General features: G+C 59.9%; 55 protein-coding genes and 5 pseudogenes (1 of these 60 running past the window's edge). 30 read left to right on the top strand and 30 right to left on the bottom strand.

Features of this window, described 5'->3' with window-relative positions; translation table 11 throughout:
* Together SD626R_RS12210 and SD626R_RS12215 are read left to right on the top strand one after the other, a co-directional pair.
* Positions 1-714: the 3' portion of a CbtA family protein gene (locus SD626R_RS12210; RefSeq protein WP_092566626.1), read on the top strand. Its footprint begins 30 nt before the window's first position; only the last 714 of its 744 coding nucleotides appear in the window; the start codon falls outside the window, past its left edge; its stop codon occupies positions 712-714.
* Positions 714-1,028: pseudogene (locus SD626R_RS12215) on the top strand ((2Fe-2S) ferredoxin domain-containing protein); the annotation flags it as partial. The gene SD626R_RS12210 and the pseudogene SD626R_RS12215, both read left to right, overlap by 1 nt.
* A 123-nt stretch (positions 1,029-1,151) precedes the next feature.
* Here SD626R_RS12215 and SD626R_RS12220 read toward each other — a convergent pair.
* Positions 1,152-1,955: a DUF7839 domain-containing protein gene (locus tag SD626R_RS12220; protein WP_092566627.1), complete on the bottom strand. Its 804-nt coding sequence runs from the start codon at positions 1,953-1,955 to the stop codon at positions 1,152-1,154.
* Positions 1,956-2,106: 151 nt separating this feature from the next.
* On the opposite strand from SD626R_RS12220, the gene cbiT reads away from it, so the two are divergent.
* From cbiT to SD626R_RS12270, 10 genes are read left to right on the top strand one after another with little or no spacing between them, the layout of a single operon-like run.
* On the top strand, positions 2,107-2,694 hold the full coding sequence (gene cbiT / locus SD626R_RS12225; RefSeq protein ID WP_092566628.1) for a precorrin-6Y C5,15-methyltransferase (decarboxylating) subunit CbiT: 588 nt from the start codon (positions 2,107-2,109) through the stop codon (positions 2,692-2,694).
* Positions 2,691-3,404 carry a cobalt-factor II C(20)-methyltransferase gene (locus tag SD626R_RS12230; RefSeq protein WP_092566629.1) on the top strand — a complete coding sequence of 238 codons (714 nt, stop codon included), beginning with the start codon at positions 2,691-2,693 and terminating at the stop codon, positions 3,402-3,404. Before cbiT ends, SD626R_RS12230 begins: the two co-directional genes overlap by 4 nt.
* Positions 3,397-4,344 carry a cobalt-precorrin-4/precorrin-4 C(11)-methyltransferase gene (locus SD626R_RS12235; RefSeq protein WP_092566630.1) on the top strand — a complete coding sequence of 316 codons (948 nt, stop codon included), beginning with the start codon at positions 3,397-3,399 and terminating at the stop codon, positions 4,342-4,344. Before SD626R_RS12230 ends, SD626R_RS12235 begins: the two co-directional genes overlap by 8 nt.
* Entirely contained in the window at positions 4,344-5,348 is a 1,005-nt protein-coding gene (cbiG, locus tag SD626R_RS12240) for a cobalt-precorrin 5A hydrolase (RefSeq protein WP_092566631.1), read from the top strand. Before SD626R_RS12235 ends, cbiG begins: the two co-directional genes overlap by 1 nt.
* Positions 5,349-5,376: 28 nt before the next feature.
* On the top strand, positions 5,377-6,354 hold the full coding sequence (locus SD626R_RS12245) for a precorrin-3B C(17)-methyltransferase (protein ID WP_092566632.1): 978 nt from the start codon (positions 5,377-5,379) through the stop codon (positions 6,352-6,354).
* A 2-nt stretch (positions 6,355-6,356) separates the two neighbouring features.
* Positions 6,357-7,385 carry a precorrin-3B C(17)-methyltransferase gene (gene cobJ / locus SD626R_RS12250; RefSeq protein ID WP_176697325.1) on the top strand — a complete coding sequence of 343 codons (1,029 nt, stop codon included), beginning with the start codon at positions 6,357-6,359 and terminating at the stop codon, positions 7,383-7,385.
* The gene (locus SD626R_RS12255; protein WP_092566634.1) at positions 7,375-7,674 is read left to right on the top strand and encodes a ferredoxin; all 300 of its coding nucleotides are present in this window, start codon (positions 7,375-7,377) and stop codon (positions 7,672-7,674) included. Before cobJ ends, SD626R_RS12255 begins: the two co-directional genes overlap by 11 nt.
* The gene (locus SD626R_RS12260; RefSeq protein WP_092566635.1) at positions 7,671-8,408 is read left to right on the top strand and encodes a cobalamin biosynthesis protein; all 738 of its coding nucleotides are present in this window, start codon (positions 7,671-7,673) and stop codon (positions 8,406-8,408) included. Before SD626R_RS12255 ends, SD626R_RS12260 begins: the two co-directional genes overlap by 4 nt.
* Positions 8,405-9,622, top strand: a complete 1,218-nt coding sequence (locus tag SD626R_RS12265; protein ID WP_092566636.1) for a CbiX/SirB N-terminal domain-containing protein — start codon at positions 8,405-8,407, stop codon at positions 9,620-9,622. The genes SD626R_RS12260 and SD626R_RS12265 overlap by 4 nt, the downstream gene beginning before the upstream one ends.
* 21 nt (positions 9,623-9,643) lie before the next feature.
* Positions 9,644-10,021, top strand: coding sequence for a DUF3209 family protein (locus SD626R_RS12270; RefSeq protein WP_092566637.1), 378 nt, complete (start codon positions 9,644-9,646; stop codon positions 10,019-10,021).
* A 422-nt stretch (positions 10,022-10,443) separates the two neighbouring features.
* Here the strand turns inward: SD626R_RS12270 and SD626R_RS12275 are convergent, their stop codons facing one another.
* Positions 10,444-11,355, bottom strand: coding sequence for an acetamidase/formamidase family protein (locus SD626R_RS12275; protein ID WP_092566638.1), 912 nt, complete (start codon positions 11,353-11,355; stop codon positions 10,444-10,446).
* A 148-nt stretch (positions 11,356-11,503) separates the two neighbouring features.
* Between SD626R_RS12275 and SD626R_RS12280 the strand changes: the two genes are divergently transcribed.
* Complete coding sequence (locus SD626R_RS12280; RefSeq protein ID WP_092566639.1) at positions 11,504-12,787, top strand: ABC transporter substrate-binding protein; 1,284 nt, start codon at positions 11,504-11,506, stop codon at positions 12,785-12,787.
* A gap of 14 nt (positions 12,788-12,801) precedes the next feature.
* Here the strand turns inward: SD626R_RS12280 and SD626R_RS12285 are convergent, their stop codons facing one another.
* The 6 genes from SD626R_RS12285 to SD626R_RS17310 all read right to left on the bottom strand — a co-directional run bounded on the left by SD626R_RS12285 (position 12,802) and on the right by SD626R_RS17310 (position 17,897).
* Positions 12,802-13,506, bottom strand: a complete 705-nt coding sequence (locus tag SD626R_RS12285; protein ID WP_092566640.1) for an ABC transporter ATP-binding protein — start codon at positions 13,504-13,506, stop codon at positions 12,802-12,804.
* Complete coding sequence (locus tag SD626R_RS12290) at positions 13,503-14,297, bottom strand: ABC transporter ATP-binding protein (protein ID WP_092566641.1); 795 nt, start codon at positions 14,295-14,297, stop codon at positions 13,503-13,505. Before SD626R_RS12290 ends, SD626R_RS12285 begins: the two co-directional genes overlap by 4 nt.
* Entirely contained in the window at positions 14,297-15,613 is a 1,317-nt protein-coding gene (locus tag SD626R_RS12295; RefSeq protein WP_092566642.1) for a branched-chain amino acid ABC transporter permease, read from the bottom strand. The genes SD626R_RS12290 and SD626R_RS12295 overlap by 1 nt, the downstream gene beginning before the upstream one ends.
* Positions 15,610-16,734 (bottom strand): branched-chain amino acid ABC transporter permease, encoded by a 1,125-nt coding sequence (locus SD626R_RS12300; protein ID WP_092566688.1) that lies wholly within the window; start codon positions 16,732-16,734, stop codon positions 15,610-15,612. The genes SD626R_RS12295 and SD626R_RS12300 overlap by 4 nt, the downstream gene beginning before the upstream one ends.
* Positions 16,735-17,236: 502 nt before the next feature.
* Positions 17,237-17,629, bottom strand: a complete 393-nt coding sequence (locus tag SD626R_RS12305; RefSeq protein ID WP_092566643.1) for a PD-(D/E)XK nuclease family protein — start codon at positions 17,627-17,629, stop codon at positions 17,237-17,239.
* A 46-nt stretch (positions 17,630-17,675) separates the two neighbouring features.
* Positions 17,676-17,897 carry a PALP domain-containing protein gene (locus SD626R_RS17310; protein WP_241996640.1) on the bottom strand — a complete coding sequence of 74 codons (222 nt, stop codon included), beginning with the start codon at positions 17,895-17,897 and terminating at the stop codon, positions 17,676-17,678.
* Between the two features lie 436 nt (positions 17,898-18,333).
* Between SD626R_RS17310 and trpB the strand changes: the two genes are divergently transcribed.
* The gene (gene trpB, locus SD626R_RS12315) at positions 18,334-19,497 is read left to right on the top strand and encodes a tryptophan synthase subunit beta (protein ID WP_092566644.1); all 1,164 of its coding nucleotides are present in this window, start codon (positions 18,334-18,336) and stop codon (positions 19,495-19,497) included.
* A gap of 38 nt (positions 19,498-19,535) precedes the next feature.
* On the opposite strand, the gene SD626R_RS12320 is transcribed toward trpB, so the two are convergent.
* Positions 19,536-20,111 (bottom strand): GNAT family N-acetyltransferase, encoded by a 576-nt coding sequence (locus tag SD626R_RS12320; RefSeq protein WP_092566645.1) that lies wholly within the window; start codon positions 20,109-20,111, stop codon positions 19,536-19,538.
* 310 nt (positions 20,112-20,421) lie between these two features.
* Between SD626R_RS12320 and SD626R_RS12325 the strand changes: the two genes are divergently transcribed.
* From SD626R_RS12325 to SD626R_RS12340, 5 genes are all read left to right on the top strand, one after another.
* On the top strand, positions 20,422-20,946 hold the full coding sequence (locus SD626R_RS12325; RefSeq protein ID WP_092566646.1) for a type IV pilin domain-containing protein: 525 nt from the start codon (positions 20,422-20,424) through the stop codon (positions 20,944-20,946).
* A gap of 173 nt (positions 20,947-21,119) precedes the next feature.
* Positions 21,120-21,971, top strand: coding sequence for a COG1361 family protein (locus SD626R_RS16500; protein ID WP_137782530.1), 852 nt, complete (start codon positions 21,120-21,122; stop codon positions 21,969-21,971).
* A gap of 133 nt (positions 21,972-22,104) precedes the next feature.
* Positions 22,105-24,156, top strand: a complete 2,052-nt coding sequence (locus SD626R_RS12330; protein WP_092566647.1) for a sensor histidine kinase — start codon at positions 22,105-22,107, stop codon at positions 24,154-24,156.
* A gap of 243 nt (positions 24,157-24,399) precedes the next feature.
* Positions 24,400-24,705 carry a hypothetical protein gene (locus SD626R_RS17520; RefSeq protein WP_092566648.1) on the top strand — a complete coding sequence of 102 codons (306 nt, stop codon included), beginning with the start codon at positions 24,400-24,402 and terminating at the stop codon, positions 24,703-24,705.
* Between the two features lie 112 nt (positions 24,706-24,817).
* Positions 24,818-25,189: a hypothetical protein gene (locus SD626R_RS12340; RefSeq protein WP_092566649.1), complete on the top strand. Its 372-nt coding sequence runs from the start codon at positions 24,818-24,820 to the stop codon at positions 25,187-25,189.
* 29 nt (positions 25,190-25,218) lie between these two features.
* Here SD626R_RS12340 and SD626R_RS12345 read toward each other — a convergent pair whose 3' ends face one another.
* On the bottom strand, positions 25,219-25,863 hold the full coding sequence (locus SD626R_RS12345) for a ribonuclease HI family protein (RefSeq protein WP_092566650.1): 645 nt from the start codon (positions 25,861-25,863) through the stop codon (positions 25,219-25,221).
* 430 nt (positions 25,864-26,293) lie between these two features.
* On the opposite strand from SD626R_RS12345, the gene SD626R_RS12350 reads away from it, so the two are divergent.
* On the top strand, positions 26,294-27,616 hold the full coding sequence (locus tag SD626R_RS12350; RefSeq protein ID WP_092566651.1) for a cytochrome P450: 1,323 nt from the start codon (positions 26,294-26,296) through the stop codon (positions 27,614-27,616).
* A gap of 948 nt (positions 27,617-28,564) precedes the next feature.
* Here the strand turns inward: SD626R_RS12350 and SD626R_RS12360 are convergent.
* The 3 genes from SD626R_RS12360 to SD626R_RS12370 form a co-directional block, all read right to left on the bottom strand.
* Positions 28,565-28,915: an alpha/beta fold hydrolase gene (locus SD626R_RS12360; protein WP_241996648.1), complete on the bottom strand. Its 351-nt coding sequence runs from the start codon at positions 28,913-28,915 to the stop codon at positions 28,565-28,567.
* Positions 28,916-29,031: 116 nt separating this feature from the next.
* A complete protein-coding gene (locus tag SD626R_RS12365; protein ID WP_092566653.1) occupies positions 29,032-30,009 on the bottom strand; it encodes a bile acid:sodium symporter family protein in 978 nt (325 codons plus the stop codon).
* 105 nt (positions 30,010-30,114) lie between these two features.
* Entirely contained in the window at positions 30,115-31,254 is a 1,140-nt protein-coding gene (locus SD626R_RS12370; protein WP_092566654.1) for a M28 family metallopeptidase, read from the bottom strand.
* A gap of 638 nt (positions 31,255-31,892) precedes the next feature.
* Here SD626R_RS12370 and SD626R_RS12375 point away from each other — a divergent pair.
* The 5 genes from SD626R_RS12375 to SD626R_RS12390 all read left to right on the top strand — a co-directional run bounded on the left by SD626R_RS12375 (position 31,893) and on the right by SD626R_RS12390 (position 36,183).
* On the top strand, positions 31,893-32,138 hold the full coding sequence (locus SD626R_RS12375) for a PRC-barrel domain-containing protein (protein WP_092566655.1): 246 nt from the start codon (positions 31,893-31,895) through the stop codon (positions 32,136-32,138).
* Positions 32,139-32,504: 366 nt separating this feature from the next.
* Entirely contained in the window at positions 32,505-33,641 is a 1,137-nt protein-coding gene (locus tag SD626R_RS16505) for a COG1361 family protein (protein ID WP_137782529.1), read from the top strand.
* A complete protein-coding gene (locus SD626R_RS12380) occupies positions 33,638-34,303 on the top strand; it encodes an ABC transporter ATP-binding protein (RefSeq protein WP_092566656.1) in 666 nt (221 codons plus the stop codon). Before SD626R_RS16505 ends, SD626R_RS12380 begins: the two co-directional genes overlap by 4 nt.
* Positions 34,300-35,448 carry an ABC transporter permease gene (locus SD626R_RS12385; RefSeq protein ID WP_092566657.1) on the top strand — a complete coding sequence of 383 codons (1,149 nt, stop codon included), beginning with the start codon at positions 34,300-34,302 and terminating at the stop codon, positions 35,446-35,448. The genes SD626R_RS12380 and SD626R_RS12385 overlap by 4 nt, the downstream gene beginning before the upstream one ends.
* A gap of 240 nt (positions 35,449-35,688) precedes the next feature.
* Positions 35,689-36,183 (top strand): DUF3592 domain-containing protein, encoded by a 495-nt coding sequence (locus SD626R_RS12390; protein WP_092566658.1) that lies wholly within the window; start codon positions 35,689-35,691, stop codon positions 36,181-36,183.
* Between the two features lie 123 nt (positions 36,184-36,306).
* Here the strand turns inward: SD626R_RS12390 and SD626R_RS12395 are convergent, their stop codons facing one another.
* The 11 genes and pseudogenes from SD626R_RS12395 to SD626R_RS17320 form a co-directional block, all read right to left on the bottom strand.
* Positions 36,307-36,744, bottom strand: a complete 438-nt coding sequence (locus SD626R_RS12395) for a DUF5518 domain-containing protein (RefSeq protein ID WP_092566659.1) — start codon at positions 36,742-36,744, stop codon at positions 36,307-36,309.
* Positions 36,745-36,825: 81 nt separating this feature from the next.
* Positions 36,826-38,226 carry a DUF6498-containing protein gene (locus SD626R_RS17315; protein ID WP_241996639.1) on the bottom strand — a complete coding sequence of 467 codons (1,401 nt, stop codon included), beginning with the start codon at positions 38,224-38,226 and terminating at the stop codon, positions 36,826-36,828.
* Between the two features lie 399 nt (positions 38,227-38,625).
* Positions 38,626-39,741 carry an FAD binding domain-containing protein gene (locus SD626R_RS12410; protein WP_092566690.1) on the bottom strand — a complete coding sequence of 372 codons (1,116 nt, stop codon included), beginning with the start codon at positions 39,739-39,741 and terminating at the stop codon, positions 38,626-38,628.
* 247 nt (positions 39,742-39,988) lie between these two features.
* Positions 39,989-40,567 (bottom strand): peptide-methionine (S)-S-oxide reductase MsrA, encoded by a 579-nt coding sequence (locus SD626R_RS12415; protein ID WP_092566661.1) that lies wholly within the window; start codon positions 40,565-40,567, stop codon positions 39,989-39,991.
* Positions 40,568-40,750: 183 nt separating this feature from the next.
* Positions 40,751-41,647 carry a UV DNA damage repair endonuclease UvsE gene (uvsE, locus tag SD626R_RS12420; protein WP_092566662.1) on the bottom strand — a complete coding sequence of 299 codons (897 nt, stop codon included), beginning with the start codon at positions 41,645-41,647 and terminating at the stop codon, positions 40,751-40,753.
* 92 nt (positions 41,648-41,739) lie between these two features.
* Positions 41,740-42,492 (bottom strand): SDR family oxidoreductase, encoded by a 753-nt coding sequence (locus tag SD626R_RS12425; protein ID WP_092566663.1) that lies wholly within the window; start codon positions 42,490-42,492, stop codon positions 41,740-41,742.
* 143 nt (positions 42,493-42,635) lie between these two features.
* A pseudogene (locus tag SD626R_RS16510) lies at positions 42,636-42,731 on the bottom strand (IS5/IS1182 family transposase); the annotation flags it as partial.
* A gap of 349 nt (positions 42,732-43,080) precedes the next feature.
* Positions 43,081-44,652, bottom strand: coding sequence for a methyl-accepting chemotaxis protein (locus tag SD626R_RS12430; RefSeq protein WP_092566664.1), 1,572 nt, complete (start codon positions 44,650-44,652; stop codon positions 43,081-43,083).
* A complete protein-coding gene (locus SD626R_RS12435; protein WP_092566665.1) occupies positions 44,649-45,407 on the bottom strand; it encodes a bacteriorhodopsin in 759 nt (252 codons plus the stop codon). Before SD626R_RS12435 ends, SD626R_RS12430 begins: the two co-directional genes overlap by 4 nt.
* 342 nt (positions 45,408-45,749) lie before the next feature.
* Positions 45,750-46,207 (bottom strand): annotated as a pseudogene (locus SD626R_RS12440) (IS6 family transposase); the annotation flags it as partial.
* Positions 46,206-46,454, bottom strand: coding sequence for a hypothetical protein (locus SD626R_RS17320; RefSeq protein WP_241996637.1), 249 nt, complete (start codon positions 46,452-46,454; stop codon positions 46,206-46,208). The pseudogene SD626R_RS12440 and the gene SD626R_RS17320, both read right to left, overlap by 2 nt.
* A gap of 360 nt (positions 46,455-46,814) precedes the next feature.
* On the opposite strand from SD626R_RS17320, the gene SD626R_RS12450 reads away from it, so the two are divergent.
* Positions 46,815-47,135, top strand: a complete 321-nt coding sequence (locus tag SD626R_RS12450) for a hypothetical protein (protein WP_092566666.1) — start codon at positions 46,815-46,817, stop codon at positions 47,133-47,135.
* Positions 47,136-47,170: 35 nt separating this feature from the next.
* Here the strand turns inward: SD626R_RS12450 and SD626R_RS12455 are convergent, their stop codons facing one another.
* From SD626R_RS12455 to SD626R_RS12465, 3 genes are all read right to left on the bottom strand, one after another.
* Entirely contained in the window at positions 47,171-47,572 is a 402-nt protein-coding gene (locus SD626R_RS12455; protein ID WP_092566667.1) for a DUF4864 domain-containing protein, read from the bottom strand.
* Between the two features lie 623 nt (positions 47,573-48,195).
* The gene (locus SD626R_RS12460; RefSeq protein WP_092566668.1) at positions 48,196-48,519 is read right to left on the bottom strand and encodes a hypothetical protein; all 324 of its coding nucleotides are present in this window, start codon (positions 48,517-48,519) and stop codon (positions 48,196-48,198) included.
* A gap of 749 nt (positions 48,520-49,268) precedes the next feature.
* Positions 49,269-50,153, bottom strand: a complete 885-nt coding sequence (locus SD626R_RS12465; protein WP_092566691.1) for an NAD(P)H-binding protein — start codon at positions 50,151-50,153, stop codon at positions 49,269-49,271.
* A 441-nt stretch (positions 50,154-50,594) separates the two neighbouring features.
* Between SD626R_RS12465 and SD626R_RS16900 the strand changes: the two genes are divergently transcribed.
* Together SD626R_RS16900 and SD626R_RS17325 are read left to right on the top strand one after the other, a co-directional pair.
* On the top strand, positions 50,595-50,732 hold the full coding sequence (locus tag SD626R_RS16900) for a hypothetical protein (RefSeq protein WP_158298336.1): 138 nt from the start codon (positions 50,595-50,597) through the stop codon (positions 50,730-50,732).
* A 148-nt stretch (positions 50,733-50,880) separates the two neighbouring features.
* On the top strand, positions 50,881-51,177 hold the full coding sequence (locus tag SD626R_RS17325) for a PUA domain-containing protein (RefSeq protein WP_394324702.1): 297 nt from the start codon (positions 50,881-50,883) through the stop codon (positions 51,175-51,177).
* A gap of 76 nt (positions 51,178-51,253) precedes the next feature.
* Here the strand turns inward: SD626R_RS17325 and SD626R_RS12475 are convergent, their stop codons facing one another.
* The 3 genes and pseudogenes from SD626R_RS12475 to SD626R_RS12485 form a co-directional block, all read right to left on the bottom strand.
* Positions 51,254-52,735: an acetyl-CoA hydrolase/transferase C-terminal domain-containing protein gene (locus SD626R_RS12475; protein ID WP_092566669.1), complete on the bottom strand. Its 1,482-nt coding sequence runs from the start codon at positions 52,733-52,735 to the stop codon at positions 51,254-51,256.
* Positions 52,736-52,772: 37 nt separating this feature from the next.
* Positions 52,773-53,063 (bottom strand): annotated as a pseudogene (locus tag SD626R_RS12480) (MaoC family dehydratase); the annotation flags it as partial.
* 464 nt (positions 53,064-53,527) lie between these two features.
* Positions 53,528-55,432, bottom strand: coding sequence for an ABC transporter ATP-binding protein (locus tag SD626R_RS12485; RefSeq protein WP_092566670.1), 1,905 nt, complete (start codon positions 55,430-55,432; stop codon positions 53,528-53,530).
* A 969-nt stretch (positions 55,433-56,401) separates the two neighbouring features.
* Here SD626R_RS12485 and SD626R_RS17525 point away from each other — a divergent pair.
* Both SD626R_RS17525 and SD626R_RS17530 read left to right on the top strand, forming a co-directional pair.
* A pseudogene (locus SD626R_RS17525) lies at positions 56,402-56,773 on the top strand (phosphoglucosamine mutase); the annotation flags it as partial.
* 3 nt (positions 56,774-56,776) lie between these two features.
* Positions 56,777-57,058, top strand: coding sequence for a sensor histidine kinase (locus tag SD626R_RS17530; RefSeq protein WP_394324704.1), 282 nt, complete (start codon positions 56,777-56,779; stop codon positions 57,056-57,058).
* Positions 57,059-57,209: the final 151 nt, after the last annotated feature.

The following is a 57,209-nucleotide window of genomic DNA, read 5'->3' on the forward strand; positions in this document are numbered from 1 at the left end:
GCCGGGGCCGTCGCCGGAGCGGCGTACGGGCTGTTCACGTGGCTGGTGCTCTCGCCCGCCGTCGGCTACCTGGAGCACGCCGCGTCCCACGAGGCCGGTCACGGGCACGGCGGCCACGGCCACGCGCAGGAGGCCGCTCACGCGGTGAGCGAGGCGACGACGGCGCTCGTCAGCGCCGGCGGCGGCGTCCTGTGGGGGGTCCTCCTCGGCGCGGCGTTCGGCGCCGCGTACTACCTGTTCGAGCCCGCGCTGCCCGGCGGCGAGGCGAAGGCGTACGTCCTCGCCGGGGCCGGCTTCCTCGCCGTCTCGGTCGCGCCGTGGACCGTCCTCCCGCCCGTCGTCCCGGGCATGGAGCAGCTGTACGGCCCGGGCGTCCGCGTCCCGCTGTACCTCGGGCTGATCGGGGTCGGCGCGCTGGTCGCGGCGACGAGCGTGCTCGCGTACGACCGCGCGAGCGCCGCCCGCGGCCGACGCGCCGGCGCGGTCGCCGCCGCCCTCCCGCTGGTCGCGCTCGCGCTGCTCTCGGCGCTCGCGCCGCCGACGCTGGCCGGCGGGGAGGCGCCCGCCGAACTGGCGGTCGCCTTCCGGTGGCTCGTCGCCCTCTCGCAGGCCGGGCTCTGGGCGCTGATCGCCGTCGGCTTCCGCCGGTTCGAGCGGGACGGCGACCGGCCCGCCGCGGACTCGCCGGCGGCGACCCCGACGGGGACCGACTGATGGAGCGCCGGACCGAGCGGATGCGCGAGCGCGGCCTCGCCGCGACCGTGCTGGTCTGCACGAACGAGCGCGCCGAGCACGCCGCCTGCGCCGCCGCCGACGGCGTCGCCGTCGCCGACGCGGTCCGCGACTGGCTCCGCGAGCGGGACCGCTACTGGTCGGAGATTGCCGTCGCGGAGACCTCCTGTCTCGGGCTGTGCAGCGAGGCGGGCGCCGCCGTCGTCGTCCACCCGCGCGACGAGTGGTTCGCGGAAGTGACGCCGGACGACGTCCCGGCCCTCATGGCGGAACTGTTCAAGTCCGGCGCGGACGACGGTGACGCGGACGACGAGGACACGGAGAACGCCGCCGCAGAAGAGACGGTCCCGGACGACGGCACCGCCGCCGACGGCGACGCCACCGACCCGGCGACGATCGGCTGAGCCGCCCGGTCTCTCCTAGAACGCGTCCGAGTCGAGGACCTGGTGCGGCACGTTCCCGTCGCGGAGCTTCGAGGTGTGTCGCGGGATCTCGTCGGTCACGGCCACCAGCAGCACGTCGAGGCCGAGCGTCCCCGCCTCGGCGACGGCCTCGGCGGTCCCGAACCGGATGTCGGAGGACGTGTCGCTCCGGGAGACGAGCGCGTACGCCTCCGTCCCGGCGACCGCGACGAGCCCGTCGTCGGGGGTGTGCGTCGCGATCACCGCCGGGTCGGGCGGGGCCTCGTCGGTGACGGTGGGGACGGGGAGCACGGTGACGGTCCCGGTCTCGTAGTCGACGACGCCCTCGAAGTCGGCGACGCCGACGGCCGCGCCGCGTTCCGCGCTCGTGACCGTGACCGCGGTCGCGGTCCCGCCGGCGGGGTTGGCGTGGAGGACGCCGTCGCGCATCACCAGCCCGACCTCGCTCCCCTCGGCCACGTCGTCGAGCGCGATCGCGGCGTCGACCTCGACGCTGCCGAGGACGTCGGAGTTGACGCGTTCGAGGTACGTCTCCAGGTCGTCGGTCCGAGAGATGAGCCAGTCGACCCCTTCCTTCGTCACCTCGTACCGGCCGCGGCCGCCCTTCTCCACGTACCCCGACTCGACGAGGTCCCGGACGTAGTCGCTGACCGCCTGCGAGGTCACGCCGATCGTCTCCGCGATCTCGCCCTGGCTCACGGCCGGCTGGCGAGCCGCGATCTCGACGAGCACCTGATACCGCGTCGCGCTCCGCTTGTTCTCCAAGACGTCCGGCGAGCCCCCGTCCGCTGAGTCAGCCATCGTTGTTCCTTCTGCTGCCATAAATAAAGTCTTGTTGTCTATTTTCCGGAGAAGTCGGGCTGAACGGGGCTCTCAGCGTACCCTCTGTAAAGTAGAGTTTTCTTAATACAACCAAAATTGTTTTGTGGTGCGGCACGCTTGTATATCGAGAATGCAGGCGACACGACTCCCGAACGACGCGAAGGCCGGCCCGACCAAGCCCGAGGTCCGGGCGGTGCTGGCGCGCAAGCTCGCGCTCGGTCCCGACGATCACTTCGTCGAGGTCGGCTCCTGTACCGGCGCGGTAACGATCGAGGCCGCCCGCCGCGCGGGGCGGGTGACGGCGCTCGAACGGAAGGCGAACCGGCTCGAAACCACCCGGGCGAACCTCGACGCGAACGAGCACGGCGCGGAGGTGCGGCTCGTGAACGCCGAGGCGCCGGAGCGGCTCCCGACCGACGGCGACGTGCTGTTCCTCGGCGGCTCCCGGAACTACGAGCGCGTCCTCGACGAGGCGCTCGCGGCCGGCTACGACCGGATCGTGATGAACGTCTCTCGGTTGGAGGTCGCCGGGGAGGCCGCCCGGGCCTTCCGCGACCGCGACGTGCTCGACGAGGTCCTGTGCCTCCAGATGGCGACCGGGTACGACCTCGCGGGCGCGACGAGCTTCGACGCCGACAACCCGGTGTACATGCTCGTCGGCGAGCCCGGGGCCGGCGACGGGTCGGCGCCCGACGAGGGGTCGGGAGGCGACGCATGACCCTCTACGGCGTCGGGCTCGGGCCGGGCGATCCGGACTTGATCTCCGTCCGCGGGAGGGAGACCCTCGATTCGGTCGACGTGGTGTACTCTCCCGGGCGGCTCTCGCGGCGGGTCGCGACCGAGCACGTCCCGGACGAGCGGATCGGCGACCTCGACTTCCCGATGACGAGCGACGAGGAGCGGCTCCGCGAGGCGTGGAAGGCGGCCGCGGCCGAGATCGCTCCCGAAGCGCGCGCCGGCGACGTCGCCTTCGTCACCCTCGGCGACCCGAACGTCTACTCCACGTTCGGCCACCTCAGGCGGACGCTCGACGCGTTCCACCCTGACGTGGACGTGGAGATCGTCCCCGGAATCAGCGCGATGACGGCGTTCGCGACCCCCCTCGACGTCGAGGTCGAGGCCGGCGCCGGGCTCGCGCTCCGCGAGGCCGCCGGCGGGAGCGCGCCGACCGGCCCGGACAGGATGGTCCTGTTCAAGGTGACGGACGCCCCGGAGACGGCTCGGAAGCTCGACGAGGCGGGCTACGACGTGCGGTTCGGGCGGCGGCTGTTCATGGGGGCGGACGAGACGACCGTCACCGCCGACGCCGACGCGGTCGCGGACCGCGACTACTACACGCTCGCGTACGCCGAGCGCCGCGGCCTCGAAACGTCGAGCGCGACGGACGAGTTCGCGGTCGACGCGGAGGCGGAGGTCGCCGATGACTGACGAGTCGACCGACTCCGGTGCTTCGGTCGCCGGCGCCGGCGACCGGCCGGAAGAGGGGCTCGACCCCCGGGTCCGCGAGTACACCGCCGGCGAGGAGCAGGAGGGGATCCCCTTTATCGGCGCCGGCCCGGGCGACCCCGGACTGCTCACCCTGCGCGGCAAGGAGCTGGTCGACGAGGCCGACCTCGTCGTCCACGCCGGCTCGCTGGTCTCCAGCGCGCTCTTGGAGGAGCACTGCGCGGACGCGGAGCTGGTGAACTCGGTCGGCAAGGACCTCGAAGAGCTGATCCCGCTGATGCGGGACGCCCACGAGGAAGGGCGCACGGTCGTCCGGCTCCACAGCGGCGACCCCGCGGTGTACGGCGCCGCCCTCGAACAGATCGACGCGCTCGAACGCGAGGGCGTCCCGGCGTACGTCGTCCCCGGCGTCACGTCGTCGTTCGCGGCGGCGGCGACGCTGCGCACCCAGCTCACGCTGAACGGCGTCGCGAACCACGTCGCGTTCACCCGCCCGCGGGGGAAGACGCTCGACGCCGCGGACGACCACATCGGCGAGTTCGTCGAGATGGGCGACGTGACGACCTGCATCTACCTCGGCACCCACGCGGTGAGCGACGCGATGGACCGCCTGCTCGACCGGGAGGGCGTCGACCCAGAGACGCCGGTCGCGGTCGTCTACCACGCCTCGTGGGACGACGAGGACGTGATCACCGGCACGATCGCCGACATCGGCGAGAAGGTGGAGGACGCGGGGTACCGCGCGTCCGCGATGGTCCTCATCGGCGAGGCCGCGACGGGCGCCGGCTACGAGCGCTCGTACCTCTACGGCGACTGGGCGAACGGCGGGAGCGCGGACGCGGCGGGCGACGGATCGAACGGCGCCGGAGACGGCGCGGAAACGACCGGCGCGGAGACGACCGAAACGGAGGCCGACGACTGATGAGCACCGACAGCGACGACGGAACGAACGCGAGTGGTACCGATTCGACGGACGATTCCGGTGGCGGCCACTGTTCGACGGCGGACTCGGACGGCGAGACGGCCGAGGAGATCGCGATAATCAGCTTCGAGCGGAAGCTCGACACCGCCGACGAGATCGTCGAGGGGATCGGCGACCGCTACGAGTCGATCGACGTGATCGAGTACCACGGCGACGTGTTCGCCGAGCACTGGGGCGAGTACGACTGCTTCGTCGGGCTGATGGCCTCGGGGATCGCGATGCGGAAGACCGCGCCGCTGCTCGACGACAAGTGGGACGACCCCGCGATCGTCGTCGTCGACGAGGAGCTCACGTGGGCGATCCCGATCACGGGCGGCCACCACGGCGCCAACCAGGTGGCCGACGACCTCGCGACGCTCGGGGCCGTCCCGGCGATGACCACCGCCTCGGAGGCGGCCGACAAGCAGGGCGTCGAGAAGCGGGCGAAGGCGCTGTCCGCCCACGTCGTCAACGGCGACTCCACGGTCGCGACGAACCTCGCCGTCCTCGACGACGAGCTCGGCCCGATCGAGCGGCTCGACGGGCCGCGGGCGGTGCTGGTCGACGACGACGTGACGGTGCTCAAACGCAACGTCGACGACGGCGTCGTGCTCGGCACGGGCTCCGTCTCCGGCGCGGACGAGGAGCGGTTCCTGGAGGCCTGGGACCGCGCGCTCGACGAGCTCGACCGCGACTGGACCGACGTCGAGTTCGTCGCCACCGCGACGCGGAAGGCCGAGGAGGAGGGCCTCCTTGCCGCGGCCGCGACGCGCGACGTCGGGGTCGTCGCCTTCGACAAGGAGACCCTGCTGGAGTTCGAGGGCCCGACGCCGTCGAAGGCGAAGGCGCTCATCGGCTGGCCGGGTGTCGCCGAGGCGAGCGCCATCGCCGGCGGCGCCGACCACGAGCTCGTCGCGGAGAAGACCAGCCACGAGAGCGAAGTGACCGTGGCGGTGGGCCGATGACCCGGCGCGCCGACGCGGGGGGGCGCCGATGACCGGGAACGGCGCGGCGCCCGGCGGCGCGGACGACGCGCCGGACGAGCTGGGAACGCTGTACGTCGTCGGCATCGGTCCGGGGCTCCCGCACGCGATGACCCAGCGGGCCCGCGACGTGATCCGCCACGCTGACTGCGTCATCGCGTCGAACCTCTACCAGGAGTTCCTGCGGCGGGACGGCACGATCCCGCCCGAGTCCCGGACTGAGGACGCCGCCGCGGCCGACGGCGGGACCGCCCCGGACGGCGGCGCTGCGGCGGACCCGTCCGGGAGCGCAGCCGATGTCGTCGACGCCGACTGGACGCCCGGCAACGTCGGCACCCACCCGGACGGCCAGACCGTCGAGATCGTGCGCTCGTCGATGGGCCAGCAGATCGAGCTCGCCCGCGAGGCGTTCGCGCGCGTTCGGGCCGGACAGGACGTGGCGCACGTCTCCGGCGGTGACCCCAACGTGTACGGGAAGTCCGACCTGGTCTACCTGATGGCCGACGAGGACGACGCCGACGACGTCCCGATCGAGATCGTGCCCGGCGTGACGGCCGCGCTCGGCGGCGCGGCGATGGTCGGCGCGCCGCTCTCGAACGACTTCTGTACGATCTCGCTGTCCGACAAGTGGCGCGGCTGGGAGGAGATCGCGGAGAAACTCCGCGCCGCGGCGGTCGCGGATTTCTCGATCGTCCTCTACAACTGCTGGCGCGACTACGAGCGCGCGATCGAGGTCCTCCGTGAACACCGCACCGACGACGCCCCGGTGGCGATCGTCAACGACGCCGGCCGGGGCGAGGCCGGGCGCAACCTCGACGACGAGACGTACACGCTGACGACGCTGGGCGAGGCGACCGAACACGACGACGAGGTCGGCGGCATGGGCACGTCCCTGATCGTCGGCACCCACGAGACGGAGGTCTGGGAGAACGATTACGACCGGTTCCTCGTCACCCCGCGTGGCGGGCGAGACGTCGACGACTTCTGACAATGAGTGACACCACCTGCGGATCGACGGACGAATCGAGCGGGAACTGCGGCGGAAGCGGTGCCGACGCGGCGACGGACGCCGACGCGGCGACGGACGGCGGCACGGCGACCGAGGCGACCGGCGGGTCGTCGTCGGCCTGCGGCGCGAGCGGGTCCGGCGACGCCGGCGGCTCCGACGGCTCGTCGGCCTGCGGCGCCTCGAAGTCCGCGGCGACCGACGAGAAGGTCGGGTCGACGGCCGACGACTTCGACGCCGACCCCGGGCGGCTCGTCGCCGTCGGGCTCGGTCCCGGCCAGCCCGAGGGGATGACGGGGCGCGCCCGGGCGAGGCTGCTGGAAGCGGACCACATCGTCGGCTACACGACCTACATGGAGCTGATCCCGGACGAGATCACCGAGGCGGCCGACGAGCTGTACGACACGCCGATGTGCGGCGAGGTCTCGCGGACCGAGGAGGCGGTCGACCGCGCGCTCGCGGGCAACGACGTCGCCATCGTCGGCTCCGGCGACCCGAACGTGTACGCGCTCGGCGGGCTCGCGCTGGAGATCGTCGAGTCGAAGGGCGCGACGGCGTCGGCGGTCGACTTCGAGGTCGTCCCCGGCGTCCCGGCCGCGCAGTCCTGCGCGGCCCGCGTCGGCGCGCCGCTCGTCAACGACTCGGTGTCGATATCGCTGTCGGACCACCTCACCCCGATGGCGGAGATCGAGTCGCGGCTCGACGCGGTCGCGGCCGAGGGGTTCACGATCGCGATCTACAACCCGTGGAGCCGGAAGCGCCGCGAGAACTTCGAGACGGCCTGCGAGATCCTCCTCGAACACCGACCGGCCGACACGCCCGTCGGCGTCGTCCACGGCGCCGGACGCGACGACGAGCGCGTCGAGATCGTCGAGCTCGGCGAGCTGGAGTCGCTCGGCGAGACCGACCTGATCGACATGACGACGACGCTGCTCGTCGGCAACGAGGAGACGTACGTCTGGGACGGCCGGATGATCACTCCCCGCGGCTACGAGAGCAAGTATGACTACTGACGGGGTCGCCGACGGAGAGACCGGAAACGCCGAGGTGACGTACCGCGTCGCCGTCGACCTGAACGCCTGCGACGGCGTCTTCGCCTGTCTCGTCCGCGACGACCGGTTCGTCGAGGCCGACGGGGGGCTCGTCGGGTTCGACCCCGCCGAGGCGGCGGGACCGGTCGAGCGGACCGCCGACGAGGTCGCGGCGACGTTCTCGGACGGGCGTATCGACGAGGCGCGGACGGCCGCGGCGGCGTGCCCGCTCGACGCGATCGCCGTCGAGGAACGCGGAGGAGAGTCATGAGCGCCGCCGAGTCGACGCCGGACGACATGCTCGCCCGCCACCCGGAGACGGCCTACTTCTGGGGGCACGTCGCGGGCGGGGGTCGGGTGACCGAACACGGTATCGAGATCGAGGTCGCCGACGAGGACGCGGCCCGCCGCCTGTCGGCCATCGCCGGCGGGGGCACCGTGGACCACCGGATCGCCGAGCGCGACTTCGCGCACGACACGGCGGTCACCCGGCGGACCGACGAGTACACCGTGCAGGTCGTCGACCCGACGCTGGCCGCGAACGCCGCGGCGGCGCTCGGCCTGCCGGTCGGCTCCGACCCAGGCGGCTACCGGTTCGACGCGCTCCGCGACCACCGCCGGGAGCTGCTCCGCGGGCTGCTGGAGTCGTGCGGCGTCGTCTGCTTCCGCGAGTCGAGCGCCGCGGTCGGGATCTCGTTCGTCCACGACGACGCCCGGCTGTTAGCGCGTATCCGGACGCTCCTCGACGCGGCGGGGTTCGACGCCGACGAGCCGCAGCCGTCCTCGTCGGGCGGGCACTGGTTCGGCGTCGCCGACGGCGACACGGCCGCGTTCGCCGAGTGGGTGTACGAGGGCTCCGGCGAGACCGGACTGTTCGCGACGAGCCGCCGCCGCAAGACGCTCCGCAGCGTCGAGCGGGCGGCGGGCCTCGACGTCGGGACCCTCGTCGAGCCGGCCGACTCGACGGGGATAGAATCGACTGACGCAGCGGGGGCAGACCCGTGAGCCGCGCGGCCGACGCCGTCGGGATCGGCGACGACGAGACCGCGCTGCTCGTCGGCCACGGCTCGCGTCGGGACAAGTCGAACGAGGCGGTGCGCGAGCTCGCGGCCGGGCTCGAAGACCGGATCGGCGTCTCGACCGACGCCGCGTTCCTCGAGCTCGCGGAGCCGTCGATCCCCGAGGCGATCGAGACGCTCGCGCACGGCTCCGGCCGGATCACGATGGTTCCGCTGTCGCTGTTCGCGGCCAGCCACGTGAAGAACGACCTCCCGCTCGCCGTCAAGCGAGCGCGGAGCGACCACCCGAACGTCAGGTTCCACGCGGGCGCCCACCTCGGGATCCACCCGGCGATACTCGACCTCCTCGACGACCGGGCGCGGGCCGTGGAGGCGGAGCTGGGCGTCGACCGCGAGGCCGACGACGTCGCAGTCGTGGTCTGTGCCCGCGGCTCCTCGGACCCGGACTCGAACGCGGACGTACACAAGCTCGCGAGGCTCCTGTACGAGGGCCGCGAGTTCGACCGGGTGGAGGCCGGCTTCATCGGCGTCACCGAGCCCCTCCTCGACGAGGTGCTCCACGACGTCGCGAAGACCCGGCCGGACGCGGTCGTCGTGCTGCCGTACATGCTCGGCGACGGCGTGTTGACCGGGCGGATCCGCGACGGGGCCGCGGACTTCGACGCGGAGTACCCGTACGTCGACGCCGCGGCCGGCGACCCGCTCGGGACCGACACGCGGCTGCTCGACGTCCTCGCCGACCGGTGGCAGGAGGCGCGCACCGACTCGGTCGACATGTCGTGTGACACCTGCAAGTACAAGGTCGAACTCGACGGGTACGAGGAGGACGAGGGCGGTGCGCGTGCGATGCTCCGCGCGCTGACCCACCAGCAGGCGCACGAGGACCGCGACGACGTCGCCGACGAGCCCCACGCCCACGACGCGCCGGAGACCCACCTGGCCGTCTGCACGAACCAGACCTGCGCGGCGGGCGGTTCGCCCGCGGTCTTGGAGAACCTCCGACAGGCGGCCCGGGACGCCGACGCCGACGTGCACGTGACCCGATCGTCGTGCTTCGACCAGTGCGGCGACGGGCCCATCGTCGCGCAGTACCCCGACGGCGTCTGGTACGGGGCCTGCGACGACGCGGACGCCGACCGGATCGTCTCCGCCGTCGAGCGGGACCGAATCGTCAGCGACCTGGTTCACCAGACGCTGTGAGCGACCACCCACCTGATCACAATGAGCTGTGACGAAATCGAAGCCCTACGACTCGGCCTGATGAACTGCCTCGGAACCACGGACGACGCCGTCCGCCGCCACGCGGAAGGGGAGCTCGGCGACGCCCTCGAGGGCGACACGCCGATCGCCGCCCTCGCGGCCGCCGACTCCCTCGCGGAGCTTCGACGCCACCTCGACGCCGCGCTCGTCGACTTAGAGGAGGAGGTCGCGGCCCTCGACGCGGACGACCCGGAGTACGGGTACGCCCGCGGCCGCCTCGTGGCCGTCCGGGACGCCGAGCGCTCGGTGGCCCGACTCGCCGACGCCGGCGGGTCGCTCCTCGACGACCTCGGCGACTCGCACCACACGCTCCACGAGGTGTTCCCCGTCGAGGAGTGAACGGGTCCGGAGCGCCGCCTCGCGAAAGCGACCGTGGCGGTACCGAGGACGCGACGCGGTCAACACCGTCGTATCCCTGCAGGTGCCACGACGGATGTCGCGACTGCTCGCCGAGAGCGCAGGACAACTCAGCCGATAGGTGACGCGCTCCGGACTCGCGATTCTCTCTTTCGCAGACATCTCTTCAAGAGTTCGGGTAATGGCGACCGCAGCCCCCCACGGCGCGAACGCAACGCGTCGTTGCAAAACCCCTTGATCGTCCCGTGTTCCCTTCGAGTTCCAGCAGATCGTGTCGCTCATTCGGTAGCCGTGCCGCGTCGCTTCGGTTCCGGGCACGGAACATATTTTCGCGACTTGCCGTGTCTCACGAGTGCTCGGTCCACAAGATCTTCATACCGTCATCGAGCCATTTCCGGACCGGCTTACAACGGATCCGAGAGATATTCGTTGGGAATCGAGTTACGCACGGTGACGAGCGGGTCGACGACCTGGCTGATCTCGAGGCCACCGACGAGACTCGAAAAGAGGTAGGCGTCGGTCAGCGTATATCCGTGTTCGACAGCGAGCAACTTGATCAGATCCTCGTTCGCCATTTTGACGGCCTCTTCCAGCGTCTCGGCGCTCGCGATCGTCTTCCATGCGTCACCGGTGTCGACGAGCGGTCGCTCGAGATCAACAGTCGCGTCCGAAATCACCGAGACGGTGACGTCGATGTCGGTTCCGATCTCGGAACCGGTGCCACACATTTCACCGTCTGCCATCGCGGCCTTCGAATCACCCATCGCTAGCATTGCACCTTCCTGGAACACCGGAAAGTAGGCCGTCGTTCCAGCGCTCATATCCGTGGTGTCGAGGTTTCCGCCGTGATCGTGCGGCGTAAGGGTCGTAATCGTTTCCTCGGACGTCGCGACACCGATCGTGCCGATAACGGGTTCGACCGGGACCTCGATATCGTTGAAAGAGAGCGATTCGCCGTCGTTCGTTATCTCCGTCACGCGCGTCGCCGGGTGTTCGATCTCCTCGTGGTCCTGGAGTAACCCGAATCCCGGTGCCGTAATTACGCGACCCTTGTCCTCGTTGACTCGCACGTCCTCGATCTCGACTTTGAGGATATCACCGGGCGTGGCTCCCTCGACGGCGACCGGCCCCGTCGCCGCGTTCACTTCCTCGGGAATAGCATCCATCAGATCAGCGTCTGACTGGACGGCCTTGTTGAGGCTATCAATAGTTTCGAATGTGATTGATTCCCCGTCTTCGGCCGTATACAACGGCTCCATCTCAGGGGCGAACTCGTAAACGTGACCGTCTTTGTATGATATGACACTCCGTGTCATCCCGTGATTTTATTCAAAGCTATCACTTATAAATCTGTCCGGATACGACCCTCCCACCGAATTCACGTAAAAGAACATATTATAATAATATCTCTTGATAGAAGACAACAAGTATATTTAATTGATAGTGGGTTCGGCATGCTATCGCATGCTAGACGAACCGACAAGCGTGTCGCGACGGAAGTTTCTGGCCGCATCAGGAAGTCTTGGCGCAACCGCTCTTGCAGGATGTTCTGGCGGCGGTGGCGGTGGTTCCGGGTCTGAAGGTCGAACGATTAACCAGGGATACCTGCTCCCGCTAACCGGTGACCTCGGGTCGCTCGGGACAGCGATGCGAGATGCCGGAATGATGGCAACGGCGCAGGTGCAGGACGCGGATATCGGAATCAGTGTCGAAACGCAGGAGGAAGACACCCAGACGGAGGTCCCGGCCGCCATCGACGGTGCGAACGCGCTGGTGAACTCCGACTTCCCGATGATGGTCGGATCGGCAACGTCAAACATCGAAATCGGAAACCGCGTGTTCGTTCCGAACGGGATGCTGGCGTGTTCTCCGTCGAACACGCTCCCGACGCTAAGCACCTTCGAGGACGACGATCTGTTCTTCCGGACGACGCCCGGCGATCAGTACCAGGGATTCGCGATGGCACAGGCCGCCGGTGAGCGACTCGATAACGTCGAAACCGTCGCGACGACGTATATTAACGACGACTACGGACAGCTGCTCTCACAGTGGTTCACCGACCACTTCGAACAGGGATACGGTGGGACCGTCCAGGAGCAAGTCGTCCACGATCCGGTGCAGTCATCGTACAGCTCGAAGCTTCAGACGGCACTTTCGGGGGATCCTGACCTCTTCGTCGTTATTACGTACCCCCAAAGCGGTGTCCAGCTGTTCAACGACTACTACGCTGAGTTCGACACCGATCGACCGATAATGCTCACCGACGGCGCCAAGGATCCGACCCTCCCGCAGGAAGTCGGCAACTCAATGGAATCGGTCATCGGAACGATGCCCGCCGCTGCGGGGCCGAACTACGACAGCTTCACGACCGCCTACGAGGAGGAGTACGGGAATTCGGCGATCGCGTTCACCGCCCAGACGTACGATGCATCCGCCATCACCCTCCTCGCGAACGCCGCAGCGGGTGAGAACGACGGCGCAGCGATCTCCGAGCAGATGGCAAACGTCGCGAATCCCGGCGGAACCGCCGTTAGCATCGATAATCTTGCGGAGGGCGTCGAGATGGCCGCGAACGGCGAAGAGATCCATTACGAGGGCGCGGCGAGCGCCGTTGACTTCGACGAGAACGGCGACCTGCAGTCCGGGTCCTACGAGATCTGGGAGTTCGCGTCCGACACCGACGCGGGGATCAACCGCCTCGACGTGGTCGATATCTCTCAGGAACAGGCTCTGAACCCCGGGAACTAATCCGCGACAGCGGCTTAGCCGCCCAGGAACTCGCGGCGGATCTGCTCGTCGCCCAGTAACGTTTCACCGTCATCGCTGTACCGATTTTCCCCGTTAACCAGCACGTACCCGCGATCGCAGCGACTGAGTGCTTCTTTCGCGTTCTGTTCGACCATCAGCACGGCCGTCCCCGATTCGACGATACGGTCGATGTTGTCGAACATCTCGTCGACGAGATCCGGTGCAAGCCCCGCCGACGGTTCGTCCAACAGAATAAGTGCGGGATCAAGCATAAGCGCACGACCCATCGCAAGCATCTGCCGCTGCCCTCCCGACATCGATCCCGCCTTCTGCTGTTGACGCTCTTCGAGTATCGGAAATCGGTCGAACACCGACTGGAGCGCGTCCTCGGGTACCTCGTCAAGGATATACGCCCCCATTTCGAGATTCTCACGTACCGACAGCGGTGGGAAAACATTGTCCGACTGCGGGACATACGCCAACCCTTCGTGGACGTTCTCTTCCGGGTCGTTCGCCTCGATATTGGTCCCTCGATACACGATTGACCCGTCCATGTGGTGAGTTAACCCGAAGATGGATTTCATCACGGTCGACTTGCCGGCGCCGTTCGGACCGACAATCGTCACGTACTCTCCGGCATCGACGTGGAGGTCGACGTCGAAGAGCACCTGTAAATCACCGTACCCGGCGTCCAAACTCGTAACGTCCAGAATGCTCATACGCCGCTCCCCCCGAGGTACGCCTCGACGACACGCTCCTCCGACTGCACTTCCTCGGGCGTGCCCGTGAGCAGCGTGTCTCCTTGATGCATGACGATGACACGCTCGCAGTGGTCCATAATCATATCCATATCGTGTTCAACGAGCAGGAACGTGTGTCCCTCGTCTCGTAGCGTCTCGACCCTGTCGATAAGCGTCTTCTCTAGCGTCGGGTTGACGCCCGCGAACGGTTCATCCAGCAGGAGCAGCTCCGGATCGAGCATGAGAGCCCGCGCCAGCTCCAGAAGCTTTCGCTGTCCGCCGGACAACGCTCCGGCATTTTCGAGTGCGAGATGATCGATATCGAACAGCTCGAGCATCTCCCACGCTCGCTCGAATATCCGTTCCTCCTGCTCACTGACGTCCTCGCGTAGTCCGGGTGTAACCGACTGAAGCGCCGACTCCCCGCGCTGGTTGGTCGGAGCGATCATCATATTTTCGATAACCGTCATATTCCGGAACTCGCGGGATATCTGGAACGTCCGAACGAGTCCCTTCCCCGCAATACGGTCCGGTGACTCTCCCGTTATCTCTTCGCCGCTGAACCGGATCGTGCCCGAATCCGGCTGCAATATCCCACCGATCGCGTTGAACGTCGTCGATTTGCCGGCTCCGTTCGGCCCGATCAACCCCGTGAGCGTTCCCGACTTCACCTCGAAGGTGACACCGTCGAGAGCCGTGATGCCACCGAACGACTTGTGTAACGACTCCACTTCGAGCAGCGGTCGCTGACCCGACGTTGGTTCGGACATTACTCTTCACCTCCGGTCGTCGCATCACTCGACTGTCGGTCCCGTACGCGTGACTCCACGTCGATACTGGACGCCATCTCGCGCCGGTTACCGAACAGCCCGTCTGGACGGCGCTTCAGCAGCCAAATGAGCAGGACGCCAGTGAGAACGACGCGTAACGCACTCGTCTGATCCAGCGTGTACAACAGAATCCCGCTCACGTCGCCTCCGGCAAGCGCTGCAAGCGCGTCCGGAAACGTCGCGGCCCGACCGGAGAGGGAAACGAACTCCTCGATGAGTCGACGGACGTAGCCCGGACCGAGGTAAATCGTCCCGACGAACAGTATCGAGCCGATAATCGAGCCGGTGTTCGACCCAGCGCCGCCGATGATGACTGCGATCCAGATGAAGAAGGTCAACTGTGGGACGAAGAGGCCGGGGCTGATGTACCCCTGACTTCCCTGCCAGATGATCCCGAGGAACCCGAGTATCCCGCTGCCGATGATAAACGCGCGAATTTTGAACGAGTTCGTATCTTTCGCGAGGGCGGTCGTCGCTTCCTCGTCGTCGCGAATGCCCTTCAACACGCGACCGAACGGTGACCCGGCAAGTCGGACGATCATCCAGAGCACACAGACCAAGACACCGGTCAGGACGAGCACGAACGCCCACCCGGCAACGAGGGATCCGTCAACCGTACCGCTGACCGCATCAACGACGGGCGCACCGGTGCCCTCGAAGAACTGGTTAACGGGGTTCGGGAACGTCCGAATACCGCGGCCGCCGCCCGTCCCGAGCGTCGTTCCGAAGACGGTGAACTCCTGTAATTCGGATGCTTTGGCCGTGATACGGATGATTTCGGCGAAAGCCAGCGTGACTATCGCGAAGTAATCGTCACGAAGCCGCAGGGAGGGAAGCGCAGCGACGTACCCGACGAGCGCCGCTGCCAGAACTCCCCCGACAATCGCAATCGGAAGCGGTAGCCCGAGTCCCGGCAGCGTTCCGGTCGGAGTCTGTCCCGCAACCGGCCGCGTGAGTATGGTCGTCGTGTAGACACCGACGGCCATGAAGCCGACGACACCGATGTTGAACAGCCCACTGTACCCCCAATGGAGATTCACTACCAGCGCTCCGATCGAGTACAGCACGATAAGGAACGTGAGCCGTCGCAGCGAATTGAGCTGGCCAGAAAGACCGTATCCTAGGAGGAATCCGGCCACCACGTAGAGGAGGTAGACCGCGGCGAGGGTCGCTCCGATCTTCACCACATCGCTCTCCCAGTAGACGGCAAGCGAATCGGGAAGCCGATCCGCGACGGGATCTTCTGGTACACTCACGTCGCATCACCTCCGAAGATACCGGCCGGCCGAGTGAGAAGGATAAGAATCATCACGGCAAAGCCAGTCGCCTCGGTGAAACTCGCTGGAATCCAAATCAGTGAGACGCGGGTAATAAGACCGACGAGGATCCCTCCGACGATCGCACCGTACACGGATCCGATCCCGCCCATGATGACCCCGGCGAACACCAGCAACAACAGCGTCCAGCCGATCTGGTAGTTAATCGTTCCCTGTAGAAGCGCGATCATGAATCCGGCAATCCCAGCGAGTGCCCCGCCGATGAGCCACGTTCGTCTGACGATCTTCTCGGAGGGGATTCCGGTCACGCGCGCGAGCTGTTGATTCGCCCCCATCGCGCGCATCGCCTTCCCGAGTTTAGTCCGTGTTAACAGTAGATGGATAGCGATCATCATGACAAGCGCGACGATAATGAGCAGGAGCGACGCGGACGTGATCCTCACCGCCCCGCCCGGAAGGCCGATCTCATAGCTCCAGCTATCAGCCGTTAGCCCGAACGTCTGCTGGGTGAACAGGAACACCGCCGCATAGCGAAGGACGAACGCGACACCGACGGACGCGATGAGCAGCGTGATATTTCCCGCGCCACGCATCGACTTGTATACCGCCGAGTCGAGCGCGACGGCGAGTAAGGCACCAACCAGCGCCGCGATAATCAGTCCGACGAGAATTGCAACGGGGGCAGCCGTCACGCTGATCCCGACATCCTGTGGGTACACTGTCCCGCCAACCCCGAGGAACAACAGCGACCCCGGGCTGAACTGCCCGAATCCGGCCACCAGATACGCCACACCCCAGCCGACGAACGCGGAGATCGTGATATAATCCCCGTGTGCGAAGTTTGCAAAGTCCAAGAGATCGTAGGTGAGCGAGAGGCCGACTCCGGCGAGTCCAATAACGAGACCGTACGCCAACCCTCTCCAGAGGTAGCTCGCGATGAGTGCGACTGTTAACTCACCGGTCGTTAGCTGTCGAATCATATCGAGGAGAACGACCAACCCGAAGATTGTGGCTGTAACTTTTATCGCGTGTTCCGCAAACGGGAGGCGTTCTCGTATTGTGTCACTAATTCCCAGAGCCACGTGTGGTTCCGTCTTCATGATGGCCCCGTATATAATTATCTGAACGAATTGGGGCCAAAAACGCAGTAAGACGGAAGTATATCGCATATCTTTCCCCTTTTATAATATTAATAGACAGGAGAGCGTACCCGCAACCCCGGCTCCGGTAGCAGCCTAAATTGTCAATATAGTCATCAACTCAAAAACCGAGCCGAGTTGGAATTTGATGTCTATCCGTCAGCAGAAGTACGAAGAAAATCGAATGTATACCAGAGCTCAACAATGACGGTCGTGACCAGCTGATGATGGGACAATCGGTCACGGACCAGCAGGGACTGGGTCACCAAGAACCCTCCCATCACATCCCGCGAGGGCGACCACCCCAGATGAGAGGGACGGTGATTTACCATGACGATTCCGTGATCGCAGCCGACGGTGGTTGGGATATAACGCTACGCGACTCCGCCGAGACAGCCTGCTTGTCAACCAGTCATAGACAAGCAGGTACACCTGCGTTATCAAAAATTAAGAAGGAAACGCGTCACGCGTCGTGTGCCTTGACCATCTCTCTGAGCTCGGACCTACTGAGCGGGTTGATCTCGCGACGGTCACCCTCGTCGGTGTAGAAGATCAAAGCGGAGACCGATCGGTCCGGGTATCGGTCGGCGACGACGTGGTAGTATATACTGAGCTGTTTCCTGTACTCGTCTTCAGCGTGGGTCGTGCGATCGGTCTTGTAGTCGATGACCTCGACACAGTCAGACGTGATATGAAGCAAGTCGATGATCCCACCGATCGTCACTTCCTCGTCGTCGACGGTAAGCGGAAGGAACGCGTCGACCTCAGCTTTCTTTTCTCCTTCGAGCGAATCGAGGAGCCGCTTCACATTCTCCTTATCAGGGTTGTCGTCGGCGCCGGCAGCCTCGTCGAGCACATGCCGCTCCGCGAACCCGGAAACAGATGCGGGTCGTGCTGGCCGATCATCGCGAGGCGTGAATCGGGGTATCTTCAGCGACGAGGACTACCGCTTCCCGATCCAGTGCCCCCAAATCCGCGGCAACGCTCAGCGCCACATTCCCGTGCGAGACGGTCCCGATCGGGTCGCCGAGACGAGTGATACCCACGGCCGTCCTTCGGTCTCTGAAACTCCCGGTCGGATTGGCGGCCTCAAGCTTCAGATGAATTCGTGGACCGTCTGCCATCTCAATCGACGGTGTTCGCAACAGCGGCGTCACGCCGGCCGTGGCGGCCAATCCGCTCGGCTCCGTCGCAGGGAGCACCGCTTCGTAGCGCCACGGACTGCGGTGTCCTTCCGAGACAGTATCGTTGTTCTGGCCGCTTGCGTCGGGCCAAGAAAACGCGGACGTGTCTGTCTCGAATCATGACGGCTCACCACAGGCACACCCCGCGGCTTCTCTGAATGCGTAGGTGTCACCACAGTCGTAGCAAACCAACTGGTCCATAAACTACTGTTTCAGGCGGTGTACAAAGCCCGGACCATGGATCGATCCTGACCTTGCCAATGTGAGGATCGGCACTCACTGAACACCAGCGTCAGAGTCGCCACCGCCCCACAGATATGCCCCCGGATGTTGCTTCCTCGTGTACTTTTTTGAGAAGCGAGTACGCAGTTATTCCATGGCGACGCCAGACGAGTTTGGCGAGTTCGGTGGGAGACACGTTCCAGAACCACTCGAAGAACCCTTAGCAGAATTAGCAGCTGCGTACGAGGAAGCTATCGCGGATGAGGGATTCATGGATGAATTCCGTCACCTGTTGAAACACTTTGCTGGACGTCCAACACCGGTCTTCTATGCGGAAACACTAAGCGAGCGATACGGGGCAGATATCTATCTCAAGCATGAGGATCTCCTCCATGGTGGGGCACACAAACTCAACAATACGCTGGGCCAGGCGCTGTTGGCAAAGCGGGCAGGGAAAGACCGCTTGATCGCAGAGACGGGTGCTGGACAACACGGGACCGCGACGGCGATGGTTGGCGCGCTGTTGGATCTTGATACGACCGTGTATATGGGGCGCCACGACATGCAACGGCAAGAGATGAACGTCTTCCGAATGCGCCTCATGGGTGCCGATGTCGAGCCGGTCGATCGAGGCAACGAGGGGCTCGCGGAGGCGGTCGATGCCGCATTGGAAGATTTCGCTGCAAACGTCGAATCTACGCATTATCTCGTTGGGAGCGTCGTCGGTCCGGATCCGTTCCCGCGGATGGTCCGTGAGTTCCAGTCCGTCATCGGGACGGAGGCTCGCGAACAAATTCAGGAACTCCACGGCGACCTTCCTGACGCGTGTGTCGCCTGTGTTGGCGGCGGATCGAACTCAATCGGCCTTTGGCACGCATTCAAAGATGACGACGTGATGTTCTACGGCGCCGAACCGGGTGGGACCGACGATGCGAATCACTCTGCACCACTCTCGAAGACGAAACAGGAGGAACCACAGATCTTCCAGGGGATGAAAACGAAGACGATTGGAGACGACACCGAGAACCACTCGATTTCAGCTGGGCTTGATTATCCGGCGATTGGGCCGGAACACGCTGCGCTCCAAGAGATGGGGCGGGCGGAGTATCATGCGATTTCTGACGATGAAGCCTTAGCCGCGTTCCGCGAACTGAGTGAGGCAGAGGGGATTATCCCCGCGTTAGAGCCAGCTCATGCCCTTGCGTTGGCCGCTAAATTGGCTGAAGAGGACCAACATGACACCCTGTTAGTCAACCTCTGTGGTCGCGGCGATAAGGACATGCAGACGGCTGCCGAACACTTCGACCTCTCAGACTGAGTCGCTCTCTCCGGAGGCACCCTCTGCCGGACCGACCACTACAGTTCCTTTTCAAAGTGGACGAGTTCGTAGGTCCCAGCAGTGGATGTCGCTGTTTGGTCGTACCCTTGGTCGTGATAGAATTCGAGTGCTGCTGTCTGGCGGGTTGATGTCGTTGCAAGGAGCGTCTCATACCCGCCGCCAGCTGCCCGGCGCTCAAGTTCATTGAGAAGTTGTCGGCCGTATCCACGCCGCTGGTGTGTCGGTGCGACACGCATCCGATGGAGTTCCGCGGCTCCGGGCCGGTTGCGTTCGTCGCTACGGCCGACTTGGGTCGGGATGAACCCACCCATTGCGACCAGGATTCCGTCGTGGGTGGTCAGCTTGGCTACCTGCTGTGGTGATGCATCAAAATTCTCTGTCTGATCGGTCCGTGGGTGGTCAGCGTCGACAATGCCGACGACGAACGCGCCTCCGGTCTCAAGATACGAGGTCGCTATCGTTCGTAGATCGTCTGTTCCGGGGATGTCCGATGGATCGACCCCTGTCTCCTGTATTGCCCATTGATGAAGCGCCCAGACAGCAGTGTCGTCCCGCGGATCGTATGGTCGGAGCGACAATCCGTTCGAGTCCACACTGGCGGATAGTACCGATCCGGCTTAAAAAATGGATTATGATAACCGTCATCTCTTATCAGCCTCACCAAGCGGAGGTTCGAACATATTTATCATGTGACAGGAATCTCTTGAAACCCGCCGTAAGTGATCTGTTCCGCTCCAGTTGCGGTCGATACAGGGGACTCACGAATCGCTCAGTACAATGGACTCACATAGCGCTCAACCCCCAGAGTTAGTTGGTTCCTATCAGGAGCGCCGTGCGAGATACAGAGGGTGAGTTTAGCAGGGAATCCGAGGCTATTTACTCCAGTAGGGAGTAATAAATATAATGAGTCGACGGCATCGCGCTGTAACTCCTGTAGTTTCAACTATTCTCATGGTCGCAGTTGTGGTGGTTTTAGCCGCAACGGTCTCTGTATTTTTTCTCGATGTCACAGAGGATATTAACGAGCCTGCGCCAGTCGTTGGCCAGACGAGTGGAGAGTTTGAGCCAGGACCCCAACGTGTACGTATTACGCACATAGCTGGGGAGAGTATTCCCGCTGAAGAATTGGAAGTTGTCGTTCGGGCGTCTGGCCCTGATGTGGATGCTGAAGCACGACTAGTTAATCTTCCCGAGTTTGATGAAGAGAAAGATCCTGAGAACATAATATCATTTTTTCATAAAGAAATCGAGAGTAACGATCCAAATACGTGGGGCGTTGGTGACACAATCCAGTTTGAGATAAACGTAACAGGTGCTGACTTTCGTGAACCGCCAAAAAATGATAATCCTGATGCTGACGAACTCACTGTCCTAATTGTTCATACGCCTTCGGAGGCGGTCATTGTTAGAAAGACGTTTACACCGTAGTGTGAGATACGCAATCTTCAGTGACCGCCCGTTTCAGGCAAGAATACGTCTGAAGAATAGGATCTCAACAGAGCCTCTATGTCACAAGGACGTTTCTGGAATAACATTAAGTCATGTGGTCAGGTAATCACCTTGTGAACCGCCGTACGTACCTTTCTATAGCCAGCGTGAGTGTGACGGCAGTTCTCTCTGGTTGCGGTGGGAACAGCAGTTCTGACGACGGTCCAGAGAGTAATCTCTCAGAAGGTACCCAAGCAACTAACCAGGATCATAGGGACAGCGATATAGAGAACAATACATCAGAAAACACCCAGACAGCCCAAAACAGCGGCGACGATGCCGAGCTACATGGTGTGGCTGAATTTGAGATAATCAGACTTGATGTCCCTAATGAAATAACCCAGCCAGATACAGTAGATGTCAAACTCACAGTTGAGAACACTGGCGATGCTCGGGGAACATTCCGTGGTGAGATTGACATCGATGTTGACGGGGTTTTCTTGCCGACATCGATACAGTATGATGCGGAGATTAGTGCTGGTGAGCGTGCGACTCTCACAGAAACCCTTGATCCGGATCGCTCAGGGTTTGTGACGTTCCGTATTGAGGGTATTGAGCACGAATTGATGATAATCCCCGAGCATACAGGACCACAGATACAGGGTGTTAAACTTGTCAGAGAATGGACTGAACACGGGGACGTATACCAAAATGCAATTGACTCCGCACCGGCTGGTAGCTTGATTGTAATAGCCGTGCGGTACTGGTACTGGTATGGAGACTCTGGTGTGTTAGATATCTCTGCCGAATACGAAACAAACGGAAAAGAGATGTCTCAACGAGATGTTATACAAGACCGGTCTAAACGTATCGTAAGGCAGCGCGGTTGGGAGCCACAAGAAGATTACATCAAAATATCAACATATGGATGGGATCCAGGAGTATACACTACAAAAGTACAGCTGCGGGACGAGCGTAACGGAGACTTATCGACAACCAAAGAAGTAAGATACACGCTTGAGTGAGTAGCAGCCTAGGTTCATAATAATGGAATCGTCAGCGAGTAATAAGCCGACTGCCACAAGGTAGTTTTGGAGAATCTGTTTTTGTTTAACGAACCACCATTTATTAGCGTTACAGAAGAGAGTGCCACACCTGATGATAAATCATCTTGGCATTGTCGGACAGATCTACGTTGGCGTTTTCGCACTCAGTGGTCTCATCTGTCTTGCCGCCATCAGCCGGGCACAGCAGTTTCAGGACCCCGATGTCCGCCGAGGACTGGTCTGGTTACTTGCCACTGCCGGCGGATGGGCGCTCCTCAGAGCTGCTGGGTTCCTGCTTCCTGATCCATTCCGTGTGCCGGCATACATCATTGGGCTCGCCATCGGCTTCGCTACCGTCTGGGCATGGCTCTACTTTTGTTCCGCCTACTCTGGACGAACCTACCACCGCAACACGCCGCTACGACGAGCGAGTGCGGGCATCTTTCTTTCCGTAATCGCGATCAAAGCAACGAACCCGATTCACGGCGCGTACTTTACCGCACAGGAGGTATCGACGCCGTTTGCCCATCTGGCTGTCGAACACAACGTGCTCCACTGGACGGCAACAGGCTTGTCATACGTGCTGTCAGCGGTGGGCCTATTCATGATTTTTCAGCTGTTCTTCGAATCTGGGTACGATACTCGATCCCTCAGCGTGCTATCGGCTCTAATTGGACTCCCGGTCGTTTTCGACATCGTCGCTCAGTTTACGCCGTTGCTTATCAATATCATCTACGCCCCTATCGGAGTAGCAGTATTCGCAGTCGGTGTACTGTTCGTCTTTGAACGTCGCTTCCTCGCGGTACAGCGGGCATCAATCGATGATGACCTCTCTATCTACCTCGATGAACGGGGTCGGATCCGCGACTATTCGGCAACTGTCAGAGAGGTGTTACCGGAACTCGATGGAGCGACGGGAGATCAGCTCTCCGAGACTGTTCCGTCAGTCGTTGAGGCGCTCGAGAGCAACGATCAGATACTCGAACGCGATCAGTCCGGTGACAAGCGGTATTATTTTGTCTCGACGAGTACCACTATGCTCGGTGAGGCCGGCGCACAAATTATACTGCTATCGGACGTAACTCAGGTGGAGTGCCAGCGTCGCGAACTCGCCGATCGTGAGGCTGAGCTTAACGCGCAGAACGAACTGTACCGAGGCGTCATCGATGCCAGTTTCGGCGTCGTCTTTCGAATCAACGAGCAAGGGCAGTGCACCTTTGCCTCTCCGTCTGTTGAGAAATTTCTCGGCTACTCGCCGGCGGAACTCGAAGGCAACCCGCTCTCGGTTAGCCTGCCGAACGAGGCAACGGTCGAACGGGCGTGGGACGAAATCGAGCCGATATTCAACGGCGAACGGAACATGGTGCGAGACTTTCCCCTGAAGAAAAAATCGGGGACCACCGTGTTCACGGACATACGTGGTGTCCCTATTTATGAGGGTAGCGTTCCTGCCGACGAGCGAACGACCGACCACATCATTGGCATTCAGTTGATGGTGCGTGATGCGACAAAACGGCGGGAGCGGGAGGGACTTATCAGTGTTATCAACCGCGTGCTGCGTCACAATATGCGAAACAAAATGGGCGTTATTACCGGCTACGCGGAGATGCTTGAGAACCGACTCAGCGGCGAGGACGCAAAAAAGGCATCGCAGATCAGAGACACGGCCAACCAGCTGTTTGAGTTGACCGAGTCAGCCCAACGGCTTGAGGAATATCGGGACCTGTCACCTGATCTTGAACCAATCGACATCACCCCGATGCTCGAAGAAACTGTCACAGAACTACAGATGCAGTACCCCGAGGCTTCCGTGACGATTAACGCTCCTGACACCGTTGTAGCGGATACCCATGAGCGTCTCAAAACGGCGCTATGGGAGGTTGTCGAAAACGCTGCGAAACACGGCGGTAATCCACCGAATATCGAGATCGACGTGACAGACACCGAGACAGGGGTGACGATTGCTGTCAGGGATAATGGACCGGGACTCCCCGAGATAGAACAGGAAGTTCTCGAGTCGAATGAGGAGACGCCACTGATTCACGGTGAAGGTCTCGGCCTGTGGCTTATTCACTGGATTGTTACCAGCCTTGACGGCGAACTCGAAACGACGGCGGGAAATGAGGGCACAGTGGTTACGATTTGCCTCCCGAAAGTGGAGTAAGCCGTATCTGTTACTCAGCTGTCGGTGATTCTACAGTAAATACGGATCCCTCTGGGTGGTTGTCTTCAACCCGGACATTACCGCCATTAATTGGCGAACGAGTACGCAACTACTTGCCGTGGCGTGAGAGAGATTGGGGCACGGACCAAATGGGAAGCGAAGTACATCGACCATAGTTTTCAACAGAGCCGTTGATAGCGATACTAAGCTAGAAATTATATTGCCGGGGGTTTATCGGAAAACATGGCGACGACTTGTGCACTCTGTCGCCGTGTCGTTCCTGACGAACGAATTGACGATTCTCAGGTCGTTCAGGAGCATCATCTGCGGCCGGAAGAACGCGCCACCAGTCCCACGGTGATGCTTTGTCGACCCTGCCATGACCAAATTCACGCACAGTTCGCTAACACCGAGTTACGAGACAAGTACGACACCATTGAGTCGCTCAGGTCGGCCGACCGACTCACCGGGTACATTAACTGGATTCGAGGAACAAACAAACTCGATATTAGTGTCGCCACAAGCGACCACGTTCGCGAACGCTCCTGATTGTATTTAAATGGTATGCCTGGCGTTCACAATTTGCCCGCTGGAACCAATACCTAGGAATAATCAATGGGGCAGAACTGATTTGTCTGCGATTCCCCGAATAACGAACGAAATGTCCACCCGCGATGCTGAGTTGATGATCGAGACCTGGCGTATCCGCGAGCGGGACCTTCCCCGCGTTCCACCCGGGGGTTGGGAGACTGTGGACCGACTCCGCGAAGCCGTGTGTCTGGTCGTGGGATGTAGCGTCGACGGTGTCGAACGCGTCGAACCATTCTCGGGGCCGGCTACCGAGCGCGAACGGTTCCATGCGGAGGTGACGACCGACGCGATCGGTGACGAACACGTTCACATACGGGACGCTATCTCAACGGACTCGTCGTCAAGTGACTCTGGCGCATCGACTGCGGTCAACGAGCGTGAGGATGCGTTCGATGAAACAACCGAGCAGTTTGATCTCGACGAGGCACTCGACCGACTGTAGTGACGCTTCAGTTACCGAGCACGTAGCCCTCACGGTCCGAGCGCTGCGATGTCAGCCCCGACTGCTGCCCGGGCGTCTGCGGGGTTGGGATCGCTGTCAGCGAGATGAGTCCACTCGCACGAGGGAAGCGACGCAATTCGCTCTGTGATGTCGTTTTTGTACGGCGCCGCAGACGGGATGCCGTCGCTTTGCCCCCAGATATCGTCAATGACGGTTGTCGAATCGATACGCACCTCTACAGTCGCCGGGACGCAGCAGGCGACCAGCACTTCGAGCCCAAGATGCAGCGCAGCATACTCTGCGGTGTTGTTTTCGGTGTTTGAGCCGACCGGCCGTCCGAGACAAGCAATTGTCGTGGCGTCGGTCTGAAGCACGGCGCCAGCTCCCGCCGGTCCCGGGTTTCCCCGAGAGCTCCCATCGACGTAGAGGACGATATTACTGCTGACGTCATTCAACGGGCCCTCGGCTACCGTCGACGGATCAGTAGTGAGTACCTCCCCGATTGCGGTTCTGATCTCGTCGTCCGTCGTCCCCGGATCGAACAGTCCTCCGTACCCGGCGACGGCGGCATCGATGGCGTCGATAGCTGACTGTATCTCGTAATCATACAGTGCGAGGACGTCATCGACTCGGCTCGCAAGCGGCGATAGCGTCGCCGTGGGCAACCGATCCATGGCTATAGCCTACGCGCCAGTTGTGTGTCCAGTGAATCCATTGTCCGTGCTTGGCGGAGAGCGGACAAAAACACGACGCCATTGAGGGGCCTCCCTGATCGAGTCACCAGAGGAACCACGGCGAGTGCCCTGTGGTCTGATCCGGAAGCGGTTCACGCCGAACGAACGGAACAGGACAGATATCCGATACGGCGTCGGTATTCCAGACTCTATGACGAGTTGTGCCCCCAGTTCGCGCCGAGGACTGTCGCCCACGACGGACGTGCCGTCACTCGATGTTCTTCCCCGCAACGCACCCACCAGTCGGTGGTTGGTGAAAGCAAGTGTCGGCTTCCTCTCCACCTCCGGTGGGACGGAAAATCCGCCTCGCCCCCTCGTTTGAAACGGGGTTAGCGAACACAATTATGCAGTTTGGCCCGTACATCCACATATGAGTGATTCCGTTCACACCCCGCCTGCGCCGCCGTTGATCGGAAACGTCTCCCGATTTGCCGATGACCCGTTGCGGTTTCTCACCGGTGTTCAAGAGGCGTACGGCGGGCAGTATCCCGTCGTTCGTCTCGATCCCTCGGTCGGCCCGCGGTTCAATGTCATTCTTGACTCGGCCCTCGTTCACGACGTTCTCGCCGACAGAGACCGGTTTCGACGGCCGGCGGTAGGACCCGAAGAGCAGCAACGACAGGGACTCCTTTCGAGCGACGGGATTCTCTGGGAGCAACAGCGGTCCGTGCTCCAACCATCATTCGTTGGCGGAAAACTGGCCGAATACGCCGCTATCTCCAGTGAGACGGTCGACGCAATGATCGCTGAGTGGCCGGCGGAAGGCACCGTCGATCTTCACGAGGAGCTCTCAGTCCTGACCCTCCGCGTTATTACACAGTCGTTGTTCAGTCGGGACACTGACGGCGACCGTGCCAGAGCGGTCCACGACGCGATGGCTACGCTGAGCGCGGAAGTTGAGCCGAGTCTCGCCGATTTCGTCTTGCCCGAACAGTTCCAGTCAGGGCCCTCAGACGCATTCGAAGCCGCCGATCGGACTATCGAGGGGGTTGCACAGGAGTTCGTTGATTGGCATCGATCACAGGCCGACCCCCCAGATGATATGATCACCGCACTCATCGAAGCCAAGTCGGATCCGTCCGTCGAGTTATCTGACAACGAGCTCATCGACGAGGCTGTGCTGTTCATGACCGGTGGGCAAGAAACAACAGCGCTGACAATCACATACGCGTTCTATTGGCTCTCACAACATCCTGAGATGCGTGAGCGTGTTGCCGCCGAAGCACAATCAGTCCTCGACGGTGACCTACCCACTTGGGACGATTTATCAGAGTTTACCTACACGGAGCGTGTCGTTCGTGAAACGCTTCGTTTGACCCCAGCCGTCTGGAATATCGCACGGGAAGTTCGTCATGATACAACTCTCGCCGGGGCGGATTTTGAGAGCGATGAGGCGTTGCTCATGTCGCCGTATGCGCATCATCGCGATAGCCGAACGTGGACCGATCCGCTGTCGTTCCGTCCGGACCGGTGGGCTGGTGATGTCTCGCGCGGTCACGACTCGTATTTCCCGTTTGGAAGCGGACCGCGGATGTGTATCGGCAAGCAGATCGCGTTGACCGAAGCACAATTTACCCTCGCCCACGTCCTCCAGGAGTTCGACGTCGTCGTCGATCAAGCCGAGTTATCGCTTCAGCCGAGCGTCACCCTCCGACCGAGGAGTACAGTCCGAGCATCTGTGACGGCCCGTTGACTGGGCTGCCGGTGCACGCGTTGACATTACGAATTCGAGGCGCCAGCCGACTCTTCGACGGTCCGACGGACGCGCTGTAATTCCCGTTCGACAGTTCGGACCGCGGTATCAATCGAGTCAAACCGATCGCTTCCTGCGTCGGTGCATCCACGTTTCCGTGTGAGACGGACCGCTGCGTCGCTCAGTATCTCCGGACGCACGGCCAGTTTTGCTGCTGTACAAGGGGAGACGTCGCTGGGGAGTCGATACTCAACGATTCCGCCGGACTCGTCGCTCCGCTCCCAGCGTCCCGGTGCCGTGGGCAACCGCTCGATTAACACATCCGGATCGACCGCTGTCTCAGTGTGTTCACTCGCCATAGTGTGTGTTTAGTGGGCTCACCCAAACGGATTTTGCCGTTGCTGATCACACACCGTCCACATACTGTATCCTCGGAGTTTCAATTCCGTACCGGGAGGTCACGCGGCCGTCGTCACACGATGTCAGTGAAAAACAGTGCCGCGACGACGACTGTCACCACGGGGATCAGCACCAGAGACGCCCGTCGTTGCCACAACTGTATCGGGGCCTGAAACCGGCCCGCTTCACGAACCGCCGCTGGATTCGTTGCCACCGCGATATCACCTCCGGAGAGTGTAGCCCAATACGTGACTACCGGGAACAATACCATCGTAAGCGGTGAGTCAGCAGACAGGATTGTTCCTAATACAGCCGCGATAGCAAGGAACAACGGCAACGGCGCTAGTGCACATATTCGGATCACAGCTGGCGGCGTTGACCCCGTCACACTAGCGTCGAATTGGCCTAACGGGGTGCTCCATCCCACGTTGGAAGGATGGCTATTTTTCTGGTGTCGTTGACGGTCGAAGCGTCAATCTACCCAAGTTTGTGAACGTCGAAGCAGGGTATCAGGGCTCAGATACAGCAGCCGAAAACGCGTACGAATGTCTACTTGGGTTTCTCAGAGTCGATCAACGACCACGCCAGCTCGTGTGGCTTCGTCTGTGCGAGCTCCATGAGGCCACGGAGTTCGTCAAAGTCAAACACACCGTGATCGTACCCCTCTTGTTCAAGATCGAGTGGCTGTTGTTCGACACTTACGAACCCCTGGAATCGGTCCGTTCCAAACTGGCGGACGTATTCCCACGCCACAAGCGATCCCATCGACCATCCGACAAGAACAACATCAGAAAGGTCCTGTGCGTCAAGGAACGCATCCAAGTCACGGGCGTACTGTGGGAGTGTATGCCCGGTTTCAGTCTTTTCAGAGCGACCATGGCCTCGGAGATCGAGTGTGATTACTCGATTCGTAGTACAGGTCGGCCCCGTTGACGGATTTAGTTGGCATACCTAAGAATATGTATGATTGCTGTTAGTTGCTGTGCCGGACTCCGGTAGCGTCGCTTTCCGTTTGTTCAGTCCGCCGCCACAGGGCCACTCGCAGCTCGGTCGTCGCTCCACGTGAAGTAGCTCGCGAGTGCGGGGCCGCTGACATTGTGCCAGACACTGAATAGCGCAGGAATAAGAGCGGCTGCCGGGTCAAACAGCGACGCTGCAAGCGCCACTGCAAGCCCACTGTTCTGGAGGCCGACCTCGAACGTGGTCGTCCGCACGCGGTCTTTGGTCATGCCGAACGCACGACCGACGCCGTAGCCCGCGCCAAGGCCGATGCCGTTGTGGAGTACGACTGCGGCCAGCACAAGCGCGCCTGCCGTGAGGATGTTGTCGACGTTCGCCCCAACGACGCCCGCGACGATGGCAACGATGGCGGCAACGCTGATTACGGGGAAGACGTCGACACCGATCTCCGCGGCCGTCGGCGAGTACCGGTCGAGGGTGTAGCGAATCCCGAACCCGAGCACGACCGGGATAATGACGATCTGGACGATGCTGGTGAACATCTCCATGAATGTCACATCGATGGCCTCCCCGAGAATGAACAGCGTCCATGCGGGCATCACGATGGGGGCCGCGAGCGTCGTCACCGTCGTGATAGCCACGGAGAGAGCGACATCGCCACGGCCGAGGTACGTCATCACGTTCGACGCCGTGCCGCCGGGCGCTGCGCCGACAAGAATCAGCCCAACGCCGACCGCGTCCGGCAGATCAAAGAGCAGGTAGAGTGCGTACGCCGCCAGCGGCATCACAAGCCACTGCGTGATTGCGCCGATACCAACATCAACGGGTCGGTCGACGAGCCGCTGGAAGTCCGCGGGCTGGAGGGTCAGCCCCATCCCGAGCATAATGATACCGAGCAGGGGGTTGACGTAGTCGAGCACCGGAACGAACGTCGTCGGGTAGACGAGCGCGAGCCCCGCTGCCGCAATCACCCAGACAACGAAGTACTTGCTCGCGACCTGTGCCGTCCGCGAAATTCCATCAGCAATACCCATACGACCACGGCATCAGTCCGTGGAAAGAAAGCTTCGCTTTCTGGCAGTATTGCGGGTATCTTTCCTTAGTGCAACCAATAGAATCTAGCAGTGACGTATCGTCCGTTAGTGTTCTACTCCGGCGAACTCGGGGGATCTATCCAAGTTGTCGACAATAGCCTTCACGATCGCTGTCGTATCCTCGATATCGCTCGTGGAGACCTGATCGAGATCGTCAGATGGCTGATGGTATTGGTCGTACGGCCAGAAAATCAGCATTGCGACTGGAATTCCTTCCTGATAAAACGGCCAGTGGTCCGAGCCACTAATCACTCCTTGGTAGTGCCGGTCTTCGTCGTCGTCAAGAACTTGCTGGACAGCATCTCCTGCAATCGTCTTAATATCGCCATCGCCCGCCCACACATTGAGCAGTTCGCCGCCGCCGGCCATATCGATATTCACCTTGGCGACAATATCCTCAAGAGTGCCGCTGGCCTTCCGCTCATTGACGTAGTACCGTGACCCGACAAGCCACCACTCTTCGCTGCCGTACGCAACGAACGTCACCGTTCGGTCTGGTGGGTGCTCGGCGTAATACTCCGCAACATTCACCAGCGCTTCCACTCCTGAGGCGTTGTCTGCGGCACCAGTCGCCTCATATGCGGAATCATAATGTGCCCCAATGACAACCTCTCCATCTGACTTGTCGGTTCCCTCGATGGTTGCAATGACGTTGTGATCGACGTAGTTCGGAATACGCTTCCCGCCACACTCAAACGCTACGCGTACCTGGTCACCTGCCTCAAGACGTTCATCGACCCACTCCATCCCATCACTGCTAATCAGTCCATAAGTATCGACGAACTGTGGCTCAGTCGACGGGATCGGGAAAGCAGCCCCGTCGACATTCCCGAGTAGATACGCAAGGTGTTCACCATTGTCGTCGACGATTTCGTACCGTGGCAGTTCAAACAGGTCCTCAACCAAGTATGCCGTGCCAGCCTCACGGAGCGTGCCTTCGACGCCTCCTTCTGGTGTACTCTCTGAGTACAGGACTGGGGCGACGTCTAACTCGATGTCGTGAGAAAGAACGTCAAGCTCCCAGTCGCGAGTGACCTCATATCCCTCAAATTTGAATGACTGGAGCTCAGCGTCATATCCCAACTCAGCGAACGTGTCTTGGAGGTAGTTCGCAGCGTCGTGTGCTGCGTCGGTTCCACCGACTCGAACGCCGATCTCAGAGGCGAGATGCTCCATGACGTTCATGATAGTACTCGTCTCTAAACTGACAGTGTTTCATCATAATTTTTTGGATGGCACCTCTGTTTCATCGAAACCACTGCACCGGCTCAGGGATGACATTCGAGGTAATTCCGATTAACATTCCGAAGTATCCGGCGAGTCCACCGAGCGTCGCTGCGAACGGTACAGTTCTATTGCAACGATTTCCGGCGTATATCGTCGCGGCCACGAGTCCAAGCGGTGCCGCGACTCTAACTCCTGGCTGCTTCCAGAGACGGGCGGCGCGATCCGGCCATCGGGCGAATACGATTTCAATGAGAATCGAACTGACGGCACCACCAACAAATGGGATCGGATGGAGTAGTTCACTTGGTGCCAGTCCACGCCGCCGTCCGGCTACCCAGACGATGAGTGCAACGAATGCAGCCGAAACAGCGTCAGTATGCCGTGTCGACATACAATCTGGTTCTTAGCCTACAAAAATACGGGTGTTGGCTGGAGTCCGGCTTCATTTCATATTAGTTATCAAAATTAGTGGGTAGACACACCAGTCTGTTAATCCAATTGCAAACTGATCCCCCGGCTCCCGGGGTCGTTTGCATAGTGGGAGTTCACTGGCATGCGTCGTCCAAATTTATTACACAGGATAGACATGTACCCGTATGGAGCAGGTCCTCGCGTCCTCCCTCAGCGGCTACAGTGTCATGACCACAACTGGCGCTGAACTTGGTGTATTAACCAACGTCACTGCCGACCTCCAAACCGGAGAACTCGAATACTTCCGTGTCGATTCAAATGGGAACAACACCGGTGGGTTCCAAGAGACAGATGATGGTCACGTACTCATTCCTGCTGACGCCGTCTCTGAAAAGAGCGATTACCTCCTTGTAGAGCCAGCAACGGAGTAGTTCACCATCTAAAACGAGGTATGAGATCACGTAATAACTCATCTACCCGATCTAAGATGAAAATCTAAGATCACCGTGTAAGATATGCGCACAGAGACGATTCCACGATCTACGAGACTGTTGATACGCGGAGGTAAACACCAGAGGGGCGGGTTGGATCGCCGATCGCTGCGATCATAGCTTTTTCTTAATAGGATAAACAAATATTAGCCAGATGCATTCGCCCCTCCGCTCCAGTAGACGGGGTTGGTCCCCCTATCACGAGCCACTCCAATCAAGCCGGACGCACGGCATGCGGGCCACAATCAAATGACCGCTAGTCGCTTGATCCGTGCGCTTGTCGCACTAGTCGTACTTGCAAGCGCGATGATCGGTGGTGTCACGGTGGTTGCTGCGAATGGCCCTGCGGTCAACGTGTCATCAGTGAACGTCACGCCTACAGACCCAACAGTCGGTGAGACGGTCACAGTTGAGGTGACGATCTCGAACCAGGAAGGGAGTAATTCGGTCGTTGATGTCTCAAGCATTATGCTGCGAACAACCAGCGAGCACTACGAGCGCGTTGAGGACGTTGGCGCGATTGCTCCCGGCGGCAGTCTGACAATCCCTATTACAACCTCGTTCGACACGGCGGGTCAAAAAGAACTGCTGGCGCATGTTTCTGCGGCCTCACAGTCAAACGGAAGTGAGACATCCCACCTGCGGGCATACTACCGCCCGATTACGATCGACGTGGAGGAACCTGAGATAGACGCCGGTATCGCAGCGAGCACAAACACCTCCGGGGAGACCACGGTCACGCTCACCAACTACGGGAATGTTGAGTTCACCGACGCCGAAATACGGACCTCAGTCAACGGAACCCAACGCGACCAGCGGGATACGTTCGACATTACACCCAACGAGAGTGAATCAGTTACATTTGATACTGCCAATTACGACTCGGACATTCTCACACTCACCGGAGCGTATACTGCCCGCGGCGAGCGTCACGAGGTTACTCGCACAGTCGACCTCAATCAGCAGGTGCAAGGCGAAATCCGATTAACCAGCGTTGAAGTCACAGAACGAGGAACAACCATCTCAGTTGACGGCGAAGCCGCAAATATCGGTGGAACAGATGTCGAATCTGTCCTCGTACGTGTCCCGGACAGCGACACTGTGTCGCCGGCTGGCGGATCTGGGGAGTTCTTTGTCGGCTCCGTCGACGCGAGTGAGTTCGCAACGTTTGAACTCAGTTCATCTGTCTCAAACGGGACAGACACGCTCCCAATTGAACTCACCTATATTGTCGACGATGAGCGGATCACAACCACACAGACAATCGACATCTCAACGGCCGGCTCTAGTAGCCCCGAACCGAGTCAAGGTCAGCCAGCTGCATCCTCAACCGGTGATGGTAGTTCGGGCTCGCTGGGACTCCCGCTGATTCCACTCATCCTTGGGCTGTTTGTGGTAGTCGGTGGAAGTGGTGTGCTCTATTGGCTCTGGAATCGCGAATGAGCGTTATTCGACTCACCGGCGTGACCAAGCGCTATGACACTGAGGCTGAGATAATCGAGGCGCTGAAAGCCGTTGACTTTCGTGCCGAACGTGGTGAGATGGTCGTAGTTACAGGTCCGTCAGGAAGCGGAAAGAGCACGATGCTCAACATGATCGGGTTACTCGACAGCCCGACCGAAGGGACAGTCCATCTTGATGGACGGAATGTTACTGATTTCACCGAAGACGAGCGGACCGAAGAACGTCGCTCACAGTTGGGATTCGTCTTTCAGGACTTCCATCTGCTGCCGATGCTCACCGCAGTGGAAAACGTCGAACTCCCCTCGATGTGGGACACCGATGTTGATCGTCGAGACCGCGCTGTTGATCTGTTGCGACGGGTGAGCCTTGGCGACCGACTTTCTCATACCCCAGACGAACTTTCCGGCGGTCAACAGCAACGGGTTGCGATTGCGCGAGCACTCATCAACGAGCCGGATATCCTCCTGGCAGACGAGCCAACCGGGAATCTCGACCAAGCGACGGGTGAAACGGTGCTCGACGAAATCACACGTCTCAAAAATGAGGAGAATATCGCTGTCGTCGCAATCACACACGATGAGCAGCTGGTGGGATACGCTGATCGTGTTGTGCGACTCGTCGACGGGGTCGTCCAAGAATGACTGTGACGTCGTCCCTTCGTCGGTTCCCAAGCGTGCTCATGGCATGGCGAAATCTCGGCCGTAACCGAACGCGAACAGCCCTCGCGATGCTTGGTATCGTCATCGGGGTGATGGCAATCGCGTCGCTTGGGATGACTGGTGTCGCACTCGAACAGCAGGCGACATCTAACCTCGAGAACCTCGCAAACGAAGTAAGCGTGTCTCCCGGCGAGGACATCGAGACTGACGGAATCACCGCTGAGCAAGTAGCGACGATACGAGACGTTGCACCCGCCGCGACGGTCATCCCACAGAAATCAAATGCGACCGAGCTCGCGGCGCGGAATGGAGCAGAAGCGAACGTACAAGTCACCGGCGTAACGAATCCGGCCCCACTGTACGATATTGCGTCTGGTGATGACCCCACGCGCCTCCAAACAGGGGCGCTAATCTCAGCATCGACGGCCGAGCAACTGGGATTACAACTCGGCGACCCAGTTGAATACGACGGGCAAATATATCGTATTCGTGGTTTCATCGCCGCTGAAAGTGGGTTTGGACCGAGCGGTGGTGGTGAGCTTGTGCTTCCGGAATCAGCGCTTAGCGACCAAGAGTACTACAACTCAGTGACGGTCATCGCCGCGGATGGAGAGGCGAGTACTGCGACTGCAAACGCTATTGAGGCAGAGTTCAACGATGCCGACGACGAAATCCTGACCGCGACGAGCTTCGCAAGCGTCCAAGAAAATATCTCCTCGTTCACCGATACACTTGAACTCGCTCTCCTTGGTATTGGTTCAATATCGCTGTTCGTTGCGAGCGTTGCCATCCTGAACGTCATGTTGATGAGCACCATTGAGCGTCGCGGCGAGATCGGCGTACTACGTGCCGTCGGCGTGCGCCGGGGCGAGGTGCTTAGAATGATTCTCACCGAAGCAGCCTTTCTTGGAGCGGTTGGTGGCCTCGTTGGCAGCGTTGGATCGCTTGTGGTCGGGCTCGCACTCTTTCAGGTTCTTACCGGGGACGCGACACTTGCATTGGAGTGGTCAAGTTCACGCTATCTCCTCTACGGGATGTTGTTCGCTCTGATTGCGAGCGTTCTAAGTGGGATTTACCCTGCATGGACCGCTGCTAACGAGTCACCAGTCGATACACTTCGTGGCTGAGTCGCCATGAACTGCTGCGACAATATACAGTGTTTAGTTCCCAACTGAGTGAATACCGGTTGATGTCTCTCGCCCTCCAAGATCACCAACGGGAACTCAAACAACGCACCCATCATCTCGCTCCGCTCCGGTCGCTGTACCGCTCTCCGTCGAGTGAACGGGTTAATTCCCGGTCATCTGAACGTTCCAGACATAATCGACTGCTGGCCGACCTCAAGCGGCATCGGGGTGACTAGTTGTATGACGAATGACTCAGGCCTGAGCGTCAACGGTCCTGACAGCCTCGGGGGTGCGCTACTGTATCTCCTCATTGGAATTGCTATTATCAGCTACGGGGGATACGACTATGTTCAGCAGACTGAGGCGGTTCGAGAGTCAGTCGAAGTCACTGCGACTGTTACCGAACTCGCTGTCGAGACGGACCGCGGAACCTCATCAAATCCAGGTGTGAACTACGACCCGATCGTTGAGTTTGAGTACACATACAACGGGACCGACTATACTGGGACAAAAATATACCCAGCCGATATCGAACAGAACTACGATACTCGGTCTGGAGCCGAATCAGCTATTGAACAGTACGAACAGGGGACCCAAACGGTTGCATATGTCTCCCCAGATCAGCCAGGGGACGCGTTCTTGAAAAATAAAACATCCAATGCCCCAATAATCGCAATCGTACTCGGTGGACTATTCACCCTATTTGCCTCGGTTTCTGCGGTAAGGAAGCTCTGAGCCTCACTAAGAACTGCTATTTTCCGCCTACCGGTAGCCAAACAGGGACAACCTAGGGTGACCGAACAGCTTGAGCACGATGAGACCCGCGTGGTGATCCCAAATCCCAGACCAGTTTTCCCACTATGCACTACCGTCTGTGTTGGCGAGACCACCATATCCACGCCATTCTGCTATCCAGCCGCCGAATCGTCCCGCAAGCGCGCCTAGGACAGCTAATAGGGCTATCACAAGCCCACCAAACACGAATAAGATCAGAACGCTAACTGCTTGAAACCACGGAGGATTTGAGATATTCACAACTGTCCGTAGCATTTCGGGAAGGATCCAAATCACCGGAAATCCGCCGATAAGGGCAGATCGGAGGCCAGTCACCGTGCTATTCCCGCCATCTCGCTTGATCAGATAACCCGCGAGCACGCTCCCACCGACAAACATTTCGAGTGTGATACTCTCTGGAGATTGCAGTACTTCGAGCACGGTAAACGGCAATGCGAGGAGCCCGCCGAAGAGGGCATACTTCCACGACTCAGTCACTCGGAGGGGACCAACTTGGACCATGGCAGGATATTAGATTTTCTGTTAAAAATATCCCGCCCTCTGTGTAGTAGTATCATATTTGTTACTAAATGTCGCTATCTGCTAAATCCGAGCGAGCATCGCATACAAGAGAACTCCGATCAGAATTGCGAAAAACGGTGCGAGCAAGACGAAGATACCGGCCGCCTCCGCCTCGCTCACCTGTGAAGAGCCAAGCATCACAAGCGGAACTCCAGCAAAAAATAATGCTAACACGAGCGCAGCCCCCACGACGGCAGGATCTTGATCGGGACGTCCGTCATGTCGGACCGGCAAGCCAAGCGTCTCGATCGCTCGGTCCAGGTCTGTGACTGGGCCAAACTGGACTGTGTTTGTCGGCGTCGTCTTGACGTTCGAGATGGTTAGTGTGCCGGTGTCAAACAAGCGGTCGGGAATTGCGTTCTTAATTTCAAATCGTGCTCGTGAGTGAACAGGTACAGTCCACTGTGGAGCATCAAGCACGGTATCGTACGCGACCAGTGTGTCTCCGCGTCGTTGGTATTCGATGGTGCCGTATCGGAGATAGTAGCTTCCAACACGGACTCCGAAGATACATGCCAACACGCCGAGGCCAACGCCGCCCCACGCGATATTTCCTGTAACGATAGCGGCTACAACTCCGAGCAGTAGTAGCGCTACGCCACGGTTAACCACTGTGAGCAGTATCGTGCTGATGCTTCCGAGTAGTACTGACTTCGGGCTAACTGTCACTTGTGCCTGAACCGCCTCATCGGGAAGCTCTGGCTCAGGCTGTGGACGGCTGAGTTCACGGTCGTCGCTAAGCCGATCAAACAGCGCTTGCAGGGAGCTTGCAATCGGTCCCGTTGATTTCCATGACACAGAAAGTGCCGTCTTCACGATCACAAATCCTCCAAGCACAGCCACACCAGCGAACTGGCTCGCTACCAGTCCAATTCCACCGAGTATCATCACCGCCATTGTCAGCTGTGTGGGTCGCCGCAGAATCTCGCGAGCGGACACCCTCTCGTATTGTTTGGTTCCAAGATAATCAACGCTGAATTCGATCATATGTGCGACCAATAACGCTGAAATGCTCAGACCAACCTCCCACGACAACACTATCGGTGTCTCGATTGTAATCCACGACAGCGCCGTAACTGGGATAATCGTAGACCCCCAAATCCCGATGATTGAGAGCGCAAACGGTATATTTCGTGGATAAACCGGTGGAAGTGTTGATAATGGACACCAGCCACCTCGCTTGTGTCGTAGTTCATGGAGAGGTTCTCGCTGTCCAACCACATCAGGCGATCCCCTCTTTGCAAACAACGACTTCATCGCACCGAGAAGGACCGTACTAAACGCTTCAATCCAGTAAAGTATCAAGAGTGTCCAAACGTTCCAGTCCCCGAAGAGTACTCCAAGCAGGGGGACCACGTTCGCTGCAATAATCACCAGATCGGTCGTTGACTGGTGCGGTACCGTGGAGGGCACACCCCGCATGTCATCATCAATGCGGACGGCTGTAAAAATACTCTCTGTGAACTCTCCTGCAATCCTTCGAAATATATTTTGACTCGGTTGCGGCCGATACTCTGATTCCACGTCGTATCTCAGTACTTTTTTGACGCTGAATTCACGTATCCTTTTAGAGCGATTGGGACCACAAAAAACCCAATAGTACAGGTGATTGTCATTACTATTTGATCTATCCTCGGCAGGTCACCAGCCACGAGTAGAAGGAACAACGATATCGCGAGATATAGACACGCGGTCGCCCATCGGATGATGGGGCTCTCTAGCATTCGAATGCAATTCACGATAGGGATTTGCTATGTTCTCCATGTTGATGATTTTGATCCAATCGAATATCTCTCTGGGGGGTGACTACTCTGGGTCCAATCAGTTCAAATTCAACCGAACGTCACCCATTTGTTTCCCGCGATCAACCAGTGTCGTCCCGTACTCAGTGCGTGTTTGATCCCATGCAGTGAGCGCTTCGTTGACCGATTCGTGACTCACAATAGCGTCGGCAAGCGCGGTCGCATCGCCGGCCGCCTTTGAAGTTCCGGCTGCTGTATGCGGACGAGCAACGAACGCACCGTCACCGAGTAGACACACTCGATCTGTGACCATCGACGGGACCGTCAGGTCGTAGATTGCCTGTACAAACAGATCCGACGTCTCACCGACGAGCGTTTCGAACACGGGCGGGAGGGTCGCTGCGCGCTCGCGCTGTCGGTGATGGATCGGCTCGCGTAACCGACCCGGGGAGACGGAGAACGTTCGTTCGGTCTCGCTCGAATCCGTGAATATCGCACCTCGGTCCCGCCCGTCGAGCGTGTCGTACCACACCCAGTTGAGCCGACGCGAGCCCGATTCAGTCTCCCCGTCAGGGCCTGGAATGAAGTACGCGAGAATGAGCTGATCGGCCCCTTGGTAGAAGGTGAACGTTCCGTCGAACGCCTCGACACACGTAGCTGGGAGGGCGGCTTCGTCGACGACGCCACGCCACGCGACGTAGGATGCGAACTCGGGTTCCACGTTGGGATGTAGTTGCGCGCGCGTCGTGGACTGACCACCCTCGGCGGCGACGACTACGTCCGCCGTTCGTTCTGTCCCGTCGTCGATCGTGACCGTGGCCGTCTCGGGCGTTACCTCCGTGACTTCTGTCCCAGTTCGGTACTGCTCGTCAGGGAAGGCATCACGGAGTTGCCGGTAGAGTGCGTCCCACGACGTGAACACCATCGTCTCGGACACGGCACGTTCGACCCCACCACTCTCCGTGAGAAACCGCCGCTCGTGTGACCGGGTTGTGATGTCTCCCGGGTCAACGATATCGTGGTTGCTGAGAAACTGCCGGATGTTCTGTTGGGCGACAATCCCGCCGCCACGACTTTTGAGCGCCCCTGCAGACCGCTCGTAGATCGTCGGCTGATGACCTGACCGCTCAAGCGCGATACCGGTAAAGAGTCCCCCCATCGATCCGCCGGAAATGAGCACATCGAGACCGCGCATGGACTGACGTGGCTGGTCGTTGGACACACCAGTCCGTTGCTGCGTTACAGGTGAAAGCCTACGGATCCATCAACGCTGTATGGCTTCTCACAGCGGTCGCTGCTTCACTCCGGAGACTGGGTACCAACAGGGCAAGCGTGCCTCGATCAAGTAGCGCCCTTGTAGCCGATACCGCCGGAAGCCCCGCGTTCTCTACTTGACTGGCCTCTGTCGACAGCACTGTCCGTTGTCACCAAACTAGTGGTATCTATACAGTCCCGCGATCGGCCGTCGGGAGCTCCTCGTCAATACCAACATCATGTCCGGCGGCGTACCCGTTCAGCTTGGCAGCGACCGGTGATTCCCGTAACTCGTCGTCGCTGTATCCTGCTGCCTCAAACGCGTCCATGAGCGAGGAGACAGATCGGAGCTTATACTTCTGATGGTAGTCCTCAGCGGGGTAGAAGCGCGAGAGTTGTTCAATACGTGTGCCGATCCCATCGGCAGTAAGCCCGCGCGTAGCAAGAAACTCATCGAGGACCGCTCGTTGGTTTTCGGTTCCAGCAAACACGATGTCCTGATACTGTGTTTTTCTGCTTTGGTGCTGGGGGTTGTGCGAGTTGAACACCCCATTCAGGAGCTCTCGATACGACACCGTGTCTGGATCAAATTCGACTTGGACCACCTCCGTGTGGTCGCCTAACGAATGATACGTTGGGTCCAGTTTTGTCCCGCCGGCGTAACCGACTCGGGTGCGAATGACGCCGTCTACTGCACCGAACTGGGCATCAGGCCCCCAGAAACATCCGATCCCGAATGTTGCCGTGGTAGTCTCCGCGCTATCCATTGTACGTCGATCGTTATGCTTACACTCTGGGACAATCACAATAATAGTGTCAAATATGGTAGTTCAATATACGGTATTTTGAAATACCCGAATCTGAGATACCTTCTATTGCCGACCGAACTCGACGCACCCAACGACGTGTACCGCCTCGACGTCGCGACCGATCCGTACCAGCCAGACTGATTAAGCGTCGTCGCGGAGTCGCAATACGGCCCGCTCCTTGCCGTCGGCTTCGATCATGACGTCGGCGTTCGCCGCCAACCACGCCGGCAGATCCGCGACGAACTCGGCGTGCGCTTGCGGACGAGCGGTCGGACCGCGCAGGCGCGCTGGCTCGGAGTAGTGCGTCATCGGCCGGACATCCCCCCACGTCTCCGCCGCGAGTTCAAACGCCTCTCGGTACGTGTAGCCGCGGTCGGCAAACGAGTGGTGGTGGTAGTCGAACACCACCGGTACGCCCGTCGGATCGCTGACCAGTTCCACAAGCTCTGGAACACTCCACAGGCTTCCCTTGTCATCATTCTCGACGGTCAACCGCTCCCGTGCGGCGTCCGACAGGCTATCGACAAACGCGCGGAAGCGCTCGGCGGTTGCCTCAATGTCGCCGTACGTCGCGCCGATGTGAACCGTGATGCCGTAGTACGGCGTGACCGGGAGCCCCAGCAGGTTGAACCAGTCGGCGTGGTACTCCAGGGCCGCCCGAGCGCGGTCGCGGGTATCTGGGGAGTCACTCGCTGGCTTACACCAGTAGTCGGGGTGGAACGTGAATCGCATGCCGGCCTCCTTGATGAGGTCCCCGCAGCGACGCGCGAGGCGGCGAACCTCCTCGTACTCAGGTAGTTCGGAGAGCTCGAACTGCGAGTTCCACGGGATCAGTGATGACGTACAGCGGTAGGCCCGAATGTCGTGCTCGTGATTCCACGCGAGCAGCTCGTACAAGTCGCTGAGGTTCTGCTGCGCGAGCGTCGAGACGTACGAGAGACCGCGTTCTTCGAACGTCTGTCTCTGCATCCCGCGCGTACATCGAACCGGGGGATCGCGGTCGCGAAGCGTCCGGTTCAGTCCTGGATACCCGATCATTACGTCGCCTTGCGCCCGCGGCCGTTTATACTCGTTCGACGCACCGACAGCACGCCAGAACGTAAACCACGCTGCAGGCCCAATGGTCGCGGTTAGAATCGTTCGAAGATGTCGCGGCGGTTCACGTCAAGTTCCGTCACGGCTACCGGGGCCTCTTGCTCGGTCGCGTACGCAATTGCGTCGGCGACATCGGTTGGATCCAACGTCGTTGACGCGTCGAGCGCACTGTTGTTCGTTTGATCGCGGAACTCGGAGCCGAACTCCGTCCGGACACCCGACGGGTTAACTAACGTGACAGCGACGCCGTCCGGTCCGACGCGCCCGGACACACTAAGCGCGAACCCGCGCAGCCACCACTTCGAGGCGGCATACACCGGTGTTGACGTGCTCGGATGCTTGCCCTTGTAGCTCCCGACGTACACAAGTGCGCCGTCGCTCTCGCGCAGCGCCGGCAGCACCGCTCGCGTCGTGTAGTATGCCCCGTGGATGTTCGTGGCCGTCACGCGTTCGAACTGGTCAACGGACAAGTCGGGAAGTGGGACATCGCGCGCTTCTCCGATTCCGGCGTTTACCACGGCGGTATCAAGATGACCGAACCGGTCGACAGCTGCTTCAACCAGCGCGTCGACGGCCGTACGATCTGTCACGTCGGTGGGAACGGTGAGCGCGTCAACGCCGGCTCGTTCGCACTGATCTTTGACCGTTTCTAGCGGCGCGTCACGCCGCGCCGCGAGCACGACATCGGTGCCGTCGGCGGCGAGCCGCCGAGCGGTCGCGGCACCAATCCCCGAGCTCGCTCCCGTGATGAGCGCGACGCGGTCGTCTACGGGACCAGAAGTGTCCATGATCGGGGGTTAGACGAGCGTCAGTAATCAGCCACTCGTTGTTGAGGTGTTCTTCACCCGGGGTGAACTGCCTCGGGGCTTGACTCCGAGGCACTCTGGTTTGAACTCTGTGGCTCTGGTGAATCGCCAGAAGGCGTTTGATTTCACTGTTTCACGGCTCGTTTGATGTTGTAGACCGCACATATCAAAACGATCTCACGAAATTCGCGGTACCACGCTCGGGCACGTACCGCGTGGGTCGTGGTCAATGCGTCTTGAGACCGCAGGGCCGCTCTCGGCCTGACATCCTGTGGGCGGATTCCCGTGTCTTCAGGCGCGGGAGGAGGTCAAGAATTAAACGGGCTCCCGAGAAAGAAATCGGACTCATCGTTGCGAACCTGAAACTCCCACCGTTCGGGATTCCCCCGCATTCACGCGGAGGAGGATTTCAATGGTGTCGGGGTTGTCGCACTCTACGAGGATTGGGTACCGCTCGCCATTACGATCGGGTATGTTGTCTCCAACACAGGGTTTTCGTGCCCTTCGAGTGGTTCACGGTCTACAATCACCCAGCAGCGATGGCTAACCCAGTCGTATGGGCTGGGTGTCTTAGCCGTTCCGGACGGACTCAGATCCTCCGTCACCTGCCAGCTGTGCAACCGATTGAGTCGCCGAAGTGTGCTTTGCCGTGTCACCGTCGCTAATTAGCTGTTGGGTCGCTGCCGCGATAGCATCGACTTGCTCGGTCTGTGACCGCGTTGCGAGAGCCATTTCGTCGATACCGTCCGCCATCGCTTCTAATTCCCCGACCAGATCATTGATCGAACTAGCAATCTGTTCTGCTGTCTCGGCCTGAGTATCAGTCGTGTCGGACACCTCTTCGAAGTTGTGGCTGGTCTCTTGAACTGCCGAAACAATCTCATCGAGGTCCGACCCGGTTTGCTCTACAGCAGCGATTCCGGTATCGACTCTTGACATTGCTGTCCGCAGCCCCTCGGCTGCGTCGACGGTCTCTGTTTGAACCTCGTCAACTAACGATTCAATCTCATCCACACTTTCCTTTGACTCGACAGCTAGCGACTTGACTTCGTCAGCAACGACGGCGAAACCATCGCCACTCGTTCCACCACCGTCGGCTCTGGCAGCTTCGATACTTGCGTTCAGTGCAAGGATTCTGGTTTGCTCTGCAATATCGTCGATTAGATCGGTCACGTCAGCAACCTGCTTAACACCTTCCTCAACGCGGTCCATCTTCGAGGAAGCGTCCGCCACTGCGCTTTCAATTGCCTCCATCGCTTCGAGTGCTTCCGAGGACGACTCCCGACCACGTTTGGCCCGCTCTTCGGCTGATTCACTCGCGCGCGTGACTTCTGTCGTCGTTGATGCGACTTCCTCAACAGTGGCACTGAGTTCTCCAACCTCTCTTGACGTCCGCTCCATGGCCGACTGCTGCTCAGTGACAATCTTGTTCAAACTTGCCGCCTGATCCGCGATATCCTGGGTGGATTCTGAGAGTTCGCAGATTGGCGCTTCAACGTCGGTTTCAACTTCACTCATCAGTTGCCGCTGCTCTCGTCGTGCGGTCTCTAGTTCGCCGATCATCTCGTTGAACGCCGTCGCGATCTCAGCCATCGCGTCGCTCCGGCCAGGTGGATCGTATCGCTGATCGAGGTCACCGTCTGCGGCTGCACCCATCACCTGACTGAACTTCATCGCTTCTGACTGAAGGTGTTCGTTAAATTCCGTCGCATCCTGTTTCGTCGACTCGACTTCAGCCTTCGCCCGTTCAACCTCGGATAGTTGCGTCTGGATGTCGGTCCGCATCTCGTCGATTGCGTCGTACAGCTCCCCAATTTCGTCGGTACGGTCGGTCTCTAAGCTGACATCGAACTCCCCGTCACCGATTCGCTCAGCTCGATTACTGAGTTTATTGAGGGCTGTTGCGACGTTCCCACCCAACACAGCGCCAATGACACCAAGATTGACGATGAAGACAATCGCCAACGCAACAATAACTCCAATTGCTCGGTTCATCACCAAATCAGGTGGAGCAGCGAGGAGATACAGCGTGAATCCAAGCATGAATACGAGTGTTGTGACTAGTGCGAACCCGACAACCACCCCTACTTGTGCGCTGTAACTCTGTCTGAACCGTGCTATAGAACCGTATTCGGTACTCATTCTTGTACCCCCGCTTGTGACCCCGCGTGGTCGGTCATCTGTTCCGTATTCTTCAGATCGGTTCCTTCAGTACCAGATCCGGGTATCTGATCAAACACAACCGAGTTGCTGTACACGATACTGATGAAGGCACCAACGAGAAGTAGTTCTACGTACATGATTGTCACCCAATCGGTGAACACTGTTGTCAGTCCGAGTGTGCTGGGGTGAACGACGACTGTCGCGACCTGACCGAACCACCCGAGTAGCATGATATGCTTGAGCTTGTTGAGTACGGTCAGTCGACGCTCTGACTGCTTTTTTGCCGTCGCTACCACCGGCCCGTACAGAATGTACCCCCCGGCAACCAGCAGCAACGGACTAATGAGTACGACGTGCTGCGGGACAAACGCCGTTTTCCATGCTAGGAATGTCATCCACAACTGGCCCGCTATCGTTACAAACAGCGCTAATGAAAGCTGCCGCTTGGCGCCTGAGATAGCCGAAACAACGTAGACAATCCCCGCCCACATGAGAGTGTACCCAATAAACCGTGAGAGTTCCATCAACAACAGCGGGAGTCCGGTCTGTTCGAAGAAGAACTGAATCGTTGTCATGCCGACGTATGCGAGAAACATCCCTGCCGCAGAGAGCGTCGTTGCCGTACCGTACCGACGGACAGCCTTATCGAGCTGACGCTCCGCTCGGAACGACAAAACGGTCAGCACCGCTAGTATACACATTGCGATCGCCGAAAAGTATACTAGCTGGACCATTAGTTTTGCCCGATATTATAGGCCAAGTCGCCCATGAAGTTTGAGTCTGAGTTGTTTTCAATCGCGTTAATCCGTGGTAATCTACTATTTTGACCCATTTTATGACGTTTGCAATAATTCGGATATTATCGGTATACTTGATACTCTTGGCTCAGTTATCGAGTTTGATATATATACTACCGTTCTGACTACCAACCTATTATAACCAATCTTAGGGACTTTCTAGATCTGAACAGGTGAATCACTACTAACGGGTTTGTCTGAACACGGTGTCTCAGCTCACTCGATTGAAGATAGTCTCAACACACACGAAATGAGACACCGTGCTGTTACCCGTAGTGTTCAGATAAGCTGATTCCATGCGAAAGCGAATGGTCTGAGCCACTCGTCAGCAGTTTCTGCTTTGGCGTTGCTAAAACAGTTTGAGAAACTGGTAGTTCTGCGTTTATCTCACGAAAGACACGTTCGACGCTGTTCCGATTTCCATGTCGTTCGTACCTGAAGTCGAGGTCATATCTGCGACAGGCTCGCTGAAGTGAAGCTGATCCATCTACGAGGACTGTTGCGTCATCTATGTCGTGTTTGCCACGGAGATCAGCGAAAAACCGATCTGCGACAGCGTTATTCGTCGCTGGCTCAAACTGTGTATGGAGCAGATCGTTCGTTTCCGGATCGACAGCAGCGTACAGCCAATATTGTTCATCGTCAAGCCGAGTCACAGTCTCATCAACCGCAACGTGATTCGCCCTCCGACCGGGTTCCGGCTGTAGATCGGCTTTGTGAACCCAGTTGTGAACGCTACATGTTCGCCCGATTGACTTCGAGATCATCGAATGCGTCTTTGAGTTGGTCGAACGGCGGGCTAACCTCGACGAGTTCGTCGTCGGCCTCATCCAACAGCGTCATCACGTCGGAATCCTCGTTGAGCGTCTCGCCCTCATCGGGCTCGTAGTGCTCGTGAACCTCTTCACGACCGAGAATCTGCGCACGGCGCTCTGCCTCGGCTTTCTTTTCTGTGGTCGCCGTTTCGAGCCGCGCGACGCCCAATCATGAGATCTCCACGCCGTCCCCAGCGAGTCCGCGCTCCATCAGCTGCTAATCCGGAGTGGCGTAGGTCCATCCGGAGCCGACCTCCTCCGCGGTGCGGGCGAGCTAAGGTCGTATTCATAATTCCAATCCGCCTTTGTCTCCCAGTTCGAAACGACCACCCCGCCGCTGACGTTCGGCACCCAGGACGCGAACTCGGTGTTCATAGTAGCTCCCCGTTTGTATCGAATTAATCGAGGTCACTACGGCGAGCGCTGTCAGAGTTCCGCAAAAGCGGCTAACGTTGTGTCTGGACCCGGTTGCCAGCAGGAGTTGCGGGGGACTCAGTTTTATGACTGGAACTCGTATCGTTGATATCAAATGGGGCAACAAACGCTCGGCGGCGACGACCTCACGCCCTTGCGTGAGACATATCTCCACCGGGTCACCGAAGCACTCCCGAAACAGGCAGCAGAAGCCGGCGACTGGCCGATCCAGCGGGACCATTGTTTTGCCCGTGTCGTGTTAGACGTTCTGTTTGGAGGGGCTTGGTACGACCACGTTGACGGGACTCCCGCGTACGAGCAGTTATCGACCGATGAATTACGGGAGGCAATCGCAATCGCTGACCACATGCTCGAAGAAGGTAAACCCGCCGTGGAAGCGCTAAATCGGCAGTCGCTCAAGTGGCGGGACAACTGACCCGGCCACGAGCGACGATCGATCAATTACTTTCGCTACTCATGAATGACGCTATCGGTCAACCAGTGTTCGTCGAGTTCACCACGTCGGCGTTGGGACAATTCGAAGACATATGTGACTGTACGGCCGTCGGGGCCGGTCAGCGTGACACGCTGTGTCGCGTCGTCGCCGTCGTGCTCAATCGGTCCCGTCGTCGCCTCAACGTGGTCGATCATCGGAGCGTACCGCGGATTGTGTACCATCCGCCGGAACCGGTCGAACGGGCCCGTCGCCCGTCTGTTCGCCGGCGATGCGAAGTTGTATGCGACGGCAATGCCGGCGTCCTCAAAGGGATCGTCGTTGGTCGCTAATGCCTCAAGCTGAATCGAGACCACGCGCTCGGGATCGTACGTCGGGTCTGGCATTGGAAGCTCCGCTATCGGGTACTGTTCAGCCATTAGATAATATACGTAAGGCAGCGAGCAATATTAAGGGTCCGCTGAGACGGACTTTGCGCCAGGTGTTGTTCTCGATACGAAGGCCGATTGGTCGCGGTCGTGACCTACCTCGTCTCGGTCCCACCGCCCGTCCGAGCCGGTGGGTCAAAACCACTGTTTCGGTTCAGGAACAATGTCCATAGTGATCCCGACGGGCAGTGCGAAGTACCCAGCGAGACCCCCGAGTGTCGCCGCATGGGGTGCGCCGCTGCGACGGTCAGCCGACAGGGTTGCGGCGAGAAGTGCGACAGGCGAGCCAAAGCGAATCACTGGACGCCGCCAGAAGCGAGCCATGCGTTCCGGCCACCGTGCGAACGCGGCCTCGACGAGCACCGCGATGACCGCACCACCGAGAAACGGGACCGGGCGAAGCATTAATCGTGGAGATAACCCGTCTCGCTACCCGATGAGCAAGACGACAAGTCCGACGAACATGGCCGAAGCGGCATCGCTGCGTCTTGTTGACACAGTCTGCAATCTATCGCCCGGCTGAAACCGATGTCGGTCGCGATGGACCTGATCGGCGCCGCACACGGTAACCGCTGGTCCAGATGTCAAAAGCTACAGCGAGTCCGCAGCCGTGGCTACCGCAGATCGTCTCCGTCGACAGCTTTGAGGACGTGACCGAGTTCTCGACTGACTGCGTCTACGGCGGCATCGAGTGAATCGAATGTGTCGCTTCCAGCATTACTACAGCCGCGCTTACGGACGAGTCGGACGGCTGCGTCGCTCAGGATATCGGGACGAACTGCGATCTTCGCCGCAGTACAGGGACTTTCCTCGTCTGGAAGTCGGTACTCGACGATCCCGCCGGGCTCTTCGTTTCGTCTCCAGTTGCCCGGCGCTGCTGGAAGCCTGTCGATCAATACCTTTGGATTCGTCGCTGTTGTGACGCTAATGGTCGACATACAACCTGTTAGGTCGTCACGCACAAACCGGTGTCGGCGTCGCTCAGCCGGGGATCCGATTTACCGGCAAGGCGTCACAGCCGGCTCACGGAATTCGCACACGCTAGCTTGAGGTTACCGACGAAGCCGTCGCTAATGGGTATCGAGTCGAGGGCTTGACGGCGAGATCAGGTCGGCTGCTTTTCTGGCGGCACCGTTGAAAAACGACGAGGACGGACGTGACGACGCGTGCTATCGACGAGCCACCGAGATGCTCGTTATTCAAAATCGACAAATCTCGTCTGTCCGGTAGTCTGCACGTTTTTGCCCTCGTCACACTCATCATCTTCTTTGCTATCTCGCCGTTGACCCGACACCGCTACCCGGTCGTCCGGCGACGCGGTGACTGACGATGCGCTTCCAGACCACCTCTCGTCGGAATTCATCGCCGAAATCTCGCGGCACGACGCTAACAAGGTTTATTACGTGGCTATGCGCGGACCTCCGGTGGTCGGGAGGGTCGTCCGAGAAAAGACGTCGGGTCGGTCGAGCGTGGTCATCCAGTCGAACAGACAGACTGGGAGCGGCCCCGCCTGCAGGGTGTATCGGCACGACGAGGTCACTGGCCAGTATCAAAAAGTCTCAGAGATCAATAGTCGCCCGGACCAGTAAGTCGTTCAGCCGCACGTAGCCGCGTTACGAGTGGGTTTCAACGACGATTCATGATACATATGCAGTCGATGATCGTCGCCAGCAACGAAGGGTCTCGGTCAGCCGTTCGCGAACGCTTGTTGAACCGCCGTTTCAACAGACGTTTGCTCGATAGGAACAATCGACTGGAGGTTCCGCTCGGAGTCGACAGTGACGGGGTTACGCATGCTCTCGACCAAAGGCCGAGCGCTGGCGTACTGGACGTCTGTCGTCAGTCGGAGCCAGTGTGAGGATAGCGCCGGCGACATCACCAGCACCGGCACAATCTGTACTCGTTTGCCCTTCTGTTCCGCGGTCAGTTTCAGTAGGCTCTCGCAAGACCAGACGTTCGGCGCGCCGATATCGTAGATCCCCCCTCGGGTCTCCTTGGCATCGAGCAGCTCGACGAGATACGCGACCGCGTCCGAGATGCTGATTGGCTGGCACGGGGTCCGAACCCACTGTGGGACTGTCATCACGGGCAACCGGTCGGTGAGGTCATCGACGATACGGAAGCTTGCGCTGTCGGCGCCGATGATAATCGCCGCTCGGAGAACGGTTAAATCGAAGCTCTCCCCTTCGAGAACGGACTCGGCTTCCCGGCGCGAAGCGAGGTGTGGAGACAGGTTGCGTTCGTCGCCGCTGATACCACTTAGATAGATCACCCTGTCAACGCCGGCGGCCGACGCCAGCTTTCGGAACCGACGGGCGTATGTCCGGTCCAGTTCGGCGAAGTTCTCGGCCGTCAGCGAGTGGATCTGGTAGTACGCGACGTCGATGTCTTCGCAGAGCCCCTCGACCGACATCGGGTCTTCGAGGTCGCCCTCGAACATCTCGACGCCGTCCGGGAACCCCGCTCGGCTCGCGCTCCTGGAGAACGCGACCACGTCGTGGCCGGCCGAGTGTAGCGCCTCGGTGAGGCGACTACCGACGAAACCGGTCGCGCCAACGATGAGAACACGCATTACCGTGGCTACGGGTCCTAAGAGCAAGGGTACTGGGCCGGTGGACGAGTCGGGGACCTCCGACGACACCGGATATCTGAGAGCGTAGGACACGCACCGCGGGTCGTCGCTACCGGTAACGTCCTTCGCAGTGGCGGTCGCCACGACCGCGTCTCCGGTCGCGACGGTCGGCGCGCCCGGACTAACGCTCGCCAGTGCGGCGTGCGTCACCGGGAGCGCCGCGCTTGAGGCCACCTCGCCGACGAGTTCGGGGGGTTCGCCGGGCCCGTGGAGACGCCGCAGAGGATCCGACGCCGCCAAAGTCACGCGCACCGCGGCACCTGGCTGAACGCGGGCCGGATCTCGGCCCTGAGCAGCGGGCGGTAGACGCGGTGGTGAGCGCCTGAGACACACCTTCGGCCGATCATTTATTGCTCCGCAGCTGCTATGGCATATCGTACCATGTGTCACGGTCACACCCCCGCTGAGTGGTCCACGGAAGACGAAGAGGAGACTGGAGACGTTAGCGAGCACCCGTCGCTCTCTGAGACGGAACCGGCCGAAGACGTGGAGATACTCACCGACGGCGGAGACGAGTAGCCGGCCCGGTGAGCGGCGAGGCGCAGGCGAGACCCTGTTTCCATCCGGCGAGCCAGTCACGATCTGACGCTCCAACCCCGGGCGACCAGATCAGGTCATTGTTGGTGATACCGACGACACATCGGGGAGCGCTGAGGGAGACCGGCTGGTGACTTACCGCACCGACGATCGGTTACCTTCTCGGAGTCGCAGGCGCCCGAAGGATTCAGGCAGCGTTTCCCGATTTGACCCATCGGTCGTCGTCAGCTCGGAGAGTGAACCGTACGTGCGTAACGGTCGCAACGCGTTCGCCAAGTTCGTGACCACGGTCGATGCCAGACTCCGCCTCGGTGACCAAACACTCGTCGTTGACGGGGACAAAACGCTGTTTGCGGTGGGCACGCCGAGCGTTCCGGCGAAGAGCCGCTGGCGTCGCGGTGAAGATTCGATAGGGAGCGAGTCGTGACGACGCCGTAGGGGCACATCCTGTCGACCGGTGACCACCCAACACCGACTCACTACAGCGGAGTGCGGTCGCTCGCTTACAGGTCGACGCCCATTTCGCGCCCCATCGGAGCAGCACCGGACTCTTTCGACACTCGCTCGCGGTACTCCTCCAACTCGGAACTGTACGCCGGATCGGCGATATCGACGAGTGCCGCCGCCCGCTCTCGGAGTGACAGACCGCGCAGGTCTGCCACTCCGTGCTCGGTGACCACCACGTCGACGTCGTGGTCGGTATGGTCGACATGTCCAGTTGCGGGAACGATCCGCGAGATATCGCCGTCTGCGGCGGTCGCGGGCAGCGTGATAATGCTTAGACGGGCGTTCCGGACGAAGTCGCCGCTGCCGCCGATCCCGTTGAGTACGTGTGTGCCACCGATGTGTGTCGCGTTGGCGTTACCGTGGAGATCGACCTCGACGGCGCTATTAACTGCTGCGACGCCGAATCGATCGATGGGTCCCGCGGCATTCGAGACGGCCCCCGGGCGGAGGACGACCTCTTCGGCGTATCGACTGACATCCTCGAACAGCCGGTCCTGTCCGTCTGCCGACAGCGCTAACGACGTGGCGCTCGCTCCCGCCAGCCGGCCGGCGTCGACCATGTCAAGGAGTCCGTCTTGGATGACCTCCCCGAAGTAAACAAGCGGTCGGTCGCCGATGTCGAGTTCCGTAAGCGCGCTCATCAGCGCGTTTCCGAGGCTTCCTACCCCGAACTGGAGCGTGACGGCGTCAGAGAAGAGCGGATTACGGGCGATCTCGGCGGTGAGAAACGTCTGTAAATGGGCGGCTATCGCCTGGTCGGTGTCGTTGGGGTCGCGGAACTCGTACGGGTCGTCGCGGCGGTTCGTCCGGACGACGGCTGCGAGGTCGTCTGGATCGAACCGGATTGCGGGGGAGCCGATCCTTTCGGCTGGAGTCGAGAGCGGGATCGGACCCCGGGCCGGTGGGTCCGCGCGGGTGTACACATCGTGCACCCGCGAGAGGTCGAGGGGCTGTGCCGTGTTCACTTCGACGATGATCCGGTCGGCAGCCCGAACGAACGCCGGCGTGTTGCCGACCGACGTCGTCGGAACGAGCCAGTCTGGCCCGACTGCGACTGCCTCAACCACCGCCACGCGCTCGCCGCGCACTCCTGCTCTGAGCCCGTCGAACCGAACGTCATCCGCCACGTCGGCGATGTGTCTGTCGTGGAACGCCACCTCGCCGGCGTTTATCGCGTCACGAGCCGTAGGGCGGGTCTGGAACGGGTATCGGCGGTCCATGTCACCGCTCTCGACGAGTGCCGTGTCAATCTCGTCGCCGACGCCGCCGCCGGGAATCACCGTTAACCACCGGTGGTCGCCGGCCGCGATCATCTCCGGCACCGACTTCGGGTAGCCGACACCGCCGAAACCGCTGACGAACAGCGTCGCCTCCTCGCCGACGGTCTCGGCGGCCGTCGCGGCGTCAGCCGTCGGGAGATCGCCGACGATCCGTGCGGCCGGGATCGGGTTCTCTCGTGTAGGTGGGGTGGTAGTCATCTGTCACCTCCGACCACCGGTCGGATCGTGTGAGCGCTCATCGGAGGTCCTCCGGCTGCGTGCCGACCTCCTCTGGCCACCCAGCTGGGCGCTCGGCGGTCGGCTGGGCGTCAGCTCGCTTCAGCACTATCGGCGTCCGCTCTAAGGAAAGAACGAGCTCTCCGTTCTGGTTGTACGCGCGTAGTTCCGTCGTGACGATGCCGACGTGGTCACGCGACTCAGATTCCCGTTTTGATAGCACTTCGGACTCCGAGAATATCGTATCACCGTGGAACACGGGGGCGTGATGGGTCACGTCGTCGTACCCCAGGTTGGCAGTCGCGTTTGCGCAATCACTTGCCGGTGAACCGGGCTCGTGAGCTCCGCGCCACGCTCACCAGACGTTTTGCACCAAACGACACTGATGGGAACAAAGAGCGCAGTGAGCGGTCACAGCGAGACGCGTATGCAGAGGACACGCCGCTGACGTGGGTGTTTGGCGACCATCCAGAGGCGAAACTGGTTGCGACCTTCCTCAGCGAGCCACAGACCACGCTTGATGTCAGTGACCTCAGACAGCTCAGTGGCGTGGACGATGAGGCTGCCTTAGAACGTACACTCGCGCAGCTTGAGCGTCATGACGTCATCGTCTGTGATCGGTCTGGCGAGGAGACAGTTGCGTGTACGGTCAATGAGGGTTCGCCATCGGTTGAACAGCTCCGTCAGACTGAGCAGGTGCTGCTTAGTGAGTGGCATAATCACTGAATCCGCCATCAAGCATGTCGGAGGACACAGCGGGATCCTAGCTGGGCGTCAGTCGTCAGCAGCAGAAGCCTCAGCCTGCCCCTGCCAGAGATTCGCATATGTTCCCTCGCCCGCAACCAGTTCTTCGTGATTGCCCTGCTCGACTATCTGACCCTGATCCATGACAACGATCTCGTCTGCGTTCTGAATCGTTGAAAGCCGGTGGGCAATGATGAACGCGGTCCGCTCCTCGACCAGCCGCTCAAGACTCTCCTGGATCAGCTCTTCAGTCTCCGTATCAACATCCGATGTGGCCTCATCAAAAACGATGATCTCGGGGTCATTGAGCAGTGCCCGGGCGATAGCGAGGCGCTGCCGCTGCCCGCCCGAGAGTTTGATACCTCGCTCGCCGACTTGCGTGTCGTATCCATCGGGGAGATCTTCGATAAACTCGTCAGCCGCGGCGGCTTCAGCTGCCCGCTCAACCCGAGCGCGGGCGCTTGTGTCAGGTTCCTCCGCCCACTCGGCCTCAAGTGTCTCGCGGTCGCCGTACGCGATATTCTCCGCGACAGTCCCCGAAAACAGGTATGGATTCTGTTCAACAATGGCGATAGCGTCTCGTAACGACTGTAGATCATACTCCCGGACATCAGTCCCGTCAACCCGGACTTCTCCGTCATCGACATCGTGGAACCGAGGAATGAGTTTCAGGAGTGTTGACTTTCCGGCCCCAGTCGCCCCAGCAAGGCCGATTGTCGTCCCCGCCGGCACATCAAGCGAGACATCATGAAGGACAGGCTCGCGGTCCCCGTAGGCGAACGTAACATCTTCGAACGTGACCTCCCCGTCAATCGACTCAGGAGTGTGCGGCGAGTCGGGACTCGTAATAGTTGGCTCACGGCCGAGCAACCCGAACACGCGCTCGGCACTGGACTTCGCAAGCTGGTACTTATTTGCTGACTTCCCGACCCGGCGCATCGGCGAGTACAGCCGCCGCAACAGAAGGAAAAAGAGCGCGAACCCACCAAGGGTCAGCACCCCTGCCTCACCGGGAACGCCGGTGATGATATCAGTGCCACCGATGTAAAGAACGAGGACGAACACGACGCCGGTTAACAGCCGTAGCGTCGCAAAGAATCCACGTCGGATTTGTAGCGCCGCAACCTTCTCGTCGTGGTACGCTTCGCTCTGCTCAGCGACCCGACTCTGCTCAAAGCCGTACCGGTCGAACGCCTTAATCACCGCAGCGCCCCCCAGGTTGTTCTCAAGCCGCGTGTTCAGTCGAGCGACGGTCTCTCGAATCGACTTATACCGGGGCTCGATCCAGGTGAGAAACTGACCACTAGCCAGTCCGATGACCGGGACTGGTGCAAGCGCGATGAGCGCCAACTTCGGTGAGTATGTCCACAGGATGATCGCAATCCCACCGACCGTTGCGACCACGCGGATGAGTTGTCGGAACTCCGTGTTCAGGAACTGCTCAAGCCGATTAATATCGCTGTTGAGGATCGACATCATACCGCCGGTCTGATGATCGGCGAAGAAATCCATCGAGAGCCGCTGGAGATGGTCGTACGTGTCGTTTCGCAGATCACGCTGAACCTTCTGGGCAGTCGCTTGAAGCAGATACCGTGACACAAACCGAGCGAGCGACCGGACCAGATACGCAAGCACCGCGATGAGTACGAGCTGTTCGAGCACCGCGAGGCGGGCCGCTTCGCCGGTGATCTCACCTGGCGGCAGCAAGCCCACGTCGGTCAACAGTCCCGCGTCGGCCGAGCCGCGGATCGCTCGATCGATGGCAGCTGCGACGACAATCGGTGGGACCAGTCGGGCAAACCTCGTGAGGAACGCGGCAAGCACGCCGAGCGTGAGGGTCGGCCAGTAGCGTTTAGCGTAGCCGAGCAAACTCACCATCGGGTGGCCGTCAACGTTCTCCCGAGCGTGTTCAAACCCGCCGTGGTCGTCTGTCACTACATTTGATAGCGTGCTCGCGCACAAGTATCCGATGACATGGACGTGTTGAACCGCTCAGCTGTATACGGAAGCATCGGCAAGCTCCGTGGTTGACAGCATCGTTGTTGCTACTGCTGTATTGAATAGCGGTTGTTGAGTGCCGGCCTATCGGCACCAACTTCGAGACCATACAGTTCACCAGATGACGAGTCGATTCATATCTGCTTTGTCCACCCAATCACCGCTATTCAACAGAGCAGTCGATACAGCGTCTCAAGCCGTTCTTGACGTTCACTAGTCAACGGGACGAGAAAGAGTCTCGATACAACGCTCGTTGGACAGCTTATGCGCTGGTCAACGCTTTCAGCTCTGAGAAGAACGTCTCAAAAATGCCAAACAGTCCGTTGAGAAACTCAATATCGCCAGAACCAAGACTCTCAGCGGCAGCCACTCCGGTGAATAACAGTAGTACCATGCTTAGGACAAGTACTGACTGAATTTTCTTATTCATATCTACCAAATATGAGCGGAATAATAAGTAATTATCCCCCAAGCAGCGAGATCGCCTCTGCAAAGTACGAACCTATAATTCTCTGAGTTTGTCTAGGTCACAACACTGCTTGATGAATTCGAGGATGTCGATTTCCATACCAAATTCGATTTCCTCGGCTTAACCCTTCTAAATCGACGATATCGGTGGATAAAATCGCTGTTCAACACAGCAATCTGAACCGGTCTTCGGAGGATTGCTCGTCATCATTGGGGTCTTTGTCATACTCACTATGATCGGAACCACTGTCAGCGAATATCAACCGGTACTCAGAGAATCTACGTGATTGTCGCTCTAATGTTTGAGTGAATATACCACAATCAGCCGGTTGCTGTAAAAAAAACAATATCAGAACGTGCTCTCTTAGAATGTCACCCCGAAGTTCTACCCGACAGACAGATCCGAAGAACCTTGCCATGTTGAACAGAAGCGGCGGTATGTTTGGAACTAGCGGCGTACGGGGCCGCGTTGGCGATGAGGTTACGGCCGCTCTCGCACTCGATATCGGACGAGCGCTTGTAACCGACGGTGCACAGACGGTCGTCCTCGGGCGCGACGCCCGCAAAAGCGGGCAGACATTGAGCCGCGCCGTCTCAGCCGGGGTCACGGAGTGTGGCGGCAACGTGATCGATGTCGGCGTCCAGCCGACTCCGACCGTCGCGCGGACTGTCGTCCGCGAAGAGGCCGACGCCGGTGTTGTCGTTACCGCTTCACATAACCCGGCTCCAGACAACGGGATGAAGCTCTGGGCGGCAGATGGACGGGCGTTCGGTGAAGACGCAAACGCTCGCATTACGGAACTCGTTGAGAACCTGTTTCGAAACGCGACTGAGCACGGCGGCGAAGACGTGTCTATCACTGTTGGCGAATTGGACGACGGGTTCTACGTCGAAGACACCGGTTTGGGTATCCCGGAAGACAAACAGCAAGCCGTGTTTGAGGCGGGCTACTCAACCGCTAAAGACGGAACTGGCTTCGGATTGACCATCGTTACGCAAGTGGCGCAGGCTCACGGGTGGAGCATTCGCGTAGCTGATGGTCCCAAGGATGGGGCGCGGTTTGAGATCACCAATGTCGAATTCATCGCTGAATAGATTTGTATACTCGATTGGGGGATCGGGATGCCTGACTCAAACGAGTGAGGAGAGCGAGTCAATCAGCAATTGATTTTCTCTATCCCAGTCCAGAGGGCTGTACGCGAACCCCACTGATACACCTATACAGTCATCTGTCGAAGGAAAGCAC

The organism is Halorubrum sp. SD626R (assembly GCF_001261915.1).
Lineage (GTDB): Archaea > Halobacteriota > Halobacteria > Halobacteriales > Haloferacaceae > Halorubrum.

Coding starts and splice junctions, on each gene's coding strand:
- trpB (WP_092566644.1), top strand. CDS start 18,334: ATGGCGACGCCAGACGAGTTTGGCGAGTTCGGTGGGAGACACGTTCCA.
- SD626R_RS12395 (WP_092566659.1), bottom strand. CDS start 36,744: ATGGTCCAAGTTGGTCCCCTCCGAGTGACTGAGTCGTGGAAGTATGCC.
- SD626R_RS12350 (WP_092566651.1), top strand. CDS start 26,294: ATGAGTGATTCCGTTCACACCCCGCCTGCGCCGCCGTTGATCGGAAAC.
- SD626R_RS12390 (WP_092566658.1), top strand. CDS start 35,689: ATGACGAATGACTCAGGCCTGAGCGTCAACGGTCCTGACAGCCTCGGG.
- SD626R_RS12255 (WP_092566634.1), top strand. CDS start 7,375: ATGACTACTGACGGGGTCGCCGACGGAGAGACCGGAAACGCCGAGGTG.
- SD626R_RS12475 (WP_092566669.1), bottom strand. CDS start 52,735: ATGACTACCACCCCACCTACACGAGAGAACCCGATCCCGGCCGCACGG.
- SD626R_RS17315 (WP_241996639.1), bottom strand. CDS start 38,226: ATGCGGGGTGTGCCCTCCACGGTACCGCACCAGTCAACGACCGATCTG.
- SD626R_RS12385 (WP_092566657.1), top strand. CDS start 34,300: ATGACTGTGACGTCGTCCCTTCGTCGGTTCCCAAGCGTGCTCATGGCA.
- SD626R_RS12465 (WP_092566691.1), bottom strand. CDS start 50,153: ATGCGTGTTCTCATCGTTGGCGCGACCGGTTTCGTCGGTAGTCGCCTC.
- SD626R_RS12370 (WP_092566654.1), bottom strand. CDS start 31,254: ATGAACGTCATGGAGCATCTCGCCTCTGAGATCGGCGTTCGAGTCGGT.
- SD626R_RS12345 (WP_092566650.1), bottom strand. CDS start 25,863: ATGGATCGGTTGCCCACGGCGACGCTATCGCCGCTTGCGAGCCGAGTC.
- SD626R_RS12365 (WP_092566653.1), bottom strand. CDS start 30,009: ATGGGTATTGCTGATGGAATTTCGCGGACGGCACAGGTCGCGAGCAAG.
- SD626R_RS12245 (WP_092566632.1), top strand. CDS start 5,377: ATGACCGGGAACGGCGCGGCGCCCGGCGGCGCGGACGACGCGCCGGAC.
- SD626R_RS12230 (WP_092566629.1), top strand. CDS start 2,691: ATGACCCTCTACGGCGTCGGGCTCGGGCCGGGCGATCCGGACTTGATC.
- cobJ (WP_176697325.1), top strand. CDS start 6,357: ATGAGTGACACCACCTGCGGATCGACGGACGAATCGAGCGGGAACTGC.
- SD626R_RS12235 (WP_092566630.1), top strand. CDS start 3,397: ATGACTGACGAGTCGACCGACTCCGGTGCTTCGGTCGCCGGCGCCGGC.
- SD626R_RS12460 (WP_092566668.1), bottom strand. CDS start 48,519: ATGTCGACCATTAGCGTCACAACAGCGACGAATCCAAAGGTATTGATC.
- SD626R_RS12275 (WP_092566638.1), bottom strand. CDS start 11,355: ATGACACGGAGTGTCATATCATACAAAGACGGTCACGTTTACGAGTTC.
- SD626R_RS12290 (WP_092566641.1), bottom strand. CDS start 14,297: ATGTCCGAACCAACGTCGGGTCAGCGACCGCTGCTCGAAGTGGAGTCG.
- SD626R_RS12430 (WP_092566664.1), bottom strand. CDS start 44,652: ATGAGTACCGAATACGGTTCTATAGCACGGTTCAGACAGAGTTACAGC.
- SD626R_RS12455 (WP_092566667.1), bottom strand. CDS start 47,572: ATGGCTGAACAGTACCCGATAGCGGAGCTTCCAATGCCAGACCCGACG.
- SD626R_RS12450 (WP_092566666.1), top strand. CDS start 46,815: ATGGGGCAACAAACGCTCGGCGGCGACGACCTCACGCCCTTGCGTGAG.
- SD626R_RS12220 (WP_092566627.1), bottom strand. CDS start 1,955: ATGGCTGACTCAGCGGACGGGGGCTCGCCGGACGTCTTGGAGAACAAG.
- SD626R_RS12260 (WP_092566635.1), top strand. CDS start 7,671: ATGAGCGCCGCCGAGTCGACGCCGGACGACATGCTCGCCCGCCACCCG.
- SD626R_RS12340 (WP_092566649.1), top strand. CDS start 24,818: ATGTCCACCCGCGATGCTGAGTTGATGATCGAGACCTGGCGTATCCGC.
- SD626R_RS16505 (WP_137782529.1), top strand. CDS start 32,505: ATGATCGGTGGTGTCACGGTGGTTGCTGCGAATGGCCCTGCGGTCAAC.
- SD626R_RS12285 (WP_092566640.1), bottom strand. CDS start 13,506: ATGAGCATTCTGGACGTTACGAGTTTGGACGCCGGGTACGGTGATTTA.
- SD626R_RS17520 (WP_092566648.1), top strand. CDS start 24,400: ATGGCGACGACTTGTGCACTCTGTCGCCGTGTCGTTCCTGACGAACGA.
- SD626R_RS12330 (WP_092566647.1), top strand. CDS start 22,105: ATGATAAATCATCTTGGCATTGTCGGACAGATCTACGTTGGCGTTTTC.
- SD626R_RS12325 (WP_092566646.1), top strand. CDS start 20,422: ATGAGTCGACGGCATCGCGCTGTAACTCCTGTAGTTTCAACTATTCTC.
- SD626R_RS12270 (WP_092566637.1), top strand. CDS start 9,644: ATGAGCTGTGACGAAATCGAAGCCCTACGACTCGGCCTGATGAACTGC.
- SD626R_RS12415 (WP_092566661.1), bottom strand. CDS start 40,567: ATGGATAGCGCGGAGACTACCACGGCAACATTCGGGATCGGATGTTTC.
- cbiG (WP_092566631.1), top strand. CDS start 4,344: ATGAGCACCGACAGCGACGACGGAACGAACGCGAGTGGTACCGATTCG.
- SD626R_RS12425 (WP_092566663.1), bottom strand. CDS start 42,492: ATGGACACTTCTGGTCCCGTAGACGACCGCGTCGCGCTCATCACGGGA.
- SD626R_RS12410 (WP_092566690.1), bottom strand. CDS start 39,741: ATGCGCGGTCTCGATGTGCTCATTTCCGGCGGATCGATGGGGGGACTC.
- cbiT (WP_092566628.1), top strand. CDS start 2,107: ATGCAGGCGACACGACTCCCGAACGACGCGAAGGCCGGCCCGACCAAG.
- SD626R_RS12375 (WP_092566655.1), top strand. CDS start 31,893: ATGGAGCAGGTCCTCGCGTCCTCCCTCAGCGGCTACAGTGTCATGACC.
- SD626R_RS12280 (WP_092566639.1), top strand. CDS start 11,504: ATGCTAGACGAACCGACAAGCGTGTCGCGACGGAAGTTTCTGGCCGCA.
- SD626R_RS12380 (WP_092566656.1), top strand. CDS start 33,638: ATGAGCGTTATTCGACTCACCGGCGTGACCAAGCGCTATGACACTGAG.
- SD626R_RS12435 (WP_092566665.1), bottom strand. CDS start 45,407: ATGGTCCAGCTAGTATACTTTTCGGCGATCGCAATGTGTATACTAGCG.
- SD626R_RS16900 (WP_158298336.1), top strand. CDS start 50,595: ATGTGTCACGGTCACACCCCCGCTGAGTGGTCCACGGAAGACGAAGAG.
- SD626R_RS17310 (WP_241996640.1), bottom strand. CDS start 17,897: ATGGCAGACGGTCCACGAATTCATCTGAAGCTTGAGGCCGCCAATCCG.
- SD626R_RS12300 (WP_092566688.1), bottom strand. CDS start 16,734: ATGAAGACGGAACCACACGTGGCTCTGGGAATTAGTGACACAATACGA.
- uvsE (WP_092566662.1), bottom strand. CDS start 41,647: ATGATCGGGTATCCAGGACTGAACCGGACGCTTCGCGACCGCGATCCC.